The sequence below is a fragment of the Vogesella sp. LIG4 genome (assembly GCF_900090205.1).
Lineage (GTDB): Bacteria > Pseudomonadota > Gammaproteobacteria > Burkholderiales > Chromobacteriaceae > Vogesella.
On sequence record NZ_LT607802.1, the window covers coordinates 3,936,879 to 3,994,279 of the forward strand.

48 protein-coding genes (2 of these 48 cut by a window edge) are annotated in these 57,401 nt (G+C 65.3%); 27 read left to right on the forward strand and 21 right to left on the reverse strand.

Going from position 1 to position 57,401, the window contains the following annotated elements; translation table 11 throughout:
• Positions 1-104: the 3' portion of an L-aspartate oxidase gene (gene nadB / locus PSELUDRAFT_RS18170; protein WP_088968155.1), read on the forward strand. It extends 1,480 nt beyond the left edge of the window; 104 of the gene's 1,584 nt are visible here — the last part of the coding sequence; the start codon falls outside the window, past its left edge; its stop codon occupies positions 102-104.
• A 228-nt stretch (positions 105-332) separates the two neighbouring features.
• Here the strand turns inward: nadB and PSELUDRAFT_RS18175 are convergent, their stop codons facing one another.
• Positions 333-2,621 carry a PAS domain S-box protein gene (locus PSELUDRAFT_RS18175; RefSeq protein WP_088968156.1) on the reverse strand — a complete coding sequence of 763 codons (2,289 nt, stop codon included), beginning with the start codon at positions 2,619-2,621 and terminating at the stop codon, positions 333-335.
• A 209-nt stretch (positions 2,622-2,830) separates the two neighbouring features.
• On the opposite strand from PSELUDRAFT_RS18175, the gene PSELUDRAFT_RS18180 reads away from it, so the two are divergent.
• The 9 genes from PSELUDRAFT_RS18180 to PSELUDRAFT_RS18220 all read left to right on the forward strand — a co-directional run bounded on the left by PSELUDRAFT_RS18180 (position 2,831) and on the right by PSELUDRAFT_RS18220 (position 16,396).
• Entirely contained in the window at positions 2,831-3,832 is a 1,002-nt protein-coding gene (locus PSELUDRAFT_RS18180; RefSeq protein WP_088968157.1) for a TRAP transporter substrate-binding protein, read from the forward strand.
• A 182-nt stretch (positions 3,833-4,014) separates the two neighbouring features.
• Complete coding sequence (locus PSELUDRAFT_RS18185; RefSeq protein ID WP_088968158.1) at positions 4,015-4,605, forward strand: TRAP transporter small permease; 591 nt, start codon at positions 4,015-4,017, stop codon at positions 4,603-4,605.
• Entirely contained in the window at positions 4,605-5,930 is a 1,326-nt protein-coding gene (locus tag PSELUDRAFT_RS18190; protein WP_088968159.1) for a TRAP transporter large permease, read from the forward strand. Before PSELUDRAFT_RS18185 ends, PSELUDRAFT_RS18190 begins: the two co-directional genes overlap by 1 nt.
• 244 nt (positions 5,931-6,174) lie before the next feature.
• On the forward strand, positions 6,175-8,448 hold the full coding sequence (locus PSELUDRAFT_RS18195; RefSeq protein ID WP_088968160.1) for an NADP-dependent malic enzyme: 2,274 nt from the start codon (positions 6,175-6,177) through the stop codon (positions 8,446-8,448).
• Between the two features lie 265 nt (positions 8,449-8,713).
• Positions 8,714-8,959: a PhaM family polyhydroxyalkanoate granule multifunctional regulatory protein gene (locus PSELUDRAFT_RS18200; RefSeq protein ID WP_088968161.1), complete on the forward strand. Its 246-nt coding sequence runs from the start codon at positions 8,714-8,716 to the stop codon at positions 8,957-8,959.
• A 225-nt stretch (positions 8,960-9,184) separates the two neighbouring features.
• Positions 9,185-12,634 (forward strand): DNA polymerase III subunit alpha, encoded by a 3,450-nt coding sequence (dnaE, locus tag PSELUDRAFT_RS18205; protein ID WP_088968162.1) that lies wholly within the window; start codon positions 9,185-9,187, stop codon positions 12,632-12,634.
• Positions 12,635-12,770: 136 nt separating this feature from the next.
• On the forward strand, positions 12,771-13,382 hold the full coding sequence (locus tag PSELUDRAFT_RS18210; RefSeq protein WP_088968163.1) for a LysE family translocator: 612 nt from the start codon (positions 12,771-12,773) through the stop codon (positions 13,380-13,382).
• 23 nt (positions 13,383-13,405) lie between these two features.
• Positions 13,406-14,632 (forward strand): anion transporter, encoded by a 1,227-nt coding sequence (locus PSELUDRAFT_RS18215; RefSeq protein ID WP_088968164.1) that lies wholly within the window; start codon positions 13,406-13,408, stop codon positions 14,630-14,632.
• A gap of 93 nt (positions 14,633-14,725) precedes the next feature.
• The gene (locus tag PSELUDRAFT_RS18220) at positions 14,726-16,396 is read left to right on the forward strand and encodes a SulP family inorganic anion transporter (protein WP_088968165.1); all 1,671 of its coding nucleotides are present in this window, start codon (positions 14,726-14,728) and stop codon (positions 16,394-16,396) included.
• Between the two features lie 97 nt (positions 16,397-16,493).
• Here PSELUDRAFT_RS18220 and accD read toward each other — a convergent pair whose 3' ends face one another.
• The 14 genes from accD to leuC form a co-directional block, all read right to left on the reverse strand.
• On the reverse strand, positions 16,494-17,366 hold the full coding sequence (accD, locus tag PSELUDRAFT_RS18225; RefSeq protein WP_088968166.1) for an acetyl-CoA carboxylase, carboxyltransferase subunit beta: 873 nt from the start codon (positions 17,364-17,366) through the stop codon (positions 16,494-16,496).
• Positions 17,367-17,532: 166 nt separating this feature from the next.
• On the reverse strand, positions 17,533-18,327 hold the full coding sequence (gene trpA, locus PSELUDRAFT_RS18230) for a tryptophan synthase subunit alpha (protein WP_088968167.1): 795 nt from the start codon (positions 18,325-18,327) through the stop codon (positions 17,533-17,535).
• An 87-nt stretch (positions 18,328-18,414) separates the two neighbouring features.
• Positions 18,415-19,617: a tryptophan synthase subunit beta gene (gene trpB / locus PSELUDRAFT_RS18235; protein ID WP_088968168.1), complete on the reverse strand. Its 1,203-nt coding sequence runs from the start codon at positions 19,615-19,617 to the stop codon at positions 18,415-18,417.
• A gap of 154 nt (positions 19,618-19,771) precedes the next feature.
• Complete coding sequence (locus PSELUDRAFT_RS18240) at positions 19,772-20,419, reverse strand: phosphoribosylanthranilate isomerase (protein ID WP_088968169.1); 648 nt, start codon at positions 20,417-20,419, stop codon at positions 19,772-19,774.
• A gap of 1 nt (position 20,420) precedes the next feature.
• Complete coding sequence (gene truA / locus PSELUDRAFT_RS18245) at positions 20,421-21,209, reverse strand: tRNA pseudouridine(38-40) synthase TruA (protein WP_088968170.1); 789 nt, start codon at positions 21,207-21,209, stop codon at positions 20,421-20,423.
• On the reverse strand, positions 21,206-21,439 hold the full coding sequence (locus PSELUDRAFT_RS18250; RefSeq protein ID WP_088968171.1) for a hypothetical protein: 234 nt from the start codon (positions 21,437-21,439) through the stop codon (positions 21,206-21,208). The genes truA and PSELUDRAFT_RS18250 overlap by 4 nt, the downstream gene beginning before the upstream one ends.
• Positions 21,439-23,988 (reverse strand): hypothetical protein, encoded by a 2,550-nt coding sequence (locus PSELUDRAFT_RS18255; RefSeq protein WP_157725176.1) that lies wholly within the window; start codon positions 23,986-23,988, stop codon positions 21,439-21,441. Before PSELUDRAFT_RS18255 ends, PSELUDRAFT_RS18250 begins: the two co-directional genes overlap by 1 nt.
• A gap of 76 nt (positions 23,989-24,064) precedes the next feature.
• Positions 24,065-26,263, reverse strand: a complete 2,199-nt coding sequence (locus PSELUDRAFT_RS18260) for a FimV/HubP family polar landmark protein (protein WP_157725177.1) — start codon at positions 26,261-26,263, stop codon at positions 24,065-24,067.
• A 169-nt stretch (positions 26,264-26,432) separates the two neighbouring features.
• Positions 26,433-27,446, reverse strand: coding sequence for an aspartate-semialdehyde dehydrogenase (locus PSELUDRAFT_RS18265; protein WP_088968174.1), 1,014 nt, complete (start codon positions 27,444-27,446; stop codon positions 26,433-26,435).
• A gap of 68 nt (positions 27,447-27,514) precedes the next feature.
• Positions 27,515-28,621: an aspartate-semialdehyde dehydrogenase gene (asd, locus tag PSELUDRAFT_RS18270; RefSeq protein ID WP_088968175.1), complete on the reverse strand. Its 1,107-nt coding sequence runs from the start codon at positions 28,619-28,621 to the stop codon at positions 27,515-27,517.
• Between the two features lie 279 nt (positions 28,622-28,900).
• Positions 28,901-29,965, reverse strand: a complete 1,065-nt coding sequence (gene leuB / locus PSELUDRAFT_RS18275; protein WP_088968176.1) for a 3-isopropylmalate dehydrogenase — start codon at positions 29,963-29,965, stop codon at positions 28,901-28,903.
• A gap of 64 nt (positions 29,966-30,029) precedes the next feature.
• A complete protein-coding gene (leuD, locus tag PSELUDRAFT_RS18280) occupies positions 30,030-30,668 on the reverse strand; it encodes a 3-isopropylmalate dehydratase small subunit (protein WP_088968177.1) in 639 nt (212 codons plus the stop codon).
• A 27-nt stretch (positions 30,669-30,695) separates the two neighbouring features.
• On the reverse strand, positions 30,696-30,848 hold the full coding sequence (locus PSELUDRAFT_RS18285; protein WP_088968178.1) for an entericidin A/B family lipoprotein: 153 nt from the start codon (positions 30,846-30,848) through the stop codon (positions 30,696-30,698).
• A 37-nt stretch (positions 30,849-30,885) separates the two neighbouring features.
• The gene (gene leuC / locus PSELUDRAFT_RS18290) at positions 30,886-32,292 is read right to left on the reverse strand and encodes a 3-isopropylmalate dehydratase large subunit (RefSeq protein ID WP_088968179.1); all 1,407 of its coding nucleotides are present in this window, start codon (positions 32,290-32,292) and stop codon (positions 30,886-30,888) included.
• A gap of 152 nt (positions 32,293-32,444) precedes the next feature.
• Here leuC and PSELUDRAFT_RS18295 point away from each other — a divergent pair, with 152 nt between their 5' ends.
• Positions 32,445-33,218, forward strand: coding sequence for a helix-turn-helix transcriptional regulator (locus PSELUDRAFT_RS18295; RefSeq protein ID WP_088968180.1), 774 nt, complete (start codon positions 32,445-32,447; stop codon positions 33,216-33,218).
• Between the two features lie 14 nt (positions 33,219-33,232).
• Here the strand turns inward: PSELUDRAFT_RS18295 and PSELUDRAFT_RS18300 are convergent, their stop codons facing one another.
• From PSELUDRAFT_RS18300 to PSELUDRAFT_RS19545, 3 genes are all read right to left on the reverse strand, one after another.
• Complete coding sequence (locus PSELUDRAFT_RS18300) at positions 33,233-34,357, reverse strand: MFS transporter (protein ID WP_197693910.1); 1,125 nt, start codon at positions 34,355-34,357, stop codon at positions 33,233-33,235.
• Between the two features lie 150 nt (positions 34,358-34,507).
• A complete protein-coding gene (locus PSELUDRAFT_RS18305) occupies positions 34,508-34,918 on the reverse strand; it encodes an RNA-binding S4 domain-containing protein (protein WP_088968182.1) in 411 nt (136 codons plus the stop codon).
• The gene (locus PSELUDRAFT_RS19545) at positions 34,915-35,058 is read right to left on the reverse strand and encodes a hypothetical protein (protein ID WP_157725178.1); all 144 of its coding nucleotides are present in this window, start codon (positions 35,056-35,058) and stop codon (positions 34,915-34,917) included. The genes PSELUDRAFT_RS18305 and PSELUDRAFT_RS19545 overlap by 4 nt, the downstream gene beginning before the upstream one ends.
• A 305-nt stretch (positions 35,059-35,363) precedes the next feature.
• Between PSELUDRAFT_RS19545 and PSELUDRAFT_RS18310 the strand changes: the two genes are divergently transcribed.
• The 4 genes from PSELUDRAFT_RS18310 to PSELUDRAFT_RS18325 all read left to right on the forward strand — a co-directional run bounded on the left by PSELUDRAFT_RS18310 (position 35,364) and on the right by PSELUDRAFT_RS18325 (position 41,414).
• The gene (locus PSELUDRAFT_RS18310; RefSeq protein ID WP_088968183.1) at positions 35,364-37,133 is read left to right on the forward strand and encodes an alpha/beta hydrolase; all 1,770 of its coding nucleotides are present in this window, start codon (positions 35,364-35,366) and stop codon (positions 37,131-37,133) included.
• Between the two features lie 86 nt (positions 37,134-37,219).
• Positions 37,220-38,401, forward strand: a complete 1,182-nt coding sequence (locus tag PSELUDRAFT_RS18315; RefSeq protein ID WP_088968184.1) for an acetyl-CoA C-acetyltransferase — start codon at positions 37,220-37,222, stop codon at positions 38,399-38,401.
• Positions 38,402-38,632: 231 nt separating this feature from the next.
• The gene (locus PSELUDRAFT_RS18320; RefSeq protein ID WP_088968185.1) at positions 38,633-40,420 is read left to right on the forward strand and encodes an aminopeptidase P family protein; all 1,788 of its coding nucleotides are present in this window, start codon (positions 38,633-38,635) and stop codon (positions 40,418-40,420) included.
• 214 nt (positions 40,421-40,634) lie between these two features.
• A complete protein-coding gene (locus PSELUDRAFT_RS18325) occupies positions 40,635-41,414 on the forward strand; it encodes an ABC transporter substrate-binding protein (protein WP_088968186.1) in 780 nt (259 codons plus the stop codon).
• Positions 41,415-41,475: 61 nt separating this feature from the next.
• On the opposite strand, the gene PSELUDRAFT_RS18330 is transcribed toward PSELUDRAFT_RS18325, so the two are convergent.
• Together PSELUDRAFT_RS18330 and PSELUDRAFT_RS18335 are read right to left on the reverse strand one after the other, a co-directional pair.
• A complete protein-coding gene (locus PSELUDRAFT_RS18330; protein WP_088968187.1) occupies positions 41,476-42,045 on the reverse strand; it encodes a cysteine dioxygenase in 570 nt (189 codons plus the stop codon).
• An 80-nt stretch (positions 42,046-42,125) separates the two neighbouring features.
• Positions 42,126-43,052 (reverse strand): LysR substrate-binding domain-containing protein, encoded by a 927-nt coding sequence (locus PSELUDRAFT_RS18335; protein WP_088968188.1) that lies wholly within the window; start codon positions 43,050-43,052, stop codon positions 42,126-42,128.
• A gap of 163 nt (positions 43,053-43,215) precedes the next feature.
• Between PSELUDRAFT_RS18335 and PSELUDRAFT_RS18340 the strand changes: the two genes are divergently transcribed.
• The 9 genes from PSELUDRAFT_RS18340 (at position 43,216) to PSELUDRAFT_RS18380 (ending at position 52,979) form a co-directional block, all read left to right on the forward strand.
• Positions 43,216-43,539: an adenylate cyclase gene (locus PSELUDRAFT_RS18340; protein ID WP_088968189.1), complete on the forward strand. Its 324-nt coding sequence runs from the start codon at positions 43,216-43,218 to the stop codon at positions 43,537-43,539.
• Between the two features lie 12 nt (positions 43,540-43,551).
• Positions 43,552-44,493, forward strand: coding sequence for an LLM class oxidoreductase (locus tag PSELUDRAFT_RS18345; RefSeq protein WP_088968190.1), 942 nt, complete (start codon positions 43,552-43,554; stop codon positions 44,491-44,493).
• Positions 44,490-45,716 carry an MFS transporter gene (locus PSELUDRAFT_RS18350; protein ID WP_088968191.1) on the forward strand — a complete coding sequence of 409 codons (1,227 nt, stop codon included), beginning with the start codon at positions 44,490-44,492 and terminating at the stop codon, positions 45,714-45,716. The genes PSELUDRAFT_RS18345 and PSELUDRAFT_RS18350 overlap by 4 nt, the downstream gene beginning before the upstream one ends.
• Before the next feature lie 104 nt (positions 45,717-45,820).
• A complete protein-coding gene (gene dkgB / locus PSELUDRAFT_RS18355) occupies positions 45,821-46,627 on the forward strand; it encodes a 2,5-didehydrogluconate reductase DkgB (protein WP_088968192.1) in 807 nt (268 codons plus the stop codon).
• 312 nt (positions 46,628-46,939) lie between these two features.
• On the forward strand, positions 46,940-47,752 hold the full coding sequence (locus PSELUDRAFT_RS18360) for a helix-turn-helix transcriptional regulator (protein WP_088968193.1): 813 nt from the start codon (positions 46,940-46,942) through the stop codon (positions 47,750-47,752).
• A gap of 141 nt (positions 47,753-47,893) precedes the next feature.
• Positions 47,894-49,519, forward strand: a complete 1,626-nt coding sequence (locus PSELUDRAFT_RS18365) for an amidohydrolase (protein ID WP_088968194.1) — start codon at positions 47,894-47,896, stop codon at positions 49,517-49,519.
• An 84-nt stretch (positions 49,520-49,603) separates the two neighbouring features.
• Positions 49,604-50,701 carry a polyamine ABC transporter substrate-binding protein gene (locus tag PSELUDRAFT_RS18370; RefSeq protein WP_088968195.1) on the forward strand — a complete coding sequence of 366 codons (1,098 nt, stop codon included), beginning with the start codon at positions 49,604-49,606 and terminating at the stop codon, positions 50,699-50,701.
• Positions 50,702-50,738: 37 nt separating this feature from the next.
• Complete coding sequence (locus PSELUDRAFT_RS18375) at positions 50,739-52,274, forward strand: DUF3138 family protein (RefSeq protein WP_088968196.1); 1,536 nt, start codon at positions 50,739-50,741, stop codon at positions 52,272-52,274.
• 99 nt (positions 52,275-52,373) lie between these two features.
• Positions 52,374-52,979, forward strand: coding sequence for a DUF2889 domain-containing protein (locus tag PSELUDRAFT_RS18380; RefSeq protein ID WP_088968197.1), 606 nt, complete (start codon positions 52,374-52,376; stop codon positions 52,977-52,979).
• On the opposite strand, the gene PSELUDRAFT_RS18385 is transcribed toward PSELUDRAFT_RS18380, so the two are convergent.
• On the reverse strand, positions 52,976-53,431 hold the full coding sequence (locus tag PSELUDRAFT_RS18385) for a MarR family winged helix-turn-helix transcriptional regulator (protein ID WP_088968198.1): 456 nt from the start codon (positions 53,429-53,431) through the stop codon (positions 52,976-52,978). The genes PSELUDRAFT_RS18380 and PSELUDRAFT_RS18385 overlap by 4 nt on opposite strands.
• A 160-nt stretch (positions 53,432-53,591) precedes the next feature.
• Between PSELUDRAFT_RS18385 and PSELUDRAFT_RS18390 the strand changes: the two genes are divergently transcribed.
• The 3 genes from PSELUDRAFT_RS18390 to PSELUDRAFT_RS18400 form a co-directional block, all read left to right on the forward strand.
• A complete protein-coding gene (locus PSELUDRAFT_RS18390; protein WP_088968199.1) occupies positions 53,592-54,425 on the forward strand; it encodes a p-hydroxycinnamoyl CoA hydratase/lyase in 834 nt (277 codons plus the stop codon).
• Positions 54,426-54,492: 67 nt separating this feature from the next.
• Positions 54,493-55,947: an aldehyde dehydrogenase gene (locus tag PSELUDRAFT_RS18395; RefSeq protein WP_088968200.1), complete on the forward strand. Its 1,455-nt coding sequence runs from the start codon at positions 54,493-54,495 to the stop codon at positions 55,945-55,947.
• Positions 55,948-55,958: 11 nt separating this feature from the next.
• Positions 55,959-57,401, forward strand: partial view of a feruloyl-CoA synthase gene (locus PSELUDRAFT_RS18400; protein WP_088968201.1) — the 5' portion only. The gene runs 438 nt beyond the window's last position; the window shows 1,443 of its 1,881 coding nt (coding positions 1-1,443); the start codon lies at positions 55,959-55,961; its stop codon lies off the right edge, out of view.

A 57,401-nucleotide genomic window follows, 5' to 3' on the forward strand; every position in this document is an offset into this window, starting at 1 on the left:
GCTCCGCGCTGCTGCGCAAGGAAAGCCGTGGCCTGCACTACAGCCGCGACTACCCGGACACGCTGCCGGAGGCGCAGGAAACCATTCTGACGCCGCAGCAGTAAGCGTCGTGCAGCAGTAAAAAGGTTGGCCGCATGCGGCCAACCTTCAGGCTGCTGACCTGGCACTTTGTTTAAGCGCTACCGGACCCGGCACAGCCGGGCCGCTCCAGCCAAGTGCCAACACCGGCAGCCTTTCCGTTTTCACCATCAAGCCCTTTCGCTACGCGCCAGGGCTTGATGACAATCTCCAAGGTTGGCCGCATGCGGCCAACCTTTTTTGCTATCTACCCCCTACTCGCCCTGATATAGCGGCAGGGTGAACCAGAAGGCGCAGCCGCCGGTCAGCGGTGCGCTGACGCCGAACTCACCGCGGTGGTGTTCGACGATGGAACGGCAGATGTTGAGGCCGATACCCATGCCCTGCGGCTTGGTGGAGTAGAACGGCGTGAACAGGTTGCCGCGAATCTCCTCGCTGAGCCCCGGGCCATTGTCCACCACCTCCACGCGCCAGAACTGCGCGCCGACGGCGCTTTTCAGCCGTACCGTTGGCCGCAGGCTATCCGCCTCGCGCATCGCCTCGATGGCGTTCTTGATCAGGTTGAGCAGCACCTGCTCGATCAGCACCGGGTCCATCTCCACCCGCTGCCCTGCCGGCCCCGGCTCCAGCAGCAGCGGCATGCCGTACTTGTCGGCCATCGGCTGCGCCAGCGCCACCGCCCGGCGCAGCGCCAGATCCGGGTCGCACAGCTCCAGCTGCGGTGCATGTTTCTTAACAAAGGCGCGGATGCTGTTGACGATCTGCCCCGCCCTGCGCGCCTGGTCGGCGATGGCCTGCACCGCCTCGCCCACGCCGTTGTTCTGCGCCGCATCGCTGGGCAGCTTGCGCGCCAGGCCGGCAGCGTAGGTGGAAATGGCGGTGAGCGGCTGGCCCAGCTCGTGCGCCAGCGAAGAGGCCATCTCGCCCATGGCGATCAGCCGCGAGGTGGTCTGGAAGCGCTCCTCCTGCGCCCGTTCGCGCGAAGCACGGGCGCGCGATTCGCTGACATCCACCAGCATGCACAGCCAGGCCGGTTCGCCATCCACCCAGTCGATGGCGCGGTACTGCAGCTGGTACCAGCTGCGGCCGCGATCCGGCGAGAACTCCAGGTTGGCCGCCATCTGATCCAGCCCGCGCGCCATGCCCGGCAGCAGCGGGCAGTACGGCCCTTCGGCATCGAAGCCACCCCAGCCGCCGGCAAACGCCGGGTTGGCATACAGCAGCAGCCGGCTATCGCCGTCCACCACGCACAGGCCGCTGTCGAGACCATTGAGCACAGTGAGGAAGCGCTGGTGCGAGGCGTTCAGCGCCAGGCGTTTTTTCTTCAGCTCGGTAATGTCGTACATCGACGCCACCCAGCCCTCCTGCCGCTCGCCCTGCAGCAGCGGCGCCGCGTACAGCCGCACCTCGACGCGCTCGCCGTCGCGGCGGCGGAACGGCAACTCGAAGCCGTGTGCCGGCAGCTCGCCGGCCAGCATGGCGCGCATGGCGGCCATCAGCAGTGTGTGATCTTCCTCCGCCCAGAAGCTGTATGGCAGCCGCTGACCCACCAGTTCCTCCACCGTCAGGCCGGTCAGCTCGCACATGGCACGGTTGACGCGCAGGATGGCGCCGTCGCGGTCGAAGGCGATCAGCCCGCTTTTCATGCTGTCCTCCACCGCGCGGCGTATCGACATTTCGCGCTGCAGCGCCTGTTCCACACTGGCGCGCTGGCGCACATGGCGGCGGATGCGCCACAGCAGGAACAGCAGCGCGATGACCAGCACGACAATCAGCGCGCTGAGCACCGGCAGCGTGAGGCCGATGCCGGTGCGGTAGCTGATGCCGCGCAGCATCACGCCGAAGCCCGGCGGGTCGAAGCTGATCTGGTGCGACTGGGTGCCAAGCGGCGGCGCCTGCTCGAACTTGCTGGCCAGCAGGTGCCCGCCCAGGTCCACCAGGCTGATGTGGTACTTGGAGGCGATCCACCACGGCACCTGCTGCTGCAGCAGGCCGCTCATGCTGTACACCAGCCGCACGCCACCCACGAAGCGGCCATCGATCAGCACCGGCGCCACCAGGTCGAAGCGGTAGTGGTTATCCGGCCCGAGATAAGGTTGGCCGTAAGCGGTGCGGCCGAGTTTTTCCGCCCGCCACATGGCATCGGTACCGACCGCATCCAGCTGATGCGGCGGCCGGCCCAGGCTGTCCAGCTTCACCAGGCCGCCGCGCTCCACCCACTGCGCCACCACGATCTCGCGGTTCTCGCGCTCCAGCAGCCGCGCCGACGCCAGGAAGCGCTGCCCCTGCACGGCAGAAGCCGGCGGCAGGCCGTCGCTCATGCTGTCCAGCCAGCGCTGATGTTCCTCCATGTGCAAGCGCAGGCTCTGGTCCAGCCACAGCAGCTCCTGGATCAGGCTGTCGCGCTGCTCGTCCTGCCAGTCCCTGTAGACCACCAGGAACAGCCAGGACAGCGCGGCCAGCAGGCCTACCAGGATCAGCGCCGCCCCCAGCCATAGCCGGCGCGGCGATGAGGGGTGCGACAGGGAGTCTTTCTGCAACATGGCCAGGCTCGTGACGGTTGGGCGAATGACAGTGGCGCAGCCCCTTGCGGCCAACCATTGGGGAATTCCCTGATGCCGAATTCCCCAATGGTTGCCGCGCCGAACTGCTTCTAGTGTTGAGCATGTGACGTGAACACCTTGCCTGCAAGGTTAGCTCACTCGGAAACCACAAGACACAACACAACATGTGACCACAGGAGAGTAGACACATGAAACTCAAGCATGCCGCCCTGATCGCCAGCCTGGCCCTGGCCGTACCCGGTATCGCCAACGCCGCCGACATCGTGATCAAGTTCAGCCACGTGGTGGCACCGGACACCCCGAAAGGCAAGGCCGCCGAATACTTCAAGAAGCTGGCCGAGCAGCGCACCAAGGGCCGCGTGCAGGTACAGGTGTACCCGAACAGCCAGCTGTACAAGGACAAGGAAGAACTGGAAGCGCTGCAACTGGGCGCAGTACAGATGCTGGCCCCCAGCCTGGCCAAGTTCGGCCCGCTGGGCGTGAAGGAATTCGAAGCCTTCGACCTGCCCTACCTGTTCGACAACTACGACGAAGTGCACAAGGTTACCCTGGGCCCGATCGGCAAACAGCTGTTCAGCAAGCTGGAAACCAAGGGCATCAAGGGCCTGGGCTACTGGGACAACGGCTTCAAGAACTTCTCCTCCAACAAGCCGATTCACACCCCGGCCGACCTGAAAGGCGTGAAGATCCGCATCCAGTCCTCCAAGGTGCTGGATGAGGAAATGCGCGTAGTAGGCGCCCTGCCGCAAGTAATGGCGTTCTCCGAGGTGTACCAGGCGCTGCAGACCGGCGTGGTGGATGGCACCGAGCTGGAGCCGTCCAACCTGTACACCAGCAAGGCCTACGAAGTGCAGAAGCACCTGACCCTGACCGGCCACGGCTACCTGGGTTACGCGGTCGTGGTGAACAAGAAGTTCTGGGACGGCCTGCCGGCCGACATCCGCACCACGCTGGAAGGCGCCATGGCGGATACCACCAAGTACGAGATCCAGCTGGCGCAACAGGACAGCGAAAAGGCACTGGCCGCCATCAAGGCTTCCGGCAAGACCCAGATCTACACCCCCACCCCGGCCGAGAAAGCCGCCTTCCAGAAAGTGTTCAAGCAAGTGCACGAGAAGATGGCCGACCGCGTGGGCCTGGCCCTGCTCAAGCAGGTTGAACAGACCACCGGCTACAGCGCCCCGAAATAAGCCCGTGTTCACGATCTAGCGCCCGCGCAACAAGGCGAAACCGGCACAGGAAGCGCATTCCGCAGCCGGTTTCAACGCCGCATCGCGCGACGCGCAACAGATCGTGGGCCGGCGCCGAGCCGATGACAAGCGAGCGCCCCCGCTACAGGGCGGCGCTCTTTTTGTTCAACCAGGAGACTTTCATGCTCAAGATCCTCGACCACCTTGAGGAATGGATCATTGCCCTGCTGATGGGCGTGGCAACGCTGGTCACCTTTGCCGCCGTACTGCACCGCTACGGCTCCGGCATCCCGTCGCTGCAGCCGCTGCTGGAACACATCCAGATGAGCTGGGCACAGGAGCTGACCATTTACCTGTTCGTATGGATGGCCAAGTTCGGCGCCGCCTATGGCGTGCGCACCGGCATCCACGTGGGTGTAGACGTGCTGATCAACCGCCTGTCCGACCGCAACCGTGCCAAGTTCATCATCTTCGGCCTGCTGGCCGGTGCGCTGTTCACCGGCGTGGTGGGCACGCTGGGCGCCAACTTCGTGTGGGAAATCGCCCACACCGACCAGACTTCGCCCGACCTGGAAGCACCGATGTGGCTGGTCTACCTCGCCATTCCCTGCGGCTCCTACCTGATGTGCTTCCGCTTCCTGCAGGTTGCCTGGCGCTTCGTGCGTACCGGCGAGCTGCCCAAGCACGAGCACGGCCAGGTGGAAGGCATCGAGGGCGACGAAGCGCTCGACAACCTGCATCCGCATGACATCTCGCACGGAGGCAAGCACTGATGACCACCTTGATCATTTTCGGGCTGTTGCTGGCCCTGATGCTCACCGGCATGCCCATTTCCATTTCGCTGGGCCTGACGGTACTCACCTTCCTGTTCACCATGACCCAGGTGCCGATCGAATCGGTGGCACTGAAGCTGTTCACCGGTATCGAGAAGTTCGAAATCATGGCGATTCCGTTCTTCATCCTGGCCGGTAACTTCCTGATGCACGGCGGTGTGGCCAGGCGCATGATCCGCTTCGCCACCACCCTGGTGGGCCACTGGTATGGCGGCCTGGGCCTGGCCGGCGTGGTGTCCTGCGCACTGTTTGCCGCCATTACCGGCTCCTCCGTCGCCACCGTGGTGGCGGTGGGTTCCATCATCCTGCCGGCCATGGTCAAGCAGGGTTACCCGCAGCGCTTCGGCGCCGGCGTGATCACCACCTCCGGCGCGCTGGGCATCCTGTTCCCGCCGTCCATCAACCTGGTGATGTACTCCATCGCCACCGCCGGCATGGAAGTCACCGGGCCGACCGGCGCACCGGTCAGCACCGCCTCGGTAGGCCAGCTGTTCATGGCCGGCGTGCTGCCGGGCCTGTGCCTGTCGGTGCTGCTGGGCCTCACCACCTGGTTCCGCGCCAAGAAGGCCGACTACCCGCGCCTGCCGCGCGCCAGCTGGGGCGAGCGCTTCCAGGCATTCCGTGAATGCGTATGGGGCCTGTTGCTGATCGTGCTGGTGATTGGCGGCATCTACAGCGGCATTTTCACCCCCACCGAAGCCGCCGCCGTGGCCGCGGTGTACGCCTTCGTCATCGCCGTGTTCGTGTACAAGGACATGGGGCTGAAGGATGTGCCGCGCGTGCTGATCAACGCCGCCTCGATGAGCTCGATGCTGCTATACATCATCACCAACGCGGTGCTGTTCTCCTTCCTGATGGCTTCGGAGCAGATTCCGCAGGCCATGGCGGCCTGGATGACCAGCCAGGGCATGGGCGTGGTGGCCTTCCTGCTGGTAACCAACGTGCTGCTGCTGGCTGCCGGCAACTTCATGGACCCGTCCGCCATCGTGCTGATCATGGCGCCCATCCTGTACCCGGTGGCGGTGAAACTGGGCGTGAACCCGGTGCACTTCGGCATCCTGATCGCCGTGAACATGGAAGTAGGCATGTGCCACCCGCCGGTGGGCCTCAACCTGTACGTGGCGTCCGGCATCACCAAGATGGGCATCACCGAGCTTACCGTGGCGGTATGGCCATGGCTGCTCACCATGCTGGCCTTCCTGATCATGGTGACCTATATGCCATCGATCTCGCTGTGGCTGCCGCGTGCGCTGGGCATGATGTAAGCACGTTGGCCGCAAGGCAAAACCGCGGCGAAAGTTTCGCCGCGGTTCAGGCAGCAAAGGCAGCCTTGCCGTTTACACCGCCAGGCCCTCGCGCCATGCGCAAGGGCTTGGCGACAACCTCAAACCACGGCGAATGTTTCGCCGCGGTTTTTTGTCAGACACGGACATAGCCCAATACTAGGGTTGGCCCTTATAATGGCTGCCCTCTCCACACCCTCTGCACAAAAAATCAGGAGCCAACAGAATGGACGAGCAACTGCGCCAAGCCGCACTCGAGTTCCACCAGTTCCCGCAGCCGGGCAAGATCCAGGTCGCCCCAACCAAGCCGCTGGCCACCCAGCGCGACCTGGCACTTGCCTACTCGCCGGGCGTAGCCGCTCCTTGCGATGCTATCGTGGAAGACCCGCTTAACGCCTACAAATACACCGCCCGCGGCAACCTGGTTGCCGTGGTGACCAACGGTACCGCGGTACTGGGTCTGGGCAACATCGGCCCGCTGGCCGGCAAGCCGGTGATGGAAGGCAAGGGCGTACTGTTCAAGAAATTCGCCGGCGTCGACGTGTTCGACATCGAGCTGAACGAGAACGACCCGGACAAGCTGGTAGACATCATCTGCTCGATGGAGCCGACCTTCGGCGGCATCAACCTGGAAGACATCAAGGCGCCGGAATGCTTCTACATCGAGAAGAAATGCCGCGAACGCATGAACATTCCGGTATTCCACGATGACCAGCACGGCACCGCCATCGTGGCCGCCGCCGCGGTACTGAACTCGCTGCGCCTGGTGAACAAGGAAATCGGCAGCGTGCGCGTGGTGGCCTCCGGCGCCGGCGCCGCCGCCATCGCCTGCCTGGAGCTGCTGGTAGCACTGGGTGTAAAGCGCGAGAACATCACCGTCTGCGACTCCAAGGGTGTGATCTACCAGGATCGCGACGACAAGATGGACGAATCGAAGAAACGCTTCGCCATCCCGGACAACGGTCAGCGCAAACTGGCCGACGCCATGGTGGGCGCCGACATCTTCATGGGCCTGTCCGGCCCGAAACTGGTGACCCAGGACATGGTGAAATCCATGGCCGCCTACCCGGTGATTCTGGCCATGGCCAACCCGGAGCCGGAAATCCTGCCGCCGCTGGTGAAGGAAGTACGCCCGGACGCCATCATCGGTACCGGCCGTTCCGACTTCCCGAACCAGGTGAACAACGTACTGTGCTTCCCCTTCATCTTCCGTGGTGCGCTGGACGTGGGCGCCACCACCATCAACGAAGAGATGAAGCTGGCCACCGTGCGTGCCATCGCCGACCTGGCCATGGCCGAGCAGAACGACGTAGTGGCCACCGCCTACGGTGACCAGGAACTGTCCTTCGGCCCGGAATACGTGATTCCGAAGCCGTTCGACCCGCGCCTGATCGTGAAGATCGCCCCGGCCGTGGCCAAGGCCGCCATGGATTCCGGCGTGGCTACCCGCCCGATCAAGGACTTCGACGCCTACATCGACCAGCTGACCCAGTTCGTCTACAAGACCAACCTGTTCATGAAGCCGGTGTTCTCCCAGGCCCGCAAGGCGCTCAAGCGCGTGGTGATGGCCGAAGGCGAAGACGAGCGCGTGCTGCACGCCACCCAGGAAATCGTTTCCCAGGGTCTGGCTCACCCGATCCTGATCGGCCGCCCGAGCGTGATCGAGAAGCGCCTGAAGAAGCTGGGCCTGAAGCTGGAAGCCGGCAAGGATTTCGAACTGGTGAACAACGAATCCGACCCGCGCTACGCCGAGTACTGGAAGGATTACTACCAGCTGATGAAGCGCAAGGGCGTATCGCAGGAACAGGCTCGCCGCCGCGTGATCGGCAACACCACCCTGATCGGTGCGCTGATGGTGCGCCGCGGTGAGGCCGATGCCATGATCTGCGGCACCTACGGCCCGTACCGCCAGCACTTCGACATCATCGAGAACGTGATCGGCTACGCCCGCGAAGATAAAGTGGCCGCCGCGATGAACGCGCTGATCCTGCCGACCGGCAACATCTTCATCGCCGACACCTACGTGAACCCGACTCCGGACGCGGAACAGCTGGCCGCCATCACCGAGATGGCTGCCGAATCGATCCGCCGCTTCGGCATTCAGCCCAAGGTTGCGCTGCTGTCCAACTCCAGCTTCGGTACCTGGAATTCGGATGGCGCCTGCAAGATGCGCGACGCGCTGGCCCTGGTGCAGGAAGCCCACCCGGAACTGGAAATCGACGGTGAAATGCAGGGCGACGCCGCGCTGGTGGAAAGCATCCGCCAGCAGGCCATGCCGGACAGCACCCTGAAAGGTGCGGCCAACCTGCTGGTAATGCCGAACGTGGAAGCCGCCAACATCAGCTACAACCTGCTGCGCGTTTCCGCTTCCGACGGCGTGACCATCGGCCCGATCCTGATGGGTATGGCCAAGCCGGTGCACATCCTCACCCCGATCTCCTCGGTACGCCGCATCATCAACATGGTGGCGCTGGCCGCCGTGGATGCCGCCTGCAACTAAGCCGGCAACAGTCATCGACACAACGGGCACCTTCGGGTGCCCGTTTTTGTTGGCACCGCAGGTGATACCTTAGGGCGCCTCGAAAGACCCGGATCTTTAAGCGAGACAAGGCGCGAATGAAAAACGCCGACGCCGCATATGTTTGATATGTAAGGAGGAGTTTTTTGTGAGCAACGCAGTATCGCAACGAAAGCTGGAGTTTTTCGAGGTGCCCGCTAAGATGAGGCCAGCATGCCGGCTCATCCCGGCGCCACCGGAGAATCCCATGAGCACCGACTTCAACCCCGCCGATCCGTTTGCCATGTTCCGCCAGCTGCTGCAATCCGCCACCCCGCCCGGCGCCCAGCCCTTCCTGCCGCCGATGACGGAAGAAGAAGTGGACCGCAAGATCGCCGAACTCAAGGTGGTGGAAACCTGGCTCACCATGAACCTGGGCATGCTGGCCATGCAGATCAAGACCCTGGAAATGCAAAGGGCGGCGCTGGCGGCGCTGCGACCGAAAGAAAAATAAGCCCCCCGCAAGCTTGGCCGCAACGCCTGCCGTAGGGCGGGTTGGCCGCAGGCCATACCCGCGCGGTATCGCACCGTTCACGCGGGTATGAACCGTTGGTTCAACCCGCCCTACACCCTGCAACCAAAAGAAAAACAAGCCCCGCCGCAAGCTTGGCCGCATGCGGCCAACCCCGGCCGCCAAGCTCGTCATGACGCCCGCGCCCCCGCCCGTTACAATGGCGGGATGAATGCACCCCGCTTTGTCCACCTCCGCCTCCATTCCGAATTTTCCGTCACCGATGGCATCGTCCGCCTGGACGACGCGGTAAAACGCGCCGTCAAGGACGGCATGCCGGCGCTGGGCATGTCGGACCTGATGAACATCTTCGGCATGGTCAAGTTCTACAAGGCCTGCCGCGGCAAGGGCATCAAGCCCATCGTGTCCTGCGACATCTGGGTGGAAGACGCCGAAGACCCGGAAAAGCTCAGCCGCCTGATGCTGGTGGTGAAGAACCGCGCCGGCTACGGCCGGCTGTGCGAGCTGCTGGCCGAGGCCTACACCCACAACCAGCACCGCGGCCGCGCGCAGATCAAGCGCAGCTGGCTGGAAGCCGGTGACAACAGCAACCTGCTGTGCCTGTCCGGCGCCCACCTGGGCGACGTGGGGCTGGCGCTGGCCAACGGCAACCTGGACGAAGCACGCCAGCGCGCCGACTACTGGGCCGGCATGTTCCCCGGCGGCTTCTACCTGGAAGTGCAGCGCGTGGACAACCCGCAGGTGGAAAACGTGGTACAGGCCACACTATGGCTGGCCGGCGAAACCGGCCTGCCGGTGGTGGCCACCCACCCCATCCAGTTCATGGATGCGGACGACTTCAAGGCGCATGAGGCGCGGGTGTGCATTGCCGAAGGCTATACCCTGTCCGACAAGCGCCGGCCGAAGGACTTTGCCGAGTGCCAGTACTTCCTGTCCACCGAGGAGATGCTGGCCCGCTTTGCCGACATTCCCGAGGCGCTGGCCAACTCGGTGGAGATTGCCCGCCGCTGCAACGTCACCGTGCAGCTGGGCAAGAACTACCTGCCGCAATTCCCCACCCCGGACGGCATGTCGCTGGACGACTACCTGGTGCACCTCTCCAAGGAGGGCCTGGAGACGCGGCTGGAAAAACTGTACCCGGACCCGGAACTGCGCGCCGCCGAGCGCCCGCGCTACGACGAGCGCCTGGCCATCGAGTGCAAGACCATCATCGACATGGGCTTCCCCGGCTACTTCCTGATCGTGGCGGACTTCATCAACTGGGCGAAGAACAACGGCTGCCCGGTAGGCCCGGGCCGCGGCTCCGGTGCCGGTTCGCTGGTGGCCTACAGCATCGGCATTACCGACATCGACCCGCTGGCCTACGCGCTGCTGTTCGAACGCTTCCTGAACCCGGAGCGGGTATCCATGCCCGACTTCGACATCGACTTCTGCCAGGACAACCGCTACCGGGTAATCGAATACGTGCGCCAGGCCTACGGCGCCGAGGCGGTGAGCCAGATCGCCACCTTCGGCACCATGGCGGCCAAGGCGGTGGTGCGCGACGTTGGCCGCGTGCTGGACCTGCCCTATATGTTCTGCGACGGCGTCTCCAAGCTGATTCCCGCCGCGCCCGGCAAGCAGTATTCGCTGGACGACGCAGTGGAAATGGAGCCGGTACTGCGCGAGCGGCTGGAGAACGAGGAAGAGCTGCGCGAGATGTGGGCGCTGGCCAAGAAGCTAGAAGGCCTCACCCGCGGCATCGGCATGCACGCCGGCGGCGTGCTGATCGCGCCGGGCAAGATCACCGACTTCTGCCCGGTGTACCAGGCCAGCGGCGACGACGCGGTGCCGGTATCGATGCTGGACAAGGACGACGTGGAACAGGTCGGGCTGGTGAAGTTCGACTTCCTGGGCCTGCGCAACCTGACCATTATCGACCTGGCAGTGCGCTACATCAAAGCGCTGGACCCCTCGTTCACCACCGACATCAACCTGCTGGAATTCACCGACCCGGCCGCCTACAAGGTACTGCAGCAGGCCAACACCACCGGCGTGTTCCAGCTTGAATCGGACGGCATGAAGCGGCTGCTGGAAAAACTCGGCCCCGACCGTTTCGAAGACATCATCGCGGTGCTGGCGCTGTACCGCCCGGGCCCGCTGGGCTCCGGCATGGTGGACGACTTCATTCTCCGTAAAGCCGGCAAGCAGGAGGTGGACTACTTCCACCCCGATCTGCAGGCCTGCCTGGACCCGACCTACGGCGTGATCGTGTATCAGGAACAGGTGATGCAGATCTCGCAGATCATCGGCGGCTACACCCTGGGCGGCGCCGACATGCTGCGCCGCGCGATGGGCAAGAAGAAGCCGGAGGAAATGGCCGAGCACCGCGGCAAGATTGCCGCCGGTGCCAAGGAAAAAGGCTACGACCCGGCACTGGCCGAGATGCTGTTCGACCTGATGGCCAAGTTCGCCGAGTACGGCTTCAACAAGTCGCACACCGCGGCCTACGCGGTGGTGTCGTACCAGACGGCGTGGCTGAAGGCGCACCACACCTCGGCCTTCATGGCCGCCACCATGTCGTCGGAACTGGACAACACCGACCAGCTGAAGGTGTTCTACGACGACAGTATCGATAGCAAGAACGGCCTCAAATTCCTGCCGCCGGACGTGAACGAAAGCTTCTACCGCTTCGTGCCGGTGGACCGCAAACACATCCGCTACGCGCTGGGCGCCATCAAGGGCACCGGCGAGGCGGCGGTGGATCACATCGTGGCGGTGCGCAACGAAAGCGGCAAATTCACCAGCCTGTTCGACTTCTGCTCGCGCACCGACAAGAAACTGGTCAACAAGCGCGTAATCGAGGCGCTGATCCGTGCCGGTGCCTTCGACAGCATCGACCCGCACCGCGCACGGCTGTTCGCCAACGTCGGCCTGGCCATGAGCGCCGCCGAGCAGGAAGCGGCCAACGCCAGTCAGGGCGGGCTGTTCGACATGTTCGGCGAAGACGTGGCGCCCAGCGTGGAAATGGTGGACTGTAAACCATGGACCCCGGCGGTGCAGCTGGCGGAAGAGAAGATCGCCATCGGCTACTACCTGTCCGGCCACCCATTCACCGCCTACGAGAAGGAAGTGCGCGGCTTCATCAAGACGCCGCTGAACCGCATCCAGCCCAAGCGCGAGCCGCAGCTGCTGGCCGGCTTCGTCACCGGCATCCGCACCAAGGTGGGCAGCCGCGGCAAGATGGCCTTCGTACAGCTGGACGATGGCAGCGCCAAGCTGGAAGTGAGCCTGTTCGCCGAAGCGGTGGACGCCAACCGCACCAAGCTGAAGGACGACATCGTGCTGGTGGTGGAAGGCAAGGTGAGCGAGGACAAGTTCTCCGGCGGCCTGCGCATCGTGGCTGACCAGCTGTACGAGCTGGGCGAGGCGCGCAGCCGCTACGCGCGCAGCCTGGCGATCCAGATGAAGGCCAGCCACGACGTGACCTCGCTGCGCAACATCCTCACCCCCTACCGCAGCGAGGAAGCCGGCTGCCCGGTGCGCATCAGCTACCAGAACGACAAGGCCAAGGGCGACCTGATGCTGCCGCCGGAATGGGGCGTGCGGCTGGACGACAGCCTGCTGGTGACGCTGGAAGACTGGCTGGGCGAGCGCACCGTGAAGGTGCTGTGGTAAGCGCCGGCACTATCGACAACGGCAAGCCTCGGCTTGCCGTTTTTGCACTCTCACGGCGGCTTGCGGCCAACCTTGCTGCCTGACCTTGGCCGCAGTTGCCGTTATCATTACCGCCTCCCACCACAGGAACCCTGCCATGCTGTCCTCGCTGCTGCTGTTCAGTGCCACCGCTGCCCTGCTCACCATCACCCCCGGTCTCGATACCGCGCTGGTGCTGCGCACCGCCGTCAACGAAGGCCGCCGTGCCGCGCTGGCTGCCGGCATCGGTATCTGTTGCGGCGTGCTGGCCTGGGGCGTGATCGTGGCCTGCGGGCTGGGTGCGCTGCTGCACACCTCCGCCCTCGCCTACACGCTGCTGCGCGTGATCGGCGCCGGCTGGCTGCTGTGGCTGGGCGTGCAGCTGCTGCGCCGCCGCAGCGAGCCTGCGGCCAACCCTGATGCCACGCGCGAAGCCGGCGGCAACTGGTTCTGGCGCGGCGTGCTGACCAATCTGCTCAACCCCAAGGTGGGGCTGTTCTACCTCACCTTCCTGCCGCAGTTCCTGCAGCCGCAGGACAGCGTGCTGTGGATGAGCCTGACCATGGCGCTGATCCACGCGCTGGAAGGGGTGATCTGGTTCGCGCTGCTCGTCCTGGTGGCGGCCCGCGCCAGCGCCTGGCTGCAGGCACCTGCGGTACGCCGCGGCATGGACCGCCTGCTGGGCGTCGCCTTCATCGGCTTTGGCGCCAAACTGGCGCTGGATCACTAAACCTCCCACTACCCCACCCGAACATGACCGCCACCATCGTCACCATTTTCACCCTGGTCTACCTGGGCATGATCCTGGGCGGCCTGCCCTTGCTGCAGCTGGACCGCACCGGCGTGGCACTGCTGGGCGCCATCGCGCTGATCGGCCTGGACGCCGTGAGCCTGCCGCAGGCGGTAGCCGCCGTTCACCTGCCCACCGTCATCCTGCTGTTCTCCTTCATGGTGGTATCGGCGCAGATGCGGCTGGGCGGCTTCTACGGCTGGGCCACCCGCGGCATGGCCGCGCTGCCGGTATCGCCGCCGCGGCTGCTGGGACTACTGATCGTGATGTCCGGCGCACTGTCGGCGGTGTTCAGCAATGACATCGTCTGCCTGGCGATGGCGCCGGTGCTGGTGCAGGCCTGTTTGCAGCGCCAGCTGAACCCGGTGCCCTTCCTGCTGGGGCTGGCTTGTGCGTCCAATATCGGCTCCGCCGCCACGCTGATCGGCAACCCGCAGAACATCCTGATCGGCCAGACGCTGCAACTGTCGTTTGCCGGCTATCTGCTGCAGGCCATCGTGCCGGTGCTGCTGGGGCTGGCCGCCTGCTGGGCGATCATCGTATGGCAGACCCGTGGCGACTGGGCAAGCACAGCAGCAGCGCCGCCGGCAGCGGAGCTGCGCAGCGACGAGCCGCCGCTGGACCGCTGGCAGAGCGTCAAGGGCCTGGCGGTGGCCGGCGTGCTGCTCGCGCTGTTCCTGTTCTCGCCGCTGCCGCACGAGCAGGTAGCGCTGGCCGGCGCCGGCCTGCTGCTGATGAGCCGCAAGCTGCACTCCGCGCGCATGCTGGGGCTGGTGGACTGGGAGGTGCTGGTGCTGTTCGCCGGGCTGTTCATCGTCAACCACGCGCTGCAGGGTACCGGCCTGCCGGCCGAGGCAGTGAGCTGGCTGGCGGCGCAAGGGGTGCGGCTGAGCGAACCGTGGACGCTGTTCGGCACCACCTTCGTACTGTCCAACATCATCTCCAACGTGCCGGCGGTGATGCTGCTGCTGCCGGTAGCCAGCCATGCACTGGCCGGCAGCATGCTGGCGCTGGTCAGCACCCTGGCCGGCAACCTGCTGATCGTCGGCAGCATCGCCAACATCCTGGTGGTGGATGCCGCCGCCCGCCACGGCGTGCGCATCGACTGGCGCCGCCACGCGCGTACCGGCGTGCCGGTAACGCTGGCCACGCTGCTGATCTGCGCGCTGTATTTCGCTATCCGGCTGTAGCGCCAGGCGGAGGGGGCAGCGGCATATATCCCTTGAATTCATACGGTCTTGTTCAGTAGTCTTCCAGCAGGACAACAGCAACAAGAAGCCGCCATGCCCACCCTGCCCGCCTTCCGCCCGCGCCTGCTCGACAGCCTGCAACACTACAGCCGCGCGCTGTTGCGCCAGGACCTGATGGCCGGCATTACCGTCGGCATCGTGGCGCTGCCGCTGGCCATGGCCTTTGCCATCGCTTCCGGCGTGCCGCCGCAGGCCGGCATCTTCACCGCCGTCATCGCCGGCCTGCTCGCCTCGCTGCTGGGCGGCACCAGGTTGTGCGTCACCGGCCCTACCGGCGCCTTCATCGTCATCATCTACGGCATCGTGGTGAAGTACGGCGTGGCCAACCTGATCATCTGCACCTTCATTGCCGGTGCAATGCTGGTGCTGATGGGACTGCTGCGGCTGGGGCAGGTAATCAAGTTCTTCCCGATGCCGCTGATCACCGGCTTCACCAACGGCATCGCGGTGCTGATCTTCCTTACCCAGCTGAAGGACTTCTTCGGCCTGCCCATCGCGCAGATGCCGGCCGGCTTCTTTGCGGTATTGCATGCGCTGCGCCAGCACATCGCCGACTTCGACCCGCTGACGCTGGCCATCTCCGCCGCCTCGCTGCTGCTGATCCTGCTGTGGCCCAGGCGCCTGAACAGCCGCCTGCCCGGCCCCTTCGTGGCGCTGGTACTGGCCACCCTCACCGTGGGCCTGTTCCACCTGCCGCTGGCCACCATCGGCAGCAAGTTCGGCGGCATTCCGCAGGGGCTGCCGGCCTTCCATGGCCTGACGCTGGACCCGCAGCACCTGTCGGACCTGCTCACCCCGGCCTTCACCATCGCGCTGCTGGGGGCCATCGAATCGCTGCTGTGCGCGGTGGTGGCCGACAGCCTTACCGGCGACAAGCACGACGCCAACCAGGAGCTGATTGCCCAGGGCATCGCCAATATGGTGGTGCCGTTCTTCGGCGGCATCCCCGCCACCGGCGCGGTGGCGCGCACTGCCACCAATATCGGCAACGGCGGCAAGACGCCGGTGGCCGGCATCGTGCACGCGCTGTTGCTGCTGATCATCATCCTGGTGGCCGCGCCACTGGCTGCCTACATTCCGCTGGCGGCGCTGGCGGCAATACTGATCGCGGTGGCGCTGAAAATGGGCGACTGGGATATCCGCAAGGCGGCGCAGTTTCCGCGCCAGGACACAGCCATCCTGATCGTCACTTTCGTGCTGACCGTGGTGTTCGACCTGACCATTGCGGTGGAGATTGGCCTGCTGAGTGCCGCGGTGCTGTTCATCCGCCGCATGGCGGCCAGCACCAGCGTGCAGCAGCTGCGCCCGGAGCACGCCCAGCTGTTCGAGCGGCATTCGATCGCCGGCAAGACGGTGCCGGACGGCTGCGTAGCCTACCGGGTGGAGGGCGCGCTGTTCTTCGGCGCCGCCGATACGCTGGAGCGGCTGGTCAGCCAGCCTTCCAGCGTGCGGGTGGTGATCCTGCAGTTGCACCGGCTGGTGCTGCTGGACACCACCGGCCTGCTGGCGCTGTCCACCCTGCACCAGCGGCTGGCGGAGCAGGACCGCACGCTGATCCTGTGCGGCGCCGGCAACGAGGTCACCAGCATGCTGCGCAACGCGCGGCTGGCACACGAGATGGGCGTGGGCAACATCCAGCCCGACCTCACCACCGCGCTGCGCCGCGCCGAGGAAGTGCTGACCAGCGGCGTGGTATGGGGCTGAGCCATGCGGCCAACGTTGGCCGCATGAGGTGGCCGATCACCTTGCCGCACGCAAAAAAGCCAGTCCGTAGACTGGCTTTTCATATGGCGTCGCCTGATCAGGCGGCTACCGGCGGCTCTTTCTGCAACATTGCCAGCAGGGTGGCAACGCGCTCTTTCAGCTCGCGGCGGTCGACGATCATGTCGATGGCGCCCTTTTCCATCAGGAACTCGGAACGCTGGAAGCCTTCCGGCAGGGTTTCGCGCACGGTCTGCTCGATCACGCGCGGGCCGGCAAAGCCGATCAGCGCGCCCGGCTCGCCGATCACCACGTCGCCAAGGAAGGCGAAGGAGGCGGATACGCCACCCATGGTCGGGTCGGTGAGGATGGAGATGAACGGCAGCTGGAAGTCGGTCAGCAGTTGCAGCGCGGCCGAGGTCTTGGCCATCTGCATCAGCGAGTTCAGGCCTTCCTGCATACGCGCGCCACCGGAGGCGGCCACGCAGATGAAGGGTGCGCGGGCTTCCACCGCGGCTTGTACGCCGCGCACGAAGCGTTCGCCCACCACCGAGCCCATCGAGCCGCCGATGAAGCGGAACTCGAAGGCAGCCACTACCGCCGGCAGGTTGTGGATGCTGCCCTGCATCACCACCAGCGCGTCGTCCTCGCCGGTGCTGCCCTGCGCCGCGGTCAGGCGATCCGGGTAGCGCTTGCTGTCCTTGAACTTGAGAATATCCACCGGCTTGACGTCGGCACCGATCTCGCGGCGGCCTTCCTCATCCAGCAGCATGTCGATGCGCGCGCGCGCGTCGATGGCGTGATGATGGTCACACTTGGGGCAGACCTGCAGGTTGTTTTGGAGGTCGGTGTGATACAGCACCGCCTCGCAGGCCGGGCACTTGCTCCACAGCCCCTCCGGTACCGCCGACGATTTCACGGCGCGGGTTTCGCGCTTGATTTTCGGCGGCAGGAGTTTGTTCAACCAGCTCATGCTGACTCCTTGAATCAAATACTGCGGCCAACCTGGCGTTGGCCGCAGTGCTGCTGGTACGGGTGTCCAGCGTTGTCCTAATCACCTGCCTGCGATCTGCTGCGCGTGGTGAAAACCTTACGCGGTGCGTACGCCTTCGGAATACACGCGAGATCGCAATCAGGTGCTAACGGGTGGCGGCCTTCAGTGTGGCCACCAGACGGGTCAACTGCTCTTTGGCAGTTTCTGGTGTAGCCGCCTCGATTTCCTGTACCAGACGGCTGCCCACCACTACCGCGTCGGCGGTGCCGGCGATAGCACGGGCAGTCTCGGCATCGCGAATGCCGAAACCGACGCCGATCGGTACCTCGATAAATTGTCTGAGGGCGGCAATTTTACGCGCTACGTCGCCAATGTCCAGATTTCCTGCGCCGGTAACGCCTTTTAATGACACATAGTAGACATAACCCCGTGCCTGGCTGGCGATTTCACGCACCCGCGCATCCGGGGTGGTGGGGGCGATCAGGAACACCGGATCCAGCCCTACCGCCTCCAGCGCGGCGGACAGTTCCGCCGCTTCTTCCGGCGGGCAGTCCACGGTCAGCACGCCGTCCACGCCGGCATCGGCGGCCAACTGGGCGAACTGCTGGTAGCCGATGACGTGCACCGGATTCAGGTAGCCCATCAGCACCACCGGGGTGCTCTGGTTGCTCTGGCGGAAGGTTTTCACCATCGCCAGCACGTCGCGCAGGCCTACCTTGTGCACCAGGGCGCGCTCGCTGGCGCGCTGGATCACCGGGCCGTCGGCCATCGGGTCGGAGAACGGGATGCCCAGTTCGATGATGTCGGCGCCGCCGTCCACCAGGCCGTGCATCAGCTCCACGGTCAGGTTCGGGTGCGGGTCACCGGCGGTGATGAAGGGAATCAGTGCTTTTTCGCCGGCGGCCTTGAGGCGGGCAAAGGTGGCAGCAATACGGTTCATGGCAGGTTTCCTTGCTGGGCAGCATCGCCTGCTGCCCGCGTATGAAAAGTGCCAAGGGTTGGCCGCATGCGGCCAACCCTTGGGTGTTTACAGCGTCAGCCCCATCAGGCCGGCAACGGTGTTGATGTCCTTGTCGCCGCGGCCGGACAGCGTCACCAGAATGGCCTTGTCCTTCGCCATGGTGGGCGCCAGCTTCACCGCCTGAGCCAGTGCGTGGCTGGATTCCAGCGCCGGGATGATGCCTTCCAGGCGGCAGCATTCGTGGAAGGCCGCCAGGGCCTCGGTATCGGTTACCGCCACGTACTCGGCGCGGCCGCTATCCTTCAGCCAGGAATGTTCCGGGCCCACGCCTGGGTAATCCAGGCCGGCAGAAATGGAATGGGTCTCGATGACCTGGCCGTTGGCATCCTGCATCAGGTAGCTGCGGGAGCCATGCAGCACGCCGGCCGGCGCATTGGAGGCCAGCGGCGCGGCGTGGCGGCCGGTTTCCAGGCCGTCGCCGGCCGGCTCCACGCCCACCAGGCGCACGCCCGGTACATCGATATACGGGTGGAAGGTGCCGATGGCGTTGGAGCCGCCACCAACACAGGCCATCACCACGTCCGGCTGACGGCCGAGGATTTCCGGCATCTGCACCTTGGCTTCTTCGCCGATCACCGATACGAAGTCGCGCACCAGCATCGGGTACGGGTGCGGGCCGGCGGCGGTGCCGAGGATGTAGAAGGTGGTGTCGATATTGGTTACCCAGTCGCGCATCGCCTCGTTCAGCGCATCCTTCAGCGTCTTGGAGCCGGACTCCACCGGCACCACGGTGGCGCCCAGCAGCTTCATGCGGAATACGTTCGGCGCCTGGCGCTTGATGTCCTCGGCGCCCATGTACACCACGCACTCCATGCCGTAGCGCGCCGCCACGGTGGCGGTGGCCACGCCGTGCTGGCCGGCGCCGGTTTCGGCGATCACGCGTTTCTTGCCCATGCTGCGCGCCAGCAGCGCCTGGCCGATGGCGTTGTTGATCTTGTGCGCGCCGGTGTGGTTGAGGTCTTCACGCTTGAGGAAGATCTGCGCCCCGCCCAGCAGCTCGGACCAGCGCTTGGCGTGGTACACCGGGCTGGGGCGGCCGACGAAGTGCTTCAGCTCGTAGTGGTATTCCTGCCAGAAGGCCGGGTCTGCCTTGGCACGGGCGTACTCGGCTTTCAGCTCGTCCAAGGCAGCCATCAAGGTTTCGGCAACGTAGACGCCACCGTACGGGCCGAAGTGGCCGCGTGCATCGGGGAAGTCGTATTGGCTCATGGCATGCTCCTGATAGTGGGTGTGTGCCGGCTTACACCGGCGGCATTGATGTAAAACCCCGTTTTCGTCGCGATACGGCGTTACTCACGAAAAATCCCTCCTTACATATCAGCCATATGCGGCGTCGGGATTTTTCATTCGCGCCTTGTCTCGCTTAGAAACCGGGCTTTTCCGATCTGTCATTCTGTGCCGCACGTACCGCGGCGATAAAACTGGCCATGCGCTGTGGGCTCTTGATGCCCTTGCCGCTTTCCACGCCGCTGGAAACATCCACCGCGGCGGGGCTGACGCGTGCTACCGCATCGGCCACATTGTATTCGTCCAGTCCGCCGGACAGGATCAAGGGCAGCGGCAGCTGCGGCGGGATCAGCATCCAGTCGAAAGTCTTGCCGGTACCGCCGTGCGCGCCTTCCACGAAGGCGTCGGTCAGCAGGCCGCGGGCATCATGATACTGCGCCGCCAGCGCGGCGAGGTCGGTGCCGGGCTGCACCCGCACCGCTTTCAGATACGGGCGGTGGAAGCTGCGGCAGAATTCCGGGCTTTCCTCGCCGTGGAACTGCAGCACGTCGATGGCGCAGTGCGCCAGCACGCTCTCCACTTCCGCGCGGCTGGCGTTGACGAACAGCGCCACCACGCTGACAAACGGCGGCAGCGCGGCAATGATGGCCTGCGCCTGGGCAATGCTCACGTGGCGCGGGCTCTTGGCGTAGAACACCAGGCCAATGGCGTCGGCGCCAAGGTTGGCCGCAGCCAGTGCGTCTTCCGGGCGGGTGAAACCGCAAATCTTGATACGCGCGCTCATGTCATCTCCACAGCGTCAGCCGCGCTGGCGCGGCGTGCGATGGCACATCGAATTCCGGCGGATAGCCGACACCGGTCAGGTACAGGCCATCCGGCATGAAGGTGGGCGGCGCCAGGGTGCGGTCGCGTGCGGCCAGCAGTGTCTGCAGGCCGGCGCTATCCAGGCTGCCCTTGCCCACATACAGCAGCGCGCCCACCAGGTTGCGCACCATGTGGTGCAGGAAGGCATCGGCCAGCAGATCGAAGCTGATCACGCCATCCGCCTCCCGGATATCCAGCAGCTGCAGGTTTTTCAGCGGCGACTTGGCCTGGCATTCGCTGGCGCGGAAACTGGAAAAATCGTGCTGCCCGAGCAGGCCCTGCGCCGCGGTGCGCATGGCGGCCACGTCCAGCGGCTGGTGATACCAGCCGATGCGGCCGGCGGTCAACGCCGGGCGTACCGGGTCGGTAAGCAGCAGGTAGCGGTAGGAACGGGAAAACGCCGAGAAACGGGCGTGGAAGGTCTCCGGCACTTCGCGCGCCCAGGTTACCGCCACGCTGTCCGGCAGGTGCGCGTTGACGCCGCGCACCCAGGCGTTCAGCGGCCGCTGTGCGTCGGTATCGAAATGCACCACCTGCTGCAGCGCGTGCACGCCGGCGTCGGTACGCCCGGCCGCCACGGTGACGGTGGGCTGGCCGGCGATGGTGGAAATCGCCCGGTTCAGCCTGTCCTGTACGGTATTGCCGTGCGGCTGGCTCTGCCAGCCGGCAAATGCGCGCCCGTCGTACTCCAGGCCCAGCGCTATCCTCATGCCACTACTTTCATTACAACCGCCATCAGGAGGCCCGCCAGCAGCGCGCCGTCCCGTCTGTTCCAAGGGTAAAGAGGCAACTGTACCTTATCGGCACCGGCTTGTGCCATTGCCGGCGCCTGCAGATGGCGCACCGGCAAGGCCGGCAGCAACAGTCGGGAAAGATTCAGCCCCGGGAAGAAGACTGCGCCGCAGCGGGTAAGGGAATGCGAAACGGCAAGACGCGGCATCAGTTGCTGTTGCCTTTGAGCAGCGCCTCGGCCAGCTCCTTGTCGCCCATCTCGCGGTACAGCTCGGCCAGCGCGGCAGTCTCGTCATCGGTTTCCGCCAGTTCGGCCATCGGCACCGCCTCGTTGCCGCTGACACGGCGCACCACTTGCCGCACCGGTTCGCGCGGTGGCGCGGTCTGGGTAATCGGCGGCGCTGGTGGCGCCTCGGTGGAACGGTACAGCAGATTGGCCGGGTCGAAGCTGGCGCCCAGCTGCTGCACGCGCGGCCACAGCGCACCTTCACCGCCGGTCATCGCCAGGACATCCAGTGCCTCGGCTTCGAACGCCTCGCGCGCGCCGGCCTCGGCCAGCAGCTGCAGCAGGCGCACCCGCAACGCCTCGGCCTGCGGGTCCTGCTGCAGGGCGCTGCGCAGCAGCTGCTGCGCTTCTTCACGGCGGCCATACAGCATCTGGATATCGACCTCGGCCAGCACTTCGGCCACGCTCTGCGGCTGGGCTGCGGGCGCGGCGGCAGCAGCGCTGGTCACGGCGCCATCGGTGGCGGCCAGCGGCTCTGCATCGGCCTCGGCTTCTTGTGCTATGGGTTCTTGTGCGACGGGCTCTGGCGCCAGGAACGCCTGTGCCATGGCCTCCGGTACCGGCTCCGTCTGCTGCTCCAGCGGCGCTGGTTCCAGGGGGTCCGGCTCCACGGCCTCGGCCTGCTGCGCAGGCTCCGGCTCGGCCGTTGCCGTTAGGTCGTCGGCCTGCGCGGCGGCAAGCATGGTCTCCGGCAGTTCGGCTTCCGCCGCGGCAGCCTGTGGCGCCAACTCGTCGGCTATTGGCAACTCCAGCATCGCGTCGTCCGCCGCCAACAACGGCGGCTGCGATTCCGCCAATACCTCGGACGGCATGCGCATCGCCGGCGCTTCCTCCTCGGCCAGCGCGGCCATGGTGGCCAGCTCAGGCTCCTCGAACGCCAGCATCGCCGGCTCGGACGGCATGGCCAGCGGCTGGGTCGCAGCCGGCGCTTCATCCGCCACCGGCACCAGGGCGTCCTCGGCACGCTGGCGTAGCGCCTGTGCGGCCAACTCCTGCGCCTCCTGCTGCGATGCCTGCTCTTCCTGTGTCTGCTGCTTGCGCCGGCGCCAGATCGCCCAGGCCAGCAGGCTCAGTACCGATGCGCCGCCCACGCCGGTAAGAATCCAGTCGTCCAGCGCGGACATCAACTCGTCGTCGTGTTGTTTGTGTGCCGTCGCCGGCAAGGCATGCGGGCTGGGCTGCCCCCTGGCGCCGGAGGCAATGCGCTGAATCTCGGCTTCCAGCTTGTTGATGCGCGTCTGCGCCTCATGCAGATGGCGGATGCGCTGCTGTTCCTGCGCCTGACTGGCCGCCTCGGATGCAGCACTGGTTGCCGGCGCGGCCTTGGCACTGGATGCCGCGTCGGCCAGCGCCGGTTGCGGGCTTGCCAGTGGTGGCGCTGCCGCCGGCTTGGGTAGCGGTTTTGGCAGCGGCTGTGGCGCTGCCTGCGGCGTTGGCGCCGGTGCAGCCTTGCGCAGCTGCTGCCGCCGTGCGTGGGCGGGTTGCGGCTGCCGTGCATGGCTGGCTTGCGGCAGCTGCAGCAGCGCACCGGCCAGCATGCGATTGGGGTTGCCATCGATGAAGGCATGCGGGTTGTCACGCACGACCTGCAGCGCCAGTTCGTTGCGCCGATGCAGCCCGTGCGCCATGCCGCTGACCAGCAAGGACAGCGTCTCGCCCGGCTGCACCCGGTGCAGCGCGTGTTTGCCCGCCAGCTTGGGCTGGCGCGGCACGTGTGCCAGTTGCCCCGGCGCCAGTTGCAGCGGAATGCGGAAACTGCGGGCCACCAGCAGGCCGCGGGCGCGGGTTTCCAGTACGAAGGCCAGTTCATCCGCCAGCAGCGGCTGCGCGCCCTCCAGCGTCAGCCAGCGGCGTTGCTGTTCCTGGTGGTAGTGCACGGTGATGCCGTCGTCCGGCGTGGACGCGGTGCGCTGCAGCACGAAGTCCTGGTCGCCCAGCGCGTCCGGCCACTGCCCCAGTAGAGGCACCTCCGCCAGCAGCGGCGCACCATGCCTGGACAGCAGCCGCGCCTCGCCAAATGCCAGGATATTGTCGGCGGGCACCGCGGCCGGCATGTCGCCGCCGGCGGCGCTGGCATCCTGCCGTTGCGGTGCCTGCTGCGCAGTGGGTGTAGCGTGGTAAGCGCGCACTTCGCGCCCGGCGGCCCAGGCCAGCTCCAGCGCGAAATCCAGTGCTTCGTCGGCATTCATCACCGGGCCCATGATGCGGATCATGTAGTGGCCTGGCTGGTCCTCGACGGTCAGTATCTTGAGCTGGAACGCCTTGGCGGAATAACTGCCCAGAAAGGGATATTGCTGCGATGAGGCCAGCGAGGCGTAGGGCCCCAGCATGCCCGGTTCGTCCAGCACCGGAATCTCGGCGAGAAACGGCTCTCCGGCGGCCGACAACACCCTTACCTCGCCCAGCCCGGCATGGGCGAACGGAGCCAGCATTCCCAGCGCCAGCGCAACGGACAGCGCCTTCAGTCGCACGCCATCATCCCCTTTGAAAATTCGATGCAAAAACAGGCTGCACAACACACGTCATGCAGCCTGGGTCGTGGCTCTCTTACAGCGTGTTCAGCAGGGCTTCCGCTTCTGCCTTCAGGCTGCCCTGAGCTTCTTTCACCAGCTCTTCCAGCACTTCACGCGCGCCTTCCTTGTCGCCCATGTCCAGGTAAACGCGCGCCAGGTCCAGCTTGGTGGACAGCGGGTCGTCGCTGACATCCAGGCCGGTGGTCGGCACGGCTTCTGCCGCGGCCGGCTTCGCCGCTTCGCCAGCATGCGGCTCCAGGCTGCTCATGTCGAAACTGAAGGTTTCCAGTGCATCCGGCTCGGCTGCCGTTTCCTTGGCGGCCTCATTACCCGGCAGCATGCTGTCGAGGTTGAAGTCGAAATCCAGCATGTGGCTGTTGTCCGGCGGCGGGGGCGGCACCGGCTCCGGCGGCGTGGCCGGCTTGGGCGGGTTGAGCAGCGCATCCAGGTCGTCGTCGGCAGCCGGTGCCGGCTCGGCCAATGCAGCCTCGATATTGCCGGCGGGCTGGCTGGTAGCGGTGGGCGCGGACGGCGCATCTGCCGCGATGTCGCCCATCAGCTCCTTGTCCAGGTCCAGCACCTGGTCGGAGGCAACCACCTCCACCGCTCCCGCGGCGGCGGCCGGCGCCAGATCGGCATACAGCGGATTATCCGGGTCGATGGAACGCCCCAGCCCGGCGGCCTTGCCCCATACGCTGCCCTGCCCGCCGGTGACGGCATGCAGTTCCTTGGCATGGGTCTCCAGCGCACCGCGATCCTGGCGCGATGCGTAGATTTCCATCAGTTTCAGGCGCACTTCGTGGCGGGTCGGGTCCTTGCTCAGCGCATCCTTGAGGATGTCCTCCGCCTGCTGGTCGCGTCCGTAGGCCAAGTAGACCTCTGCCTCGGCCACCGGGTCCACTTCCACGGTATCCACCGTGTTCATGCTGGTGCGGGTGAAGTCGGCCAGGAAGGCACTGTCGGTCGCAGTGGCGGCGCCCGTGGCGTGCCCGGCGTCCGACAGCGGCATATTGATGGTAGCCGGGGACAAGGTGCTGGTATTGCCACGGCGGCGGCGCAGGAACACCACCGCAGCCGACAGCAGCAGAATGGCGGCGCTGCCACCGGCAACCAGCGGCAGGTTATCCAGCAGCGAGCCGATGAAGGACGGCCCGCCTTCCGGCTTGGCCGGCGCGGCCTGGGCCGCGGTCTGCGCCTGCAGGGCCTTGAGCTGTTTCTCCAGCTGGTCGATCTTGTGCTGGGCGTCCTGCAGCGCCTTGTCGGTGGCGGAGGCGGATGCTTCCGGCGCCTCCAGCTTGAGTACCGGCGTGGCGCTCGGCGCCGATGCCGCCGCGGCCGATGCTACCGGCGGCGGCAAGGCTGGAGCCTTGGCGGCCGGGGCCGGCGCGGGTAGCGGAGCCGGTGCGGCAGCAGGCTTTGCTGGCGTCTGCGGAGCCGGCTCGGCCAGCGGTTTGGCCGGGCTTACCGGGCTGGCAGCCATGCTGCCGGCCAGTATCTGCGCTACCTGCTGCTCGTGCAGCGCGTGCACCGCCGCTACGGACGGCACTTTCAGCGCACTGCCGGCCCGAAGCGAAGACGGGTTGCCGTTGATGAAGGCATTGGGGTTGGCCTTGACCAGCGCCGCCATGACGCGCCGCTGGCTCACGCCGCCCATGCCCAGGCTGTGGGCAATGCCGGACAGGGTCTGCCCCGGCTGTACCACGATGTTGCCGTGCGCCGTCGGGTAGGTCGGCGGCACGGGGGCGTTGTCTGTTGCCGCCGGGCGCGTGCGCACCGGCGTCGGCTGCGGCCGGTTCAGCTTCAGCGGCGCGGTGCTGACCGGCGCCGGGCTGCGGCTGATTTCATCGGCATGGCCGGCGTATTCGGCCGGGTCCAGCAGCACGGTGTACTCACGCACGTAACGGGCGTTGGCCGCACGCGCCTCCACCACGAAGCGCAGGAAAGGCTCGCTGATCGGCTGGGTGGAGGAAACACGGATATACGGCTTGCCATTGGAACGGTAGGCCAGCGTGAAGCGCAGGCTGCTCAGCACACCGGCGTAATCGACTTGCAGATCGCGAAAGGTATCGATGGAGGCCAGCCCCACCCTGACAACTTCTTCATCCCCCTTGCCGCTGCCAGTCAAGTCGATGTCCGCTCGCAGGGCCTCGCCCAGGTTGGAGCGGACAGCGATTCCGCCCAGCCCCGCCCAGGCAGAAGTAGAAAACAGCAAAGCCAACAGCAGCGAACTCATTCTTTTCTTGGCCAGCATCTTGTTGCATTACCTTTCGCTGTGATTATCTGTACCCCGCGGCGCTACACAGCCCGCGGGGACGTGCCTGCTGCCTTAACTATCAAGCGCGCAGATCAACAAGTCAAACTACATACAATATTAACCGTCGATACTAACTGTAGTTAGGCCATCAGGCAAAATAGCCGCGTTTCATCAAGGCTGCTGCGGTGGCCACGCAGTTATGCGCAATGGCGGCACGGATATTGTCGGCGGCCAGCCAGAATTGCAGTGCCCGGCCCTGGCGGCGCACGCGGCTCACCCACACTGCCTCGTTGCCGGAAGCTTCCAGCGGGGTGACGTAGGGCATGTCGCCGGCTGGGTCATCCACCACCTGCAGGCCGGCCGCCGCGAACAGCTCGCGCGCCTTGTCGGCACTCAGCGCATCGGCGCTTTCCACGCTTACTGCCCAGCCATGGCCGAAGAACACCGGCACGCGCACGCAGCTGGCCTCGATGACCAGCGCCGGCTGCGCCAGCAGCTTGCGCACTTCCTGCTCTACCGACAGCTCTTCCTCGCTCACGCCCTGCTCGTCCACGCTGCCGATCAGCGGCAGCACGTTGAAGGCGATACGCTTGGGGAACACTTCCATTTCTGCGTCGCGCTGCGAGAACAGCGCGGTGGTCTGGCTGGCCAGCTCTTCCAGTGCCGCCTGGCCGCTGCCGGATACCGACTGGAAGGTGGTAACACTCACGCGCTGCAGGCCGGCAGCCTGCAAGGTGGCCAGCGCCTGTGCCAGCGGGGTGACGGTGCAGTTGGGGATGGACACCAGCGGCGCCTCGCCCAGGTCGTCCAGCTGCTTGTCGTTGATGCGCGGCGCGTACAGCGGCACGTCATCGGCCTGGCGGTAGGCGGCGCTGAAATCCACCACCGCGGCGCCGGCGGCGCGTGCTGCCTGCACGTACTGGCGCGACAGCGCAGTGCCGGCCACAAAGATCACCAGTGCCACGTTGGCGAAGTCGAACTCCTCCACCGCCAGCACGTCCAGCTCCAGGTTGCCGTAGTAAGCGCTTTCGCCTTCCTTGTCGGCGACATCCAGCGCGTACACACGCTCGATCGGCAGCTCGCGCTCGGCAAGCAGTTCCAGCACGGCCTGGCCCACCAGATTGGTGGCCCCCACTACGGCAACACGAATGGCTTCAGACATATTCTTTCCAGATAAAAAACAGAAAGGGCGCCGCCGGCGCCCTTGAAGGAAACAGCTTCAAGCGTATTTTAACGCTCAATCAGAATCCGCAACATACGGCGCAGCGGTTCGGCCGCGCCCCACAGCAGCTGGTCGCCGATCACGAAGGCCGACAGGTACTCGCTACCCATGTTCAGCTTGCGCACGCGGCCAACGCCTACCTGCAGGCTGCCGGTAATGGCGGCCGGGGTCAGCTCCTTCACCGAGATCTCGCGATCATTCGGCACCCACTTCACCCACTCATTGCCGGACTTGATGATGGACTCGATCTCGTCCAGCGGCAGGTCGCGCTTGAGCTTCACGGTCAGTGCCAGGCTGTGACAGCGCATGGCGCCGATGCGTACGCACAGGCCGTCTACCGGAATGGTGGCATCGGTGCCCAGGATCTTGTTCACCTCGGCCTGGCCCTTCCACTCTTCCTTGGACTGGCCATTGTCCAGCTGCTTGTCGATCCACGGGATCAGGCCGCCAGCCAGCGGGGCGCCGAAGAATTCGGTCGGCACGTCTTCGCGGATGGCCGCAGCCACCTTGCGATCGATCTCCAGGATGGCGGAAGACGGCGTAGCCAGCTCTTCGGCCACGGCGCCATGTACCACGCCCATGCCCTTGAGCAGTTCGCGCATGTGGTTGGCGCCGCCACCGGAAGCAGCCTGGTAGGTCATGGAGGAAACCCACTCCACCAGACCGGCACGGAACAGGCCGCCCATACCCATCAGCATGATGGAGTTGGTGCAGTTGCCGCCAATGAAATCCTTCACGCCATCGGCGAGGCCGGCGTCGATCACGTCGCGGTTCACCGGGTCCAGCACGATGATGGCGTTGTCTTCCATGCGCAGGGTGGAAGCGGCATCAATCCAGTAGCCCTTCCAGCCGGCTTCGCGCAGCTTGCCGTACACCTCGGTGGTGTAGTCGCCGCCCTGGCAGGTAACGATGGCGTCCATCGCCTTGAGTTCATCGATATTGCGCGCATCCTTCAGCGGCGGCACAGTGCGGCCAACGTCCGGCGCGGCACCACCCACGTTGGAGGTGGTGAAAAACACCGGCTCGTCGATAACCGCAAAATCGTTCTCTTCACGCATGCGCTGCATCAGCACGGAACCAACCATGCCACGCCAGCCTACAAAACCTACTCGCACGATACTTCTCCTGAATGTCTGTCGGGTGATTTGAAACTGTTTTGCCGGCCTGTTGACGCACCGGCTCTATTCGATGATCAACCCCATTGTGCAGGGCAACAGCCGACCGCACAATGGGGTTGTTTGTTTTTATTTGAACTGCATTAAAACGGTAATTTTCAGCGCCCGTTCACTGCCCCGCACACTCGCGGGCGACAAAACAAAAACGGCTGCAAATACGGCGTTTACCCATGGCAAACCCGCATCCGCAGCCGTTCTCAAACCGGGCAGCAGAGGTATTTACAGCGCAGCGATTACCGCGTCACCCATGCTGGAGCAGCTCACCTTCTCGCAACCGGCCTCGAAAATGTCGGCGGTACGGTAGCCCTGGGCCAGCACCTTCTTCACCGCGTTTTCCACGCGCTGGGCGGCGGCTTCCTGGTTGAAGGTGTAGCGCAGCATCATGGCGGCGGACAGGATGGTGGCCAGCGGGTTGGCCAGGTTCTTGCCGGCGATGTCCGGGGCGGAACCGTGGCTGGGCTCATACAGGCCCTTGTTGTTCTGGTCCAGCGATGCCGACGGCAGCATGCCGATGGAACCGGTGAGCATGGAAGCCTCGTCGGACAGGATGTCGCCGAAGATGTTGCCGGTCACCATCACGTCGAACTGCTTGGGGTTGCGCACCAGCTGCATGGCGGCGTTGTCCACGTACATGTGGCTCAGTTCCACCTGCGGGTATTCGCGCGCCACGTCGATCATGATTTCTTTCCAGAACTCGGTGGTTTCCAGCACATTGGCCTTGTCCACCGAGCACAGCTTCTTGTTGCGCTTCATGGCGATGCCGAAGGCCACGTGGGCGATGCGGCGGATTTCGCTTTCGCTGTAGCGCATGGTGTTGAACGCTTCGCGCTCGCCCAGCTCGTTCACCGCGATGCCGCGCGGCTGGCCGAAGTAGATGTCGCCGGTGAGTTCGCGCACGATCATGATGTCGAGGCCGGACACCACTTCCGGCTTCAGGGTGGAGGCATTGGCCAGCTCCGGGTAAAGGATGGCCGGGCGCAGGTTGGCGAACAGGTTCAGATCCTTGCGGATCGCCAGCAGGCCGCGCTCCGGGCGCAGCGGGCGGTCCAGCTTGTCGTACTGCGGGCCGCCCACGGCGCCCAGCAGCACGGCGTCGGCCTCGCGGCACAACTTCTGGGTGAACTCCGGGTACGGTACGCCGTAGGCGTCGTAGCCGGCGCCGCCCAGCGGCGCCTCTTCCATTTCGATGGGCAGGCCATCCTGGCGCAGTACATCCAGCACGCGGCGCGCCTGGGCAATGATTTCCGGACCGATGCCGTCACCCGGCAGAACTGCGATCTTCATGTTTGGTATCCCGTCAGATTAAGTGACAAAAGGTTGGCCGCATGCGGCCAACCTCATGGGCAAATCAGGCAAACAGCCACGGCTGTTCGGCGCGGCGCTTGGCTTCGAACGCCTTGATCTCTTCGGCATGCTGCAGGGTGAGGCCGATTTCGTCCAGGCCGCCCAGCAGGCAGTGCTTGCGGTGCTCGGTGATGTCGAAGGCAAAGCTCTGGCCGGACGGGGTGCTGATGGTCTGCGCCGCCAGGTCCACCTTCAGCTGGTAGCCTTCCGCTGCTTCACACTCGCGGAACAGCTGGTCCACCACTTCGGCCGGCTGCACGATGGGCAGCAGACCGTTCTTGTAGCAGTTGTTGAAGAAGATGTCGGCGAACGACGGCGCGATCACCACGCGGAAACCCTGATCTTCCAGTGCCCACGGCGCATGCTCGCGGCTGGAGCCGCAACCGAAGTTCTCGCGCGCCAGCAGCACCTGGGCGCCGGCGTAACGCGGGAAGTTCAGCACGAAGTCCGGGTTCAGCGGGCGTGTGCTGTTGTCCATGCCCGGCTCGCCGTGGTCCAGGTAGCGCCATTCGTCAAACAGGTTGGGGCCGAAGCCGGAACGCTTGATGGACTTCAGGAACTGCTTGGGGATGATCGCGTCGGTGTCGACGTTGGCGCGATCCAGCGGGCAAACGAGCCCGTTCAGGGTAGTGAATGCTTTCATTGTTTTGCTCTCCGAGGCGGCTAGCCTTTACTGCACAGCGTTTTCAATGGCCTGACCTGCCTTTTGCAGGCCGTGCCCCACGGCTTCCCCGCCCTGTTTCAGATCTTGCCCCACGCCGTGCACGGTATTGCAGGCGGACAGCAGCAGGGCCAGGAACAGGCTGATAGCGAACGTTTTCATGAGGCGGCTCTTTCCAGTAACGAAGGATGAATTCGTCTTAGAGGGTACGAATATCCACGAAGTGCCCGGCAACCGCGGCAGCGGCGGCCATGGCCGGGCTGACCAGGTGGGTACGACCGCCCTGGCCCTGACGGCCTTCGAAGTTACGGTTGGAGGTGGAGGCGCAACGCTCGCCCGGCTGCAGGCGGTCGGCGTTCATCGCCAGACACATGGAGCAGCCCGGTTCGCGCCATTCGAAGCCGGCGGCCACGAACACCTTGTCCAGGCCCTCGGCCTCGGCCTGCGCCTTCACCAGGCCGGAGCCCGGCACCACCAGCACCTGCTTGACATTGGCGGCCTTGCTGCGGCCCTTGGCCACCGCGGCGGCTTCGCGCAGGTCCTCAATGCGGCTGTTGGTACAGGAGCCGATGAACACGATGTCCACCGGAATCTCGTTGATCGGGGTATTGGCCTGCAGGCCCATATAGGCCAGTGCGCGCTCGATGGAGCCCTTCTTCACCGGGTCGGCTTCCTGCGCCGGGTCCGGCACGCGGCCGTTGATGTCGGTCACCATTTCCGGCGAGGTGCCCCAGGTGACCTGCGGCTGGATGTCGGCGGCGTCCAGGGTGATCACAGCGTCGAAGTGTGCGCCTTCGTCGCTGTGCAGGGTGTTCCAGTAGGCCACGGCGGCATTCCACTGCTCGCCCTTGGGCGCGAACGGGCGGCCTTTCACGTAGTCGATGGTTTTCTGGTCCACCGCCACCATGCCGGAGCGGGCGCCGGCTTCGATGGCCATATTGCACAGGCTCATGCGGCCTTCCATCGACAGGCTCTCGATCGCTTCACCGCCGAACTCGATGGCGTAGCCGGTACCGCCGGCGGTGCCGATCTTGCCGATAATCGCCAGCGCCACGTCCTTGCCGGTGATGCCTGCGGCCAACTTGCCGTCCACGCGCACCAGCATGTTTTTGGACTTCTTCGCCACCAGGGTCTGGGTGGCCATCACGTGTTCCACTTCCGAGGTGCCGATGCCGTGCGCCAGCGCACCGAAGGCGCCGTGGGTGGAGGTGTGGCTGTCGCCGCACACCACGGTCATGCCCGGCAGGGTGGCGCCCTGCTCCGGCCCCATCACGTGCACGATGCCCTGGCCCTTGTCCTTGAACGGGAAGTAGGCCAGCGCGCCGAATGCCTTGATGTTGGCGTCCAGGGTTTCCACCTGCTGACGCGAGATCGGATCCTTGATGCCTTCGTCCCAGTGGTCGGTGGGGGTGTTGTGATCAGCGGTGGATACCACCGAATCGACACGCCACAGCTTGCGCCCGGCCAGCTTCAGGCCTTCGAAGGCCTGCGGGCTGGTCACTTCGTGTACCAGGTGGCGGTCGATGTACAGCAGTACGGTGCCGTCGGCTTCCTGGTGTACCACGTGGCTGTTCCAGAGCTTGTCGTAGAGAGTCTGTGCGGTCATGGTTTGCTTTCCGTTTGCTGGCGCTGTCAGGCGCCGGGGTCGCTGGATCATTGTGCCGTCAGGCGGCGTTGCTGCCATCATTGCGCAGCACGCTTCCTAGTACAAGATAAGCATTTATACTAGTAGTAACACTACCACCCACAGAGGCAGACATGGAACAGCACGGCCCCGGCCCGCTGGGCGAATTCATCCGCAGCCATCGCGAACGCATCACCCCGCAACAGGCCGGCCTGCCGGCCGGCAACCGCCGCCGCGCCAAGGGCCTGCGCCGCGAGGAAGTGGCGCAGCTGGTAGGCATCAGCCCCACCTGGCTGACCTGGATCGAGCAGGGCCGCACCCAGTCAGTCTCCGCCGGCACGTTGTCGCGGCTGGCCGAGGTGCTGATGCTGTCGCGCGCCGAGCGCGACTACCTGTTCGACCTGGCCGGCCTGAAAGACCCGCAGGAAGCCAGCCTTGCGGCCAACCCCGAGGCGCAGCAGGCGCTGGCGCAGGCGGTGGGCAAGATCGCTAGCCCGGCCTACGTGCTGGATGCGCTGTGGAACGTACCGGCCTGGAACGCCGAGGCCGCCCGCCTGTTCAGCGGCTGGCTGGACGACGGCGGCAGCGGCCACAACCTGCTGCAGTTCATGTTCCAGCACCCGCTGGCACGCACGCTGGTGGACGACTGGCCGACGCGCGCGCGGCGCATGGTGGCCGAGTTCCGCGCCGAGATCAGCCACCACCACGACGAAGCGGTGGCGGAGTTGCTGGAACGGCTGCGCCAGGACAGCAGCGAATTCGACACCCTGTGGCGGCAGCAGGACGTGCAGGGCCGCGAAGGCGGCGAGCGGGTATTCAACCACGTCGCACAAGGCCAGCTGTGTTACCAGCAGCTCACCCTGCGGCTGGCGCATGCGCCGGGGCTGAAGCTGGTGATGCTGTTATAGGGTTGGCCGCACGATTACACAGCCGGCTGCGGCTTTAGCCATTTCAGACACACCGCCACCCCCAATAGCGCCGCGGCGGTGGAAATGCCGAAGGTCAGCGCCACGCCGCCGTGCTGCCACAGCACACCACCGAGCAGGCCGCCCAGGCTGCCGCCAACGCCGAACGAGGCCACCGTGTACAAGCCCTGCCCGCGCGCCTGCTGCTGCGCGCTGAAGAAGCGGTGGATCAGCCCCACCGACGCGGCGTGGTGGATGCCAAAGGTGAAGGCGTGGCCACACTGCGCCAGCACCGCCGCCAGCGGCAATGGCAGCAGGGTGGCGATCAGCGCGAAGCGCACGGCCGACACCAGCAGCGAGGCCAGCATCAGCCGCTCCAGGCTGAAGCGCGCCATCAGCCGCGGCATCTGCCAGAACACCATGATTTCCGCCATCACCCCCACCGACCACAGCCAGCCGGTGGCGGCCTTGTCGTAGCCGGCTTCCTTCAGCCCCAGCGAGTAGAAGTTGTAATACGGCCCCATGCCGAAGGCGAGCAGGAAGCAGCAGGCGAACAGCGCGATGACGCGCGGCTGGCGCAGCGTCGCCAGCATGGATTCCTGCGTGCGGCTGCGCTTTTCCACCGCCACCTCGGGCACCGCCCAGCCGGCCAGCACCACCAGCGCCAGCAGGCCGCACACCAGCCACGGCAGGCTGGCCAGCGATACCCACTCCAGCAGATAGCCGCCGCTGCTGGCCAGGCAGACAAAGCCGATGGAACCCCACACGCGGATGCGGCTGTAGCGGCCGGGCTGACTGCGGGTGAGCTGGCTGGTGGTGGCCTCGGCCAGCGGCAGCGATGCCGCCCAGAAGAAAAAGCCCAGCGCCAACGCGGCGAACATGCCCCAGAAGCTGTGCTGCCACGCGACCAGCACGAAACTGGCGGCAGCGGCCAGCGAGGTCCAGAAGATGATGGCGCGGCGCTTGCCGGCACGGTCGGCCAGCCAGCCCCAGAACACCGGCGACACGATACGCGCCAGCGTGGACAAAGACATCAGGATGGAAATCTGCAGCGGAGAGAACGACAGCGACTGCAAGTACAGTGACCAGAACGGCCCGAACAGGCCCTGGAAGGCGAAGTAACTGAAGTAGAACGCAGCCATGGCTGCCAGCGGGGGAACAAACGAAACAGGCATTGCGGCCAACCTTCAAGCGGGCAGCGCATTCTATCGCAATGCCGCTGCCCGGGGAAATGACGGCAGCCTGCCGACTGACCCGGCGAACAGGTCGCCGTGGGCAGCGCGGCTGCGCCGCTACCAGTTGTCCTTGAAGCGAATGATGTCGCGCCGCGCCTTCTTGGTGGGCCGGCCGTCACCGTAGGGGAAGCTGGCGTGCTCGGCCTTCTGCAGGCCGATCTGGTGCTCGCGCGCGGCGATGGACTCCTCGCTCTCGCTGTACAGCAGCCGCGCTTCCGCTGCCGGCCGCCGCTGGCTGGCCAGCGCCAGCACGCTGACGTTGTAGACCAGCTTGTCGAGGCGGATCTGCAGCAGATCGCCCACCTTTGCCACCCGCGATGCCTTCACCCGCTCGCCGTTCACCAGCACGCGGCCCAGCTCCAGCGCCTCGTGCGCCAGCTGCCGGGTCTTGAAGAAACGCGCCGCCCACAGCCACTTGTCCAGCCGCAGCTTGCCATCGTCCTGTTCCACCTGCTGCTGCCTGCTCATGCTGCCACCTTCATCTTGCCATCCATCAACGGGAAATCAGCCGCAAAGGTAGTGCCGGCTCCGCTGCGCGTCAATGCGGCTGCGCACTGGCCGCCGCAGCGCCATTTGTGCATCGCCGCAACAGGCGGATTCTCATCCATGGTGAGCTGACTAGCAGCGGGCCGCCCTTAACCGGTTGCGCATTGCAACATAACAAACCATTGAAAGTTAAAGACTTTCCCGCCCGCTGAAAAACAGCGACAAGGTTGGCCGCAAGGCGCTACGCGGCGCTGCCCGGCAAACCGCGCGGCGCAAAGCCCTCAAGCGCCGCCGCCCACGCCGGCAATGCCTGTTGTTTTGTCATAAAGCGGTGATACAGTGGTTGTCCTACATCCGGTTGCGGGCCGCCATAAAGACAAGCACAGCTCCCCGTCGGCCACCTTGCCATTTTCTGTAAGGAAACCAAATGAGTCAGGAACCAAAGGCAGCACTGGATAGTTTCTTTGCCAGCATCTCCGAAAACAATCAGAAGTGGATGCAGCAATTCGTCAACGCCATGTCGGCTGGCGCCAGCCCCGATCAGGCCGGCAACCCGCTGGCCGGTGCCTGGGGGCAGATGATGGAAAGCGCCAACCAGTTCATCGCCATGCAGAACAGCCTGTACCAGCAGCAGATGAACATCTGGCTGCAGTTCCTGGGGCAGGCGCCTGCTGCCGCCGGCACCGCCGCGGCCGGCAGCGACCGCCGCTTCTCGGCGCCGGAATGGAACGAGCACCCGTTCTACAACTTCCTGAAGCAGAGCTACCTGCTCACTTCCAAGTGGATGACCGAACTGGTGGACAAGGCGCAGCTGGAGGCCGGCGACAAGGAGCGCCTGGCCTTCGCCACCCGCCAGTACATCGACGCCATGTCGCCCAGCAACTTCATGCTCACCAACCCGGAAGTGGTGAAGCGCGCCATCGAAACCAAGGGCGAGAGCTTGGTAGAGGGCATGAAGAACGTCATCGACGATCTGCAGAAGGGGCATATCTCGATGTCGGACGAAAGCAAGTTCGACATCGGCAAGAACATTGCCTGCACACCGGGCCAGGTGGTGTTCCGCAACCAGCTGATCGAGCTGATCCAGTACACCCCCACCAGCGGCGAGGTATACGAAAAGCCGCTGCTGATCGTGCCGCCGTGCGTGAACAAGTACTACCTGATGGATCTGCAGCCGGACAACTCCATGGTGCGTCACTTCGTGGCTCAGGGTTACCGCGTGTTCCTGGTGAGCTGGCGCTCCGCCACCCCGGAAATGAAGAACTATCAGTGGGATAACTATATCGAAGAAGGTGTGTTCGCCGCCGCCGAGACGGTGAAGAAGATCACCAAGCAGCCGTCGATGAACGTGCTGGGCTTCTGCATCGGCGGCGTGATCCTGACCACCGCGCTGTGCGTGGCCAAGGCTCGCGGCCTGAAGTATTTCGATTCCGCCACCTTCATGACCTCGCTGATCGACCATACCGACCCGGGCGAGATCAAGGTGTTCCTGGACGATAACTTCTTTGCCGCCCGAGACGCCAAACTGGCCAGCGGCAACGGCGGCATCGTCAGCGGCAAGGAACTTGGCCGCACCTTTGCCAGCCTGCGCGCCAACGACCTGGTGTGGAACTACGTGGTGAACAACTACCTGCTGGGCAAGACCCCGCCGCCGTTCGACCTGCTGTACTGGAACAACGACGCGGTGGACCTGCCGATGCCGATGCATACCTTCTTCCTGAAGGAGTACTACCGCAACAACGCGCTCACCAAGCCGGGCAGCATCACCCTGTGCGGCGTGCCCATCGACGTGCGCACCATCGACATTCCGGTGTACATCTTCGCCGCCCGCGAAGACCACATCGTGCCGTGGCAGTCCGCCTTTGGCGGCCTGAAGTACCTGACCGGCGCGCCGAGCTGCCACTTCGTGCTGGGCGCTTCCGGCCACATCGCCGGCTCCATCAACCCGGTAACCAAGGACAAGCGCAACTACTGGGTGAACGACAAGCCTGCGGCCAACAGCGAAGCCTGGCTGGACGCGGCGGAAAGCCGCCCCGGCAGCTGGTGGAAGGACTGGGACGCCTGGCTTGCGCCGCAGTCCGGCAACAAGATCGCCACGCCCAAAACCATGGGCAGCAAGGAATTCCCGCCGCTGTGCGCGGCACCGGGCGAGTATGTACTCGCCAAGGCAATGCCGGCTCTCGCTGCATTGCAATAATCTGAAACAGGTTCCGTGCTAGAGTGGGTATCGCCCGTGCGAAAACCACTCTAATAAGCACATCACCCGACACTTTGGAGAAACCGATGCAAGACGTAGTTATCGTTGCAGCCCTGCGTACCGCCGTTGGCAGCTTTGGCGGCTCCCTGTCCAAAATCCCGGCACCGGAACTGGGTGCCACCGTCATCAAGGGCCTGCTGGAACAAACCGGCGTAAAGCCGGAAGACGTCAGCGAAGTGATCCTGGGCCAGGTGCTGACCGCAGGCAGCGGCCAGAACCCGGCGCGCCAGGCGCTGATCAAGGCCGGCCTGCCCAACAGCACCCCGGCATCCACCCTCAACGTGGTGTGCGGCTCCGGCCTGCGCGCCGTACACCTGGGCGCCCAGGCCATTGCCTGCGGCGACGCCGAGATCGTGATCGCCGGCGGCCAGGAAAACATGTCGCTGTCCCCGCACATCCTGCCGGGTTCGCGTGATGGCTTCCGCATGGGCAATGCCCAGCTGGTGGACACCATGGTGGCCGACGGCCTGACCGACGTGTACAACCAGTACCACATGGGCATCACCGCCGAAAACGTGGCCTCCAAGTACGACATCAGCCGCGACGAGCAGGACGCGCTGGCACTGGCCTCGCAGAACCGTGCCGAAGCCGCGCAGAAAGCCGGCAAGTTCGCGGACGAGATCGTTCCGGTGCTGGTACCGCAGCGCAAGGGCGACCCGGTAGCCTTCGTCGATGACGAGTACATCAAGCTCGGCGCCACCGCCGACGCGCTGGCCAAGCTGCGCCCGGCGTTCAAGAAGGAAGGCACCGTTACCGCCGGTAACGCTTCCGGCATCAACGACGGCGCCGCCGCCGTGCTGCTGATGAGCGCCGCCAAGGCCGCCTCCCTGGGCCTGAAGCCGCTGGCCGTGATCAAGTCCTACGCCCTGACCGGCTGCGCGCCGGAAATCATGGGTATCGGCCCGGTGGCCGCCACCCGCAAGGCGCTGGACAAGGCCGGCTGGACGGTGGAAGACCTGGACCTGGTGGAAGCCAACGAAGCCTTCGCCGCACAGGCACTGGGCGTGGCCCGCGAGCTGGGCTGGAGCGCCGACAAGGTGAACGTGAACGGCGGCGCCATCGCGCTGGGCCACCCGATCGGCGCTTCCGGCTGCCGCGTACTGGTGACCCTGCTGCACGAAATGCAGCGTCGTGACGCCAAGAAAGGCCTGGCTACCCTGTGTATCGGTGGTGGCATGGGCGTGGCGCTGGCGGTTGAGCGCCCGTAAGCACACTCGCGAGATCGTAAGCAGGCTGCAAGCCATTACTTTTCCGCATGACAAACCGGGGCCCTGCCCCGGTTTTTTCATGGCTGGCGCATCGGGCGCGTGGCAACTGTCTGCAGACAGCCCCAGGCGACCTGTCCCTTAGTTCAGCCGGTTGCGGTTTACCGCGGCAACGCTTGCACACGCTTGGGTGCTTCCGCAAAATGGATACAATATTTTGTTGGAGCATCCCCCATGAGCCAGATCCCCCAGCGCATTGCCGCCCTGCGCGCCACCATGCAGCAACACGGCATTGCCGCCTGTCTGATCCCCTCTTCCGACCCGCATCTTTCGGAATACCTGCCGGGTTACTGGCAGGGCCGCCGCTGGCTGTCCGGCTTCCATGGCTCGGTGGGGCTGCTGATCGTTACCGCCGACTTTGCCGGCCTGTGGGCGGACAGCCGCTACTGGGTGCAGGCAGAGCAGGAACTGGCCGGCAGCGGCATCCAGCTGATGAAGATCCAGACCCTGGCCAGCACCCACCACCTGGACTGGCTTGCGGCCAACCTTGCCACCGGCAGCACGCTGGCGGTGGATGGCGACGTGCTGGGCCTGGCCGCGGCGCGCGCGCTGCAGACCACGCTGGACGGCGTGGGCGCTACCCTGCGCACCGACCTCGACCTGCTGCAGCAGGTATGGAGTGAGCGCCCGGCCCTGCCGGTAGCGCCGGTATACGCCCACCTGCCGCCCTACGCCGCCGTTGGCCGCAACGACAAGCTGACCGCCGTGCGCGGCGCCATGCGTGAAGCCGGCGCCGACTGGCACTTCATCTCCACCCTGGACGACATCGCCTGGCTCACCAACCTGCGTGGCAGCGATGTGAACTACAACCCGGTATTCATCGCCCATCTGCTGCTGGGCCAGGACAGAGCCACGCTGTTCGTCGGCGGTGGCAAGATCGACGCCGCACTGGCAGCAGAGCTGGCTGCCGACGGCATCCTGCTGGCCGACTACGCTGGCGCCAAGGCCGCGCTGGCGGCATTGCCGACCGGCAGCCGCCTGCTGCTGGACCCGCGCCGCATCACCCTGGGCCTGCGCCAGGCGGTACCGGTGCAGGTTCAGATCAGCGAGCAGATCAACCCCAGCACGCTGCTGAAATCGCGCAAGACCGCCGACGAAGCCGCCCACGTACGCCAGGCCATGGAACTGGACGGCGCCGCACTGGCCGAGTTCTTTGCCTGGTTCGAAGCCAACGTTGGCCGCAGCGCCATCAGCGAGCTGACCATCGACGAGCAGATCACCGCCGCGCGCGCCCGCCGCCCCGGCTTCGTCTGCCCCAGCTTTGCCACCATCGCCGGCTTCAACGCCAATGGCGCGCTGCCGCACTACCGCGCCACCGAGGCCAGCCACAGCGACATCGCCGGCAACGGCCTGCTGCTGATCGACTCCGGCGGCCAGTACCTGAACGGCACTACCGACATCACCCGCGTGGTGGCGGTAGGCCAACCCAGCGCCGAGCAGAAGCGCGATTTCACCCTGGTGCTCAAGGGCATGATCGCGCTGAGCATGGCGCACTTCCCGGTGGGCACCCCGTCGCCGATGCTGGACTCGCTGGCGCGCGCGCCGATCTGGCAGGCCGATATCGACTTCGGCCACGGCGTGGGCCACGGCGTGGGCTACTTCCTCAACGTGCACGAAGGCCCGCAGAGCATCTCCCGCTCGCAGCCGGAAGCCACCATGGCGATGCAGCCGGGCATGATCACCTCCAACGAGCCCGGCATCTACCGCCCGGGCCAGTGGGGCGTGCGCATCGAGAACCTGCTGCTGAACGTGGCCGCCGCCGACAACAGCTTCGGCAGCTTCCTGAAGTTCGAAACGCTGACGCTGTGCCCGATCGACACCCGCTGCATCGCGCGCGAGTTGCTGAGCCCGGCCGAAACCGCCTGGCTGAACGACTACCACGCCGAGGTGCTGCGCCGCATCGCGCCGCTGGTAAGCGGCGAGGCACTGGCCTGGCTGCAACAGGCCACCCGGGCAATCTGAGCGAGAAAGGTTCCGGCTGCCCCAGGCCGGAACCAAATGGCTATACTGCCGCGTTAGAACATTTTCACGATCTCGCGAGCGAGAGCGAGACCAGACGAAAACGGCCGGGGAAGCGGAACTGACCTGGAGTCAGTACGCATTACCGGGTCGAACTCAACGCCGTCTCGCCGACGCGCAGCAGATCGTGGGCAAGCGCTTAGCCATGGATTGCCGCATGAAGATCACCCGATTACTCCCCCTGTGCACCCTGCTGGCCCTGCTGGGCCAGGCACTGCCCTGCCAGGCGCTGACCCTGCTTACCGAGGACTGGCCGCCGGTTACCTTCCAGAACGGCCGCGGCGTGGCCGACGGCATGGCGGTGGAAGTGGTGCACGCCATCCAGACCCGCATCGGCGACAGCAACCCGATCCAGGTGCAGCCCTGGGCGCGCGCCTATAGCAGCCTGCTCAATGACGGCAACGTGATGCTGTTCACCGTTGGCCGCAACGCCGAGCGGGAACGGCTGATGACCCTGCTCGGGCCCATCCTGGTGTCCAGTACCGACATCGTTTCCCAGGCCAGGAACGCCGCCAGCCTGCGCCAGTTGCCGCCGGGCGAGCTGCGCAAGCTGCCGGTGGCCGCCTATCGCGGCAGCATCTTCGCCAGCAGCGCCAAGGCCGCCGGCTTCCAGGTAAGCGAAACCAACGACCCGGGCCAGTCGGCGCGCATGCTGCTGGCCGGGCGGGTAAAACTGTGGGCGGACGGCAACGTGGTGATGAGCCGGGTGCTGCGCGAACAGGGCGTTGCCCCCGGCGCGGTGGAAAAAATCGTCACCCTGGACAAGCTGGACCTGTACCTGGCGTTCTCGGCCAATGTGCCGCGTGACACCATTCTGCAATGGGAATCCGGGCTGAAAGCCATCAAGCAGGACGGCACCTTCGCCGCCATCCACCGCCGCTGGTTCCCGCAGGAGCAGCCGCCATTGCAGGTGGAACGGCTGGGCATCCAGAAGTAAGCCTGCCTGACGCGACAAAGCCCGGCATGCCGGGCTTTGTGGTATCGGCGAGCCTGCCGGATCAGCTTTCGTTGTGCGCCACGGTGATCCGGCAGCGGGTACCTGCCGCCACATCGTAGGTGTTGAAATCGTTCATCGTGCGGCCATAGAGATGCAGGCTGACCGCGCGACCGCGCTCGGCCGGCACGCCGGTGATGTGAATGTGATCCGGGTTGGGCACGAAGCTGGTTACCGCACCGTGCCGCAGCAGCACGATGCCGCCACGAACCAGCTCGATACCCTCGTCAGCGCCGCGATCCGGCGACAGCCGCACATAGCTGCGTTCTTCCAGCACGCCCTCCACCACGCCTACCACACCCCAGCTGCCGTGATCGTGCACCGGCGTCCACTGCCCCGGCAGCCACACCAGCGCATACAGCGACAGGCTCTTGTCCGGCGCCTCGTAAATCAGGTTGCGGGTATAGCCGCTGTCACTGCTGCGGTAATGCTGCGGCTGCAGGAAGGAGCCGGCATGCTCGATCAGCTCCAGCATCAGCGGCGCCAGCGCCAGCACGCAGTCGGCCGGCTCCGCATGCAAGTGGCTGCGCGTGCTGGCCTGGTCGATGAAACGCTCTAGCTCTGGAGAGTTCATGGCGGCAGGGCGATATTGAAGACAAAGAGAATTCATCTTATATCAACGGCATTGAAATACCAGGCAGCCTGCGGCCAGGCTCAGCACTCCAGCCAGGTCGCCGCCGGCCGTGCCGTCCCCCTGCCGCCCAGCGTGTCGACCAGGTAATCAACAAATGACACGATGCGCGAGGAAAGCGCCGTGTTGCGGTAATAGACAGCATGAATCGGTTGCCGCACATCCTGCGTCTGGCGCGCTAGCACCTGCACCAGGCGCCCGGATTCGCGATCCTGCGCGGTCATGAAGTCCGACAGGCAGACAATGCCCGCCCCGTCCAGCGCCAGTTGCCGCAGCGTCTCCCCGCTGGCCGCGCACACCGCCGGCGCTATCCGGTACGGCTCGCCATCCGCGGCGGTCAGCGGCCACACGTTCAGCGATTCCGGCTGGTTGAAGCCCAGCAGCGCATGCCGGTCCAGCTCCTTGACCGTGCGGGGCTGGCCGTGCGCCTCGATATAGGCCGGGCTGGCGAGCACGCGCAGCCGGCTGTGGCCGATCAGCCGGCTGTGCAGCGTGGAATCCTTCAGCCGGCCGATGCGAAAGGCGACGTCGGTGCGCCGTTCGAGCAGATCGATGATGCCTTCGTTGCTGTTCAGCTCCAGCTCCACCTGGGGAAAGCGGGCGCGGTAGCCGCCCACCAGCGGCACGATCACGTGCAGCATGAACGGCGAGGCAGCATCGATCCGCAAGCGCCCGGACGGCTGTTCGCGCCGCGCCAGCATCTGCTCTTCCGCGCTGTCCACCGATTCGATGATTGCCCGCGCACTCTGCAGGAAGCTGCGCCCTTCCTCGGTCAGCTCCAGGCGGCGCGTGGTCCGCCGCAGCAGCGTGGTCTGCAGCTTGTCCTCCAGCCGCGCCAGCGAGCGGCTGGTTGCCGACACCGTGAGGTCAAGCTGCTGCGCGGCCGCGGTGATCGAGCCGCTGTCCACCACGGTTGCAAAGGCCTGCAGCTCGTCGAGTGTGACTTTCATTGTTGATTTTTCGTCAAAATAATTTCGCTTATAGACCAGTTTTTACGCAAAAGTAAAGCGGGCACACTGCGCTCCATCGTTACCGGAAACCGGGATGCTCCCCGCCCATGTGGCGGGCCGCGCATCCGCCCATCGGGCACTTCCCTTCACCCAGGAGCTCAGCATGACTGCACCGACCCAACTGCCGCCGTTTGCCGGCAAGACTTTCGAAGTCCGCTACGACGGGCTTACCGCCATCAACGCCTATGCCGACGACGGCATCCACATGCGCTACCAGATCACCGAAGGCGCTTTTGCCGGCGCAACCGGCGAAGTCGCCTACAGCTGGCAGCACATCGCCGGCGACTGCTACGCGATTTCCTGGCAGGAGGCCGACCGCGCCACCGTCGTGCATATCGACGACTTCGCCGCCGGCACCTCGCGTTCTTTCTTTACCGCGCCTTCGCTCGATTTCCATCGGCTCGACGGCAGCCTGCGCGCCCGCTGAACAGGCCAGACCATGCCTACTCCACTTGCAAAACTGAGCAGCGGCGGCTTCAGCATCGGCATCGAGCTGCCGCTGGACAACGACTGGTCGCCGGATGGCGAAGCCAGCCGCCTACGCGACGGCCGCCGCCACGGTGTGCCCAGCCTGGCACGCCACGCCGAACTCGCCCAGCTGGCGGACCGCCTCGGCTTTCGCGCCCTGTGGGTGCGCGACGTGCCGCTGTACGACCCGTCGTTCGGCGATGCCGCCCAGGTGTTTGAAGTGTTTGCCTACCTGGGCTACCTGGCCGGCATCACCCGCGACATCCTGCTGGGCACGGCGGCGGTAGTACTGCCGCTGCGCGAGCCGCTGCTGACGCTGAAGTCGGCCGCAAGCATCCAGGCGCTGAGCGGCGGCCGGCTGCTGCTCGGCGTTGCCAGCGGTGACCGCCCGGTGGAATACCCGCTGTTCGGCCGCGATTTCGAAACACGCGGCGCGAACTTCCGCCAGCAGGTCGCCCTGCTGCGCGACGGCGCCCGCGGGCACCTGCCGCCGGGCATCGAGGTACTGCCTGCCACGCACACGCTGCCGCTGCTGGTCGCCGGCCTCGCACAACAGTCGCCGCAGTGGATAGGCACGCATATGGACGGCTGCCTCGCCTACCCGGGTACGCCGGACGACCATGCCCGCCGCGTTGCCAGCTGGCGTGCCGTTGCCGGTGACAAGCCCTACACCAGCTTCATCCATCTCGATCTCGCGGACGATCCGCAGCAGCCGCTGCAGCGCCACCGCTTCGGCGCACGGGCCGGGCGCCTCGCGCTGATCGAGGAACTGGCCGCCATGCGCGACGCCGGCGTGCAGCACATCGGCCTGCACTTCCGCCGCAACCGCCGGCCGCTGGCGGAAACGCTCGCCGAAATCGCCAGCGAAGTCCTGCCGCATTTCCATCACGTACAGAAGGAACTCACCACATGACCCAGTCCGCCACATCGACACCGGCTCGCACCGGCAGCGAATGGCTGCCGCTGCTGGCGCTGGCTATCGGCGCATTCAGCATCGGCACCACCGAGTTTTCCCCGATGGGGCTGCTGCCCGTCATCGCGCAGGGCCTGCATGTCTCCATCCCCACCGCCGGCATGCTGATCACCGCCTACGCACTGGGTGTGATGATAGGCGCGCCACTGATGACCATCGTGTTGTCGCGCTGGTCGCGGCGCACCGCGCTGATTGCGCTGATGGGCATTTTCACATTGGGCAACCTGCTGTCGGCACTGGCAACGGACTACACCACCCTGCTGCTGGCACGCCTGGTCACCAGCCTCAACCATGGCGCCTTCTTCGGCCTGGGCTCGCTGGTTGCGGCCAACGTGGTACCCCGCCACAAGCAGGCCAGCGCGGTGGCCACCATGTTCATGGGGCTGACCATCGCCAATATCGGCGGTGTGCCCGCCGCCACCTGGCTGGGGCAGACCATAGGCTGGCGCATGTCGTTCGCTGCCACCGCGGTGCTGGGCGTGATCACGATGCTGGTGCTGCGGGCCGCACTACCCAGGGGAGTGGCCGGACAACGGCCGCAGGTGCGCGGTGAGCTGAAGGTGCTGACCCGCCCGGTGGTGCTGATGGCCATGGCCACCACGGTGCTGGGCTCCGGTGCGATGTTCACGCTCTACACCTATATCGCCCCGACGCTGCAACAGCTGGCCGGCGCCACGCCGCAGTTCGTCACCGTCATGCTGGTGCTGGTCGGCGTGGGCTTCTCGATCGGCAATATGGCCGGCGGCTGGCTGGCGGACCGCTCGCTCAACGGCAGCCTCATCGTCTTTCTGCTGCTGCTGGTCGCCATCATGCTGGCGTTCCCGCTGCTGGCAAAAACCCAGCTGGGCACGGCCTTCGCCGTGGTGGTCTGGGGTGCCGCAACCTTTGCCGTGGTACCGCCGCTGCAGATGCGGGTGATGCGTGCGGCGGCGGAAGCACCGGGGCTTGCTTCTTCGGTCAACGTCGGCGCCTTCAACCTGGGCAATGCCGTTGGTGCCGCCGCCGGTGGCGCCGCCATCTCGGCGGGCTTTGGCTACCAGGCAGTACCCATTGTCGGCGCGCTGATCGCGGTATCGGGTTTGTTGCTGGTACTGCTGCAGATCGCCCGCCAGCGCCAGCCGGCATCCGGCCGGCTGGCCGAAGCCGCGCCGCAGGATATTTGACTTTTTATCAACTGTAATTCGCGTTTGCTGCGGTTTTTCGCATGGATCAGGGTTGGCACAATCCCGCTATCGACTTACCGCCCATTACCTCCACGGAGAACACCATGAGCAATATTCCCGCTTTCGGCCTTGGCACCTTCCGCCTGCAAGGCCAGGCTGCCATCGACTCGGTGCGTAACGGCCTGGAACTCGGCTACCGCACCATCGATACCGCACAGATCTACGGCAACGAAGCCGACGTGGGCAGCGCAATCGCTTCTTCCGGCGTGCGCCGTGACGAGCTGTTCCTGACCACCAAGATCTGGGTGGACAACTACGCCGCGGACAAGCTGGTGCCCAGCCTGGAGGAAAGCCTCGCCAAGCTGCGCACCGACTACGTGGATCTGACACTCATCCATTGGCCGGCGCCCGGCAACGGCGTGCCGCTCGACACTTTCATGACCGCGCTTGCCGAAGCCAGGGCCAGGGGCCTGACCCGGCAGATCGGCATCTCCAACTTCAATATCGAACTGACCAGACAGGCAATCGCCGCGGTTGGCAAGGAGGCGATTGCCACCAACCAGATCGAGCTGAGCCCCTATCTGCAGAACCGCAAGCTGGTGGAATTCCTGCAGCACGAAGGCATCCACATCACCTCGTACATGACCCTCGCCTACGGCAAGGTGCTGGGCGACCCGGTGATCGGTGCCATCGCGCAGCGGCTTGGCGCAACACCGGCGCAGGTAGCGCTGGCCTGGGCACTGCAGCAGGGCTACTCGGTGATTCCATCGTCGACCAAGCGCGAAAACCTGGCCAGCAACCTGCTGGCGCAGACCCTGCGCCTGAGCGACGCGGACATGGCGCAGATTGCCGCCCTGGAACGCAACGGCCGCGAAGTCGACCCCGCCGGCCTGGCGCCGCAGTGGGATTGAGCTGACGGCCTGGCATTCTGCCCGTCCGCAGCCGCCAGGCCGTGGCCGGGCAAGACCAGCTTCGCAAGCCGGGGGCGAGTCAGCATTCAGCGCGTGAGCACACCATGCGGCCAACCTTGTCCTGGGTTGGCCGCATGACTTCCAGCAGCACCGGCAAGCCGGCTATTACAAACGCATTGGCAAACGTGGCAGGCGGCCGGCAAGCGCTGTTTACACCTGGAAAGAAAGTCGTTATATATCAGGAAGGTTGATATTGATGACGTACTTACCTGCTGGCTATGGCAGGCCGGCGACGGTGACAGGACAAGACCGATGACAACTGAACAAATTCCGTTTTCCATCGCCGGCGAGCTGGTGGCCAACCTCGGCACCGAGCAATTTCCGGCCCGGCTATGGTCGTGGCTACACAGCACGGTGGAGCCGCAGTCCTACCATATTGCCGCCCTGCGCTTTCGCCGCCCGGCCCTGATGAGCCCGGTGGAGAACCTGGATGTGCTGTTCTTTGCCGGCCATTCCGACCCGGATGAATCCCGGCTGGCGCTCTCGCTGTACCAGCGCGAGGATGAATGGAAGCGTGACGAGCAACTGCTTAACCATGTCGAACGCGCCACCGACCCGCAGCTGATCCTTTCGCACCACCAGGCGCTGCCGCCAACCGACTATGGCCGGCTGATCGCCCAGAGCCCGCTGGGTGAGGAATGCACGCTGATCGGCAGCGAGCGCGACCATGTCTACACCTTGTCCATCTTCCGCCGCCGTGACGCGCCGTCGTTCACCCTGGGCGAGCTGGGCCGCTTGCGCCAGCTCTGCAGCTTCCTGTTCCCCCTGCTTGCCCAGCATGCGCGCTTGTCCGCCACGGCGGTCTCCGGCTCCAGCGATGTGCTGCTGCAGTACCTGGACCGCAGCCTCAGCCGTGCGCGCATCAGCCTGTCCCCGCGCGAACGCCTGGTATGCCATGCCGCCATGGAAGGCATCACCGTTCCGCAGATCGCCGAGCGGCTCGCCATCGGCCAGTGCAGCGTGCGTACCTATCTCGACCGCGCGCTGAACAAGATAGGCGTGGGCAGCAAATCCGAACTGTTTGCCTGGTGCGTCGCCGTCAGCGAGACACAAACCACCCACTAAAGCTGCACCCTGTCCTAAAAAGCGAGGACAGACAGCCTCCCCTCCCTCCCCCAGTATCACTCCAACACGCGCAAGCGGACGCGGCAGGGCACTCCTGCCGCCGTGCCCGGCGCACTCTGCTCATGCCTGTTGGAGATCGAGATGTCCTACCCCGACCGTGTTTACCTCAACGGTACCGTGTATACCGGCGACGGCCAGCGCCGCTTTGCCCAGGCCCTGGCCATTGGCAACGGCAAGATCCTGGCTGTTGGCAACAATGATGAAATCCGCCGGCTTGCCGGACCGGCCACCGAACAGGTCGACCTGACAGGCAGGCTGGTGGTGCCCGGCTTCATCGACGGCCATGTGCACCCGATCGAGGGGCACCAGATCCTGGGCGACTTCGACCTGTCCGGGCTGCACACGCCGGCACAGATGCTGGCCCGCATCCGGGAATGCGCGGCCGCCACGCCGGACGAGCCGTGGGTATACCTCGGCGGTGCCGACCTGGCCGCGTTCGGCGTGTACCCGACGCGCGAGCTGCTGGATAGCGTGGTGCCGGAGCGGCCGCTGCTGGTGATTGGCCACGACGTGCACAGCGGCTGCCTCAACAGCAAAGGCCTGGCCGCAGCCGGCATCACCGCCGACACCCAGGACCCGGCGGGCGGCATTCACGAGCGCGACCCGGCCAGCGGCCTGCCAACCGGCGTGCTGCATGAGGCGGCGCTGTACCGCATCTTTGCGCAGATTCCCCAGCTCAGTCCGGAGAACTACCCGAAATCGCTGCGCAAGGCGCATGCGATGGCACATGGTTTCGGCATCACCGGCTGGTTCGACGCGCGTATCGACGAGCCACTGTTGGCCGCATATGCCGCGGCGCAACGCGCCGGCGAACTCAAGCAGTATGTCAGCGCCGGCCTGCTCGCCAGCCCCCGTCACGGTGCACGCGAGCAGATTGCGCGCTTCAGCCAATGGCGGCGTGATTTCGAGCACGACAATCTGCGCCTGCACACGGTAAAGATCTTCATCGACGGCGTGCTTGAATCGAAAACCGCCGCACTGCTGGCGCCATACGCCGGCAGCGACGACACCGGCCTGGCGCTGTGGGAGCAGGAGGCACTCAACGAGATCGCCATGCTGGCCGATGCCGCCGGCTTCGACTTGCACTTCCACACCCTGGCCGACCGCGCCACCCGCATGGCGCTGGATGCGCTGGACTACGTGCAGCGGCAAAACGGCCCGCGCGACCGGCGAGCCCAGCTGGCCCACCTGCAACTGGTGGACCCGGCCGACATGCCGCGCTTCCACCAGCTGGGCGCCATCGCCAGCATGCAGGCGCTATGGTGCGCGCCCAGCCCGGAGCTGCAGCAGTTCTACAGCGAGCTGATCGGGCCGGAGCGCACCGCCCGCAACTATCCGTTCCGCAGCCTGCGCAACGCCGGCGCCATGCTGGCCGGCGGCTCCGACTGGAGCGTATCCACCATGGACCCGCTGGCAATCATGCAGGTCGGTGTCACCCATATCCCGTTCGAGCACCCGGATGCCGCGCCCTGGAACCCGGACGAGCGGCTGGACCTGCAGACCATGCTGGAGGCGCACACCGTCAACGCCGCCCATGCGCTGCGCTTCGACGACTGCACCGGCTCGCTCGAAGCCGGCAAGGACGCCAGCTTCGCCATCCTGGACCGCAACCCGTTCTGCCACCCGGCGGGCGAGATCGCGCAGGCCCGGGTGATCGAAACCTGTTTCCGCGGCGAAGTGGTGTATTCGCGGGCAGACCAGGCCTGAAGCCTTCCGACAAGAAAGCCGCGGACCACCCGACGGCAATTTGATGCTGCAGCAGACAGCGATGATCCATGCAAAGGAAACGAGATGAGAACATTCAGCAAGACAGTCTGTGCCCTGGCCCTGCCCGCCCTGTTCGCGGCGTCGCAGGCCTCGGCCGAACAGGCTTATGTCAACGTATACAACTGGGGCAACAGTATTGCCCGTGACACCAATGCCAACTTCGAGAAGCAGACCGGCATCAAGGTGCGCTATTCGGAGTTCGACTCCAACGACACCTTGCAGACCAAGCTGCTGGTCGGCAGCTCCGGCTACGACGTGGTGGTGCCGTCCGATTCCTACTTCGGCCGCCAGCTGCAGGCCGGCCTGTACCGCAAGCTGGACAAGACCAAGATCCCCAACCTGGCCAAGCTCGACCCGGTGCTGATGAAGATCCTGGCCGGCTCCGACCCTGGCAACCAGTACGGCGTGCCGATCAACTGGGGTACTGACGGCATCGGCATCAACAGGCAGAAGGTTCAGTCCATCCTGGGCAAGGACACCCCGCTCAATACCTGGGAACTGCTGTTCAACCCCAAGTACGTGTCCAGGCTGGCGAAATGTGGCGTCTCGCTACTGGATTCGCCGGTAGACGTATTCGGCATGGGGCTGTACTACCTGAAGAAAAATCCGCTCAGCACCAACCCGGCCGACTACCAGGAAGTGCTGAAGATGCTCAAGGCCATCCGCCCCTATATCGGCCAGTTCAATACCGTCAGCTACGCCAATGACCTGGCCGGTGGCGACATCTGCATGGCCATGGGTTACTCCGGCGATGTGAATACCGCCCGCCTGGCGGCACAGGCCGCCAAAAAACCGTACAACATCCAGTACCTGATTCCGAAGGAAGGCACTGTCATCTGGTTCGACGTGATGGCCGTACCCAAGTCCGCCCCCAATGCCGACGCGGCGATGAAGTGGATCAACCATGTGATCTCGGAGAAAGAAGCCGCCGCGCTGAGTAACGAGACCTACTACCCGACCGTGGTACCGGGCTCGAAGAAGTTGCTGAACAAGGAGGTACTGGAAGACCCCACCGTTTATCCCGCCGCAGCAGAGATGAACACCATGTTCACCGTGCACGCGCTGCCACCGGAAATCATGCGCCTGGAAACCCGCCTGTGGCAGGAATTCAAGACCCGCTGATCCGGGAGCCGCCAGCACGTCTACATAGGGATGAACCATGAAACTGAAACTGATCAGCGCGCTGCTGCTGGGGCTGCCGGCAGCTTCCTTTGCCGGCAGCGACAATAGCGCCAACCTGGAAAAGCAGATCGAAGTGCTGCAACAGCAAGTGCAGCTGTTGCAACAGAGCAATGCGCAGATTCCATTGCTGCAGCAGCAGCTGGAGGCACTGCGCCAGCAGGTCGGCGTGACGGCGCCCACCCCGGTGGTAGCCGCGGCCGGCAGCGCACAGGCCGCGGAGGAGCCGGAAGAAGACAGCATCAAGCAAACGGTGACCAGCCTGAAGATGAAAGTCGATTCGCTGGCCGAGGCGGCAGCCACCGGGCCGATTGCCGGGCTGAGCGTGAGCGGCTTTATCGACCCGATGTATATCTACAACCGCGCCACCAACTCCGGCGGCTTCCGTTTCCTGAACAAGAACGGCGCCTACAACTATTACGACAGCAATCTGGGCGACGTGACCCTGGATATCAAGAAAACCTTCGGCGTGGGCCCCAGTGCGCCGAGTGCCGAGCTGATCATCCAGCCCAACCGCGGCAGCGGCGCCAGCTTCAGCAATGAAAACGGCGGCATGACCAGCAGCATCTTCAACCAGGCAGATGTCAGCCTGCCGCTGTCGCCCACCGCCACGCTGCAGATCGGCCTGCTGCCCAGCCTGGCAGGCTACGAGCCCAACCCGGTTACCCAGACCCAGACGCTGACGCACAACCTGCTGTTCGATTTCAGCGAGCCGGCTTCCTACCTGGGCATGAACTACAAGTGGTTCACCAACAATTACCAGACGCTGTGGCAGGTGATGCTTGCCAACGAGCAACTCAAGTCGGCCGGCTCCGTCGTCAGCGGGCCCAATGACACCAACAGGAGCAATAACAGCCCCACCCTCGCCGCGCGGGTGGACTACCAGTACACCACCTCGCTGGATCTGGGCCTGTCCGCCAATATCGGCCGGCAAACGCTGTTTTCACCCTGCCCCAGCGGCGGCTACGGCTACCAGTGCAACGGCAGCACGCCGTTCGGCAATTACTTCTATGCCGAAGGCGACCTGACCTACACCTGGGCCGATACGCAGTACAACGCCCAGATCGACTACGGCCAGCAGCAGCGCGCTGCCTGGAACGGCGGTACCGCGGTGTGGTACGGCGTCTCCTTGCTGGCCAACAAGAAATGGAATAGCGAATCCCTGGGGCGCATGGGCGCGACCATCCGCTTTGACTACCTGAACAACAGCAGGAACGGCGGTGGCGGCAGCAGCATTCTGTACGGGCTTGCCGGCAGCAACCCGAGCCTGAACCCGACCAGCGGCTTCGGCGTGGATCAGCAGTGCCTGAGCCAGTCCAGCGACAACGGCCTGGCGTGCAAAGGCACCAACCGCGCCGATGTGGCGTTCGACCTGCAGTTCTTCCCGACCGAAAAAACCCAGATCAAGCTCGAATACCGGCACGACTTCGCCAATAACGCGGTGTTCCGCCGCAGCGACGGCTCGCTCTCCAGGGACAACGATATCTTCGGCACCCAGTTCATCTACTCGTTCTGAGCGCTCGGCTCTCCTTTGATCTGCGGGCTTGGCAGTCTGCAGATCTTTTTTGGTTTCGCCGCAGGAGATATTTCCAACCTGCCAGGCAAGGATTTGAACATGCCCTTATCCCCACCCGCTGAACGCAGCCTGTTCCACCACCGCCAGATCCACTGTCGTGGCTATCGCCGCCAGGATGGTCTGTGGGATATCGAAGGCAGCATCGTCGATACCAAAGGCTATGCGCTGACCTTTTACGATGGCCGGCCGCTGGCGCCGGGGCTGCCGCTGCACGAGATGCATCTGCGCCTGACCGTGGATGACGATCTGCTGATCCATGCCGCAGAAGCGAGCACCGAGCACGCGCCGTTTCCACCCTGCCCGGAGATCAATCCGGCCTACCGGCAACTGCTGGGGCTGCGTATTGCGCCGGGGTTTTCCGGCCAGGTGCGGGAACTGTTCAAGGGGCGGGCCGGCTGCACCCATCTCACCGAATTGCTCGGCCCGATGGCCACCACGGCCTTGCAGACACTGGCCTCCGGCCGCCGCTACCTGGCGCAGTGGGAAGCGCCGGAGCAACTGGCGGCGCTGAGTGCCAAAGGTGCCAGCCTGATCGACTCCTGCCACGGCTGGCGCAGCGACGGGGAGCCGGTAGCGGTGAAGTTTCCGCAGCGTTATACCGGCGTGCCGCGCCCGGCCATGCCGGACCAGACGCGCAATACCTAGATGCCCGGTGCGCTCAGTGTTCGCACCAGGGTGCGCAGCTGCTGGTGAAACAGCGGGCGCTCCTCGTCTCCAAGCTCGGCGAGCATGACGGCCTCCAGCTGCGCCACCGCGGCATCGCACTGGTACAGCAGCACCTTGCCCGCTTCGGTCAGGCGGATCTGGATGATGCGGCCATGACTCGGGTCCGGCTCACGCTCAATCCAGCCCTTGCCTTCCATCATCTTCACCATCTCGTTGGCCGATTGCGGCGAGATCAGCGAGCGCTCGGCCAGCTGGGCATTGGACAGCTGGCCCTGGGTGCAGAGGAAGGACAGCGTGGTGTACTGCTGCACGGTAAGGCCCAGCGGCAGCAGGCTGTCGCGCATGCGCCGGCTCAGCACGTGGTCGAGCCGGCCGATCAGGTAGGCAATGCCGCTTGGCTTGTCCTGCGCTGGAGAGTCGGCAGTAGTCATGGTCTGGGGCGAAAACAGGGAAAGCGCCAGCTTACCCGCAAAGCCGAGTATCAGCCATCCTGATATTTTTCGCGCCGGCTATTGCCTTCGCCTTCGCGGCATGAGTAAGATGAATTCAATTATCAGGCAACCTGATATTTATTTGATAAAGGAACAAGACATGGCCGACTACAAGGAACGCTGGCAAACGGTGCAGGTGGAAGTGGCAAACGGTATTGCCTGGGTAACGCTGAACCGCCCGGAAAAACGCAATGCGATGAGCCCCACGCTGAACCGCGAAATGATCGATGTGCTGGAAACGCTGGAGCTGGATGACGCGGCGCAGGTGCTGGTGTTCACCGGTGCCGGCGAATCGTGGTCCGCCGGCATGGACCTGAAGGAATACTTCCGCGAAACCGACGGCAAGCCGGAGATCGTGCAGGAACGCATGCGCCGCGACTGCTCGCAATGGCAGTGGAAGCTGCTGCGCTTCTACACCAAGCCCACCATCGCCATGGTCAACGGCTGGTGCTTCGGCGGCGCGTTCTCGCCGCTGGTGGCCTGCGACCTGGCGATTGCCGCCGACGAGGCGGTGTTCGGCCTGTCCGAAATCAACTGGGGCATTCCGCCGGGCAACCTGGTAAGCAAGGCAGTGGCAGACACCATGGGCCACCGCGCCGCGCTGTACTACATCATGACCGGCGAGACCTTCACCGGCAAACAGGCCGCCGAAATGGGCCTGGTCAACAGCAGCGTACCGCGCGCCCAGCTGCGCGACGCGGTGGAAACGTTGGCCGCAAAGCTGCTGGAGAAAAACCCGGTGGTGCTGCGCTTCGCCAAGCACGGCTTCAAGCGCTGCCGCGAACTGTCCTGGGAACAGAACGAAGACTACCTGTACGCCAAGGTGGACCAGTCCAACGGGCGCGACCCGGAGCAAGGCCGCCAGCAGGGTCTCAAGCAGTTCCTGGACGACAAGACCATCAAGCCGGGCCTGCAAACCTACAAGCGCGGTTGATAAGCCGCCAGCACCGCAGCCGGCGCGGGCCGGCCTGCGTCACACACAAGAAAGAGGAGAAACCGTGATGTTCGAAACCGGATTGCTGATCGGCGGCCAGCAACACGCCGCCACTGGCCAGGCCTGCTTTGAGCGCATCAACCCGAACAGCGGCGAGGTCGCCTCGCGTGCCGCCGCCGCATCGCTGCAGGATGCAGACGCCGCCGTGGCCGCGGCGCAGCAGGCCTTCCCGGCCTGGTCCGCCACCTTGCCGGGCGAGCGCCGCCGCCTGCTGCTCAAGGCGGCCGAGGTAATGGAAAGCCGCCCCCAGGACTTCATCGCCCGCGGCGTGGCCGAAGCCGGCGGCGTGCCGGGCTGGTACGGTTTCAACGTCATGCTTGCGGCCAACATGCTGCGCGAAGCCGCGGCGATGACCACGCAGATCGGTGGCGAGCTGATTCCGTCCGATGTGCCGGGCAGCGTGGCCATGGGCGTGCGCCAGGCCTGTGGCGTGGTGCTGGGCATCGCGCCGTGGAACGCGCCGGTGATACTCGGCACCCGCGCGCTGGCCATGCCGCTGGCCTGCGGCAACACCGTGGTGCTGAAGGCATCCGAACTGTGCCCGGCGCTGCACAGCCTGATCGGCACGGTATTCGAGGAGGCCGGCTTTCCTGCCGGCGTGGTCAACGTCATCAGCAATGCGCCGGCGGATGCGCCGGCCATCGTCGAGCGGCTGATCGCCAACCCGGCGGTACGGCGCGTCAACTTTACCGGCTCCACCAGGGTTGGCCGCATCGTCGGCGAACTGGCGGCACGCCACCTGAAGCCGGCACTGCTGGAGCTGGGCGGCAAGAACCCGCTGCTGGTGCTGGACGATGCCGACCTGGACGCCGCCGTCGAGGCCGCCGCCTTCGGCGCCTTCTTCAACCAGGGCCAGATCTGCATGTCGACCGAACGCATCATCGTGGATGCCAAGGTTGCCGACCTGTTCGTGGAAAAACTCGTGCACAAGGCCAGCCAGCTCAGCGCTGGCAAACCGGGCGCGCCCGGCGCGGTGCTGGGCGGCATGGTGGACCCGCTGGCGGCAAGCCGCGTGGCCGAGCTGGTGGCCGACGCCGTGGCCAAGGGCGCGCGCCTGCCTGGCGGCCCGCTACGGCTCGACGGCAACATCATGCAGCCGGCCGTAGTGGATGGCGTGACGCCGGCGATGGCGCTGTACCGCGAGGAATCGTTCGGCCCGGTCGTGGCAGTGCTGCGCGTCAACAACGAAGACGAGGCAGTGCAGCTGGCCAACGACAGCGAATACGGCCTGTCGGCGGCGGTCTTCAGCCGCGACATTGCCCGGGCGCTGGCGGTGGCCAGGCGCATCGAATCCGGCATCTGCCACATCAACGGCCCGACCGTGCACGACGAAGCACAGATGCCGTTTGGCGGCGTCAAGGCCAGCGGCTATGGCCGTTTCGGCGGCAAGGCGGCCATTACCGAATTCACCGAGCTGCGCTGGATCACCATTCAGACCGGCCCGCGCCACTACCCGATCTAAGGAGCGCGGTCATGTCCCATCACATGGCAGCAAATACAACGGCGCGCTATCGCGCCGTGAGCGTGGGCAGTGCGCCGGTCGAGTTCGACCAGGATAGCGAAGGCGTATGGCACTTACGTTCAAAGGAGGCACTCGCGCCCTACCCCGAGCGCCTTGGCGACTGCCTGCGGCGCGGTGCGGAGCAATACCCGCAGCGCACCCTGGCGGCGCAACGCGGCGCCGACGGCGCCTGGGTGCACCTCAGCTACGCCCAGCTGCTGCAACAGGCACGGGCCATCGGCCAGGCGCTACGCGAACGGGGCCTTGGCGCCGAGCGGCCGCTGATGATCCTGTCCGGCAACGACCTTGCCCACCTGCAACTGGCGCTGGGCGCGCTCTACGCCGGCATTCCCTACTGCCCGGTATCGCCGGCCTATTCGCTGGTGGCGCAGGATTTCGACAAACTTGCCGGGCTGGTGCGGCACATGACGCCGGGCCTGGTGTTCGCCAGCGATGGCGCCGCCTTCGGCCCGGCGCTGGCCGCCGTCGTGCCGGACGAGGTAGAGATCGCCCTTGGCCACGGCAACCTGGCCGGGCGCGCACATACCCCGCTGAGCGAGCTGCTGGCCACGCCACCCGGCGACATCGACCGCGTCAATGCCGCCGTCGGGCCGGACAGCATTGCCAAGTTCCTGTTCACCTCGGGCTCCACCAGGGAACCCAAGGCCGTCATCACCACCCACCGCATGCTGTGCAGCAATCAGCAGATGCTGCTGCAGTCCTTTCCCTGCTTTGGCGAGGAGCCGCCGGTGCTGGTGGACTGGCTGCCTTGGAACCACACCTTCGGCGGCAGCCACAACTTCGGCATCGCGCTGTACAACGGCGGCAGCTACTACATCGACGGCGGCAAACCCACCACGCAAGGCTTTGGCGAAACGCTGCGCAACCTGAAGGAAATCGCCCCGACGGTGTTCTTCAACGTGCCCAAGGGCTGGGAGATGCTGGCCGAGGCGCTGGAGCAGGACGACGCACTGGCCGATATGTTCTATTCCCGCGTCCGGCTGTTCTTCTTTGCCGGCGCAGGGCTTTCACAGGCCGCGTGGGACAAGCTGGAGCGGGTAACCGAGGCGCGCTGCGGCGAGCGCATCCGCATCATGGCCGGCCTTGGCATGACCGAGTGCTCGCCGTCCTGCACCTTCACCACCGGCCCGGTGATGCAGGCCGGCTACGTGGGCCTGCCGGCACCTGGCTGCGAGGCCAGGCTGGTACCGGTGGACGGCAAGCTGGAGGCGCGCTTCAAGGGGCCGCACGTAATGCCGGGCTACTGGCGCGCCGCGGAACACAGCGCCGCGGCATTCGATGAGGCCGGCTATTACCGCAGCGGCGATGCGGTACGCTTTTACGATGCCGCGCAGCCGCAGATCGGGCTGATGTTCGACGGCCGCATCGCCGAGGACTTCAAGCTCAGCTCCGGC

Coding starts and splice junctions, on each gene's coding strand:
- PSELUDRAFT_RS18175 (WP_088968156.1), bottom strand. CDS start 2,621: ATGTTGCAGAAAGACTCCCTGTCGCACCCCTCATCGCCGCGCCGGCTA.
- PSELUDRAFT_RS18180 (WP_088968157.1), top strand. CDS start 2,831: ATGAAACTCAAGCATGCCGCCCTGATCGCCAGCCTGGCCCTGGCCGTA.
- PSELUDRAFT_RS18185 (WP_088968158.1), top strand. CDS start 4,015: ATGCTCAAGATCCTCGACCACCTTGAGGAATGGATCATTGCCCTGCTG.
- PSELUDRAFT_RS18190 (WP_088968159.1), top strand. CDS start 4,605: ATGACCACCTTGATCATTTTCGGGCTGTTGCTGGCCCTGATGCTCACC.
- PSELUDRAFT_RS18195 (WP_088968160.1), top strand. CDS start 6,175: ATGGACGAGCAACTGCGCCAAGCCGCACTCGAGTTCCACCAGTTCCCG.
- PSELUDRAFT_RS18200 (WP_088968161.1), top strand. CDS start 8,714: ATGAGCACCGACTTCAACCCCGCCGATCCGTTTGCCATGTTCCGCCAG.
- dnaE (WP_088968162.1), top strand. CDS start 9,185: ATGAATGCACCCCGCTTTGTCCACCTCCGCCTCCATTCCGAATTTTCC.
- PSELUDRAFT_RS18210 (WP_088968163.1), top strand. CDS start 12,771: ATGCTGTCCTCGCTGCTGCTGTTCAGTGCCACCGCTGCCCTGCTCACC.
- PSELUDRAFT_RS18215 (WP_088968164.1), top strand. CDS start 13,406: ATGACCGCCACCATCGTCACCATTTTCACCCTGGTCTACCTGGGCATG.
- PSELUDRAFT_RS18220 (WP_088968165.1), top strand. CDS start 14,726: ATGCCCACCCTGCCCGCCTTCCGCCCGCGCCTGCTCGACAGCCTGCAA.
- accD (WP_088968166.1), bottom strand. CDS start 17,366: ATGAGCTGGTTGAACAAACTCCTGCCGCCGAAAATCAAGCGCGAAACC.
- trpA (WP_088968167.1), bottom strand. CDS start 18,327: ATGAACCGTATTGCTGCCACCTTTGCCCGCCTCAAGGCCGCCGGCGAA.
- trpB (WP_088968168.1), bottom strand. CDS start 19,617: ATGAGCCAATACGACTTCCCCGATGCACGCGGCCACTTCGGCCCGTAC.
- PSELUDRAFT_RS18240 (WP_088968169.1), bottom strand. CDS start 20,419: ATGAGCGCGCGTATCAAGATTTGCGGTTTCACCCGCCCGGAAGACGCA.
- truA (WP_088968170.1), bottom strand. CDS start 21,209: ATGAGGATAGCGCTGGGCCTGGAGTACGACGGGCGCGCATTTGCCGGC.
- PSELUDRAFT_RS18250 (WP_088968171.1), bottom strand. CDS start 21,439: ATGCCGCGTCTTGCCGTTTCGCATTCCCTTACCCGCTGCGGCGCAGTC.
- PSELUDRAFT_RS18260 (WP_157725177.1), bottom strand. CDS start 26,263: ATGAGTTCGCTGCTGTTGGCTTTGCTGTTTTCTACTTCTGCCTGGGCG.
- PSELUDRAFT_RS18265 (WP_088968174.1), bottom strand. CDS start 27,446: ATGTCTGAAGCCATTCGTGTTGCCGTAGTGGGGGCCACCAATCTGGTG.
- leuB (WP_088968176.1), bottom strand. CDS start 29,965: ATGAAGATCGCAGTTCTGCCGGGTGACGGCATCGGTCCGGAAATCATT.
- leuD (WP_088968177.1), bottom strand. CDS start 30,668: ATGAAAGCATTCACTACCCTGAACGGGCTCGTTTGCCCGCTGGATCGC.
- PSELUDRAFT_RS18285 (WP_088968178.1), bottom strand. CDS start 30,848: ATGAAAACGTTCGCTATCAGCCTGTTCCTGGCCCTGCTGCTGTCCGCC.
- leuC (WP_088968179.1), bottom strand. CDS start 32,292: ATGACCGCACAGACTCTCTACGACAAGCTCTGGAACAGCCACGTGGTA.
- PSELUDRAFT_RS18295 (WP_088968180.1), top strand. CDS start 32,445: ATGGAACAGCACGGCCCCGGCCCGCTGGGCGAATTCATCCGCAGCCAT.
- PSELUDRAFT_RS18300 (WP_197693910.1), bottom strand. CDS start 34,357: ATGGCTGCGTTCTACTTCAGTTACTTCGCCTTCCAGGGCCTGTTCGGG.
- PSELUDRAFT_RS18305 (WP_088968182.1), bottom strand. CDS start 34,918: ATGAGCAGGCAGCAGCAGGTGGAACAGGACGATGGCAAGCTGCGGCTG.
- PSELUDRAFT_RS19545 (WP_157725178.1), bottom strand. CDS start 35,058: ATGGATGAGAATCCGCCTGTTGCGGCGATGCACAAATGGCGCTGCGGC.
- PSELUDRAFT_RS18310 (WP_088968183.1), top strand. CDS start 35,364: ATGAGTCAGGAACCAAAGGCAGCACTGGATAGTTTCTTTGCCAGCATC.
- PSELUDRAFT_RS18315 (WP_088968184.1), top strand. CDS start 37,220: ATGCAAGACGTAGTTATCGTTGCAGCCCTGCGTACCGCCGTTGGCAGC.
- PSELUDRAFT_RS18320 (WP_088968185.1), top strand. CDS start 38,633: ATGAGCCAGATCCCCCAGCGCATTGCCGCCCTGCGCGCCACCATGCAG.
- PSELUDRAFT_RS18325 (WP_088968186.1), top strand. CDS start 40,635: ATGAAGATCACCCGATTACTCCCCCTGTGCACCCTGCTGGCCCTGCTG.
- PSELUDRAFT_RS18330 (WP_088968187.1), bottom strand. CDS start 42,045: ATGAACTCTCCAGAGCTAGAGCGTTTCATCGACCAGGCCAGCACGCGC.
- PSELUDRAFT_RS18335 (WP_088968188.1), bottom strand. CDS start 43,052: ATGAAAGTCACACTCGACGAGCTGCAGGCCTTTGCAACCGTGGTGGAC.
- PSELUDRAFT_RS18340 (WP_088968189.1), top strand. CDS start 43,216: ATGACTGCACCGACCCAACTGCCGCCGTTTGCCGGCAAGACTTTCGAA.
- PSELUDRAFT_RS18345 (WP_088968190.1), top strand. CDS start 43,552: ATGCCTACTCCACTTGCAAAACTGAGCAGCGGCGGCTTCAGCATCGGC.
- PSELUDRAFT_RS18350 (WP_088968191.1), top strand. CDS start 44,490: ATGACCCAGTCCGCCACATCGACACCGGCTCGCACCGGCAGCGAATGG.
- dkgB (WP_088968192.1), top strand. CDS start 45,821: ATGAGCAATATTCCCGCTTTCGGCCTTGGCACCTTCCGCCTGCAAGGC.
- PSELUDRAFT_RS18360 (WP_088968193.1), top strand. CDS start 46,940: ATGACAACTGAACAAATTCCGTTTTCCATCGCCGGCGAGCTGGTGGCC.
- PSELUDRAFT_RS18365 (WP_088968194.1), top strand. CDS start 47,894: ATGTCCTACCCCGACCGTGTTTACCTCAACGGTACCGTGTATACCGGC.
- PSELUDRAFT_RS18370 (WP_088968195.1), top strand. CDS start 49,604: ATGAGAACATTCAGCAAGACAGTCTGTGCCCTGGCCCTGCCCGCCCTG.
- PSELUDRAFT_RS18375 (WP_088968196.1), top strand. CDS start 50,739: ATGAAACTGAAACTGATCAGCGCGCTGCTGCTGGGGCTGCCGGCAGCT.
- PSELUDRAFT_RS18380 (WP_088968197.1), top strand. CDS start 52,374: ATGCCCTTATCCCCACCCGCTGAACGCAGCCTGTTCCACCACCGCCAG.
- PSELUDRAFT_RS18385 (WP_088968198.1), bottom strand. CDS start 53,431: ATGACTACTGCCGACTCTCCAGCGCAGGACAAGCCAAGCGGCATTGCC.
- PSELUDRAFT_RS18390 (WP_088968199.1), top strand. CDS start 53,592: ATGGCCGACTACAAGGAACGCTGGCAAACGGTGCAGGTGGAAGTGGCA.
- PSELUDRAFT_RS18395 (WP_088968200.1), top strand. CDS start 54,493: ATGTTCGAAACCGGATTGCTGATCGGCGGCCAGCAACACGCCGCCACT.